Here is a 57,671-nt window from a genome sequence, read left to right as displayed (position 1 = left end):
AGTATGAAAGTTTGGTCTTTTAGGCAGACCACCAGGCAATCCGGGGTTACTGGTAGCCTGAAAACACATAAATTCTTTTACTCATTACATATAAGGAGCTCCGACTTCATGGCTGAGCACGAAGGTCCTCGTTCCGGCGAAGGCCGAGGAAATCGCGGAAACCGCGGGTCTAACCGTTCCCATGGTCGTGGCGAGGGCGGCTTTAACGGGCGCAACCGCAACGATCGTCGTGGACAGGGCGGTGGCCCAGGTGGTCGTGGCCGTGGTGGTCACGGTGGTCATGGCGGTAACCGCGATTCCCGTGGTTCGCGGGGCTTCCGTCGTGACGATCGCGATGATCGTGACTTTAACCGTGGCGACCGCAATGATCGTCGCGGCCCGGGCGGGCGCGGTGGCCAGGGAGGTCGCAGCTTCGACCGTCGTGGTGGCAAGCCACGTCGCTCCAACCGTGGTGGCCGCTTCCAGGATGAGAAGCGTACGCACCGCACCGGTCCGCAGCGCCCAGGTTTCCGCGAGGAGCGTATTGAGGCCCGCAAGAACGAGCCGAAGCTGCCAGATGACATTCGCGCAGACGAGCTCGACCCGAGCGTGCGCCAGGATCTGAAGAGCCTGGCTAAGGACAACGCCGACAAGGTTGCTCGTCACATGATCATGTCCGCAATCCTGATGGCTGAAGACCCGCAGCGTGCCCTGGAGCACGCCCGCGCAGCGAAGGACCGCGCTGGTCGCGTCGGTGTCGTTCGTGAGACCGCTGGTGTCGCCGCTTACCACGCAGGTGAGTGGAAGGAAGCCCTGGCGGAGCTGCGTGCTGCTCGCCGCATCTCCGGTGGCCCGGGCATGCTCGCGGTCATGGCGGACTGTGAGCGCGGCCTCGGTCGCCCAGAGAAGGCCATTGAGTTGGCTCGCTCCGAGGAGGCCAAGCAGTTGGACAACGAGTCCAAGACTGAGCTGGCTATCGTCGCCGCCGGTGCCCGCCGCGATATGGGTCAGATCGATGAGGCTCTGGTTGAGCTGGAGACCCAGGATCTGAACCCGGACCGCGAGGACTTCGAAGCAGCTCGTCTGTTCTACGCCTACGCTGATGCGCTGGTGGAGGCCGGTCGTAAAGATGATGCCAAGGTGTGGTTTACCCGCTGCGCCAAGATCGATGTGGACCAGATGCTCGATGCTCGCGAGCGCATCGAAGAGCTGAGCAAGTAATCAGCCCAGCTGCCGGCTCGCAACATCAGCCACCGCTAACGCACCGCTGGCGCAATCGGGCTGCGCATCTACAATTCGTCGTAAAGCGTTCCTATTTCGTAAAAGGAGAAATGAACCCCCATGGCTTCTGTCGCTTCTTCCTATGATGCCGCTCTGCTGGATCTGGATGGCACGATTTACGAGGGTGGCGCGGCGATTCCGAACGCGCTGGAGGGGCTGACTGAGGCGGCGCTGCCGATGGTGTTTATTACGAATAACGCTTCGCGCGCGCCGCAGACCGTGGCCGATCAGCTCAATGGGCTGGGCTATGACGTTCACGCGGACGATGTGATGACGTCGGCGCAGGCGGCCATTGAGATGGCGGCAGAGGTCATTGAGCCTGGCTCGAATGTTTTTGTGTTGGGGGCGGAGTCGTTTAAGCAGTTGGCTCGTGAGGCGGGGTACAACCTCGTGGATTCCGCTGATGACAACCCTGCGGCGGTGTTCCAGGGGCTCAACCGTGAGATGACGTGGAAGCAGATGTCGGAGGCGGCGCTGGCGGTGTCGCGAGGTGCGCGCTTCCTGGTGTCGAATTTGGATACGACGCTGCCGTCGGAGCGCGGTTTCCTGGTTGGTAATGGTTCGGTCGCTGCGGCGATTTCTACGACCACGGGCGTGGCGCCGCTGTCGGCGGGTAAGCCGAAGCCGCCGATGTTTATTAAGGCGGCGGAGCGTGTGGGCGCGAAGAATCCGCTGGCGATTGGGGATCGCCTCGACACCGACATCGCGGGCGGAAATGCGGCAAAGATGGACACGTTTATGGTGGTCACAGGCGTTTCCACGCATATGGATGTCGTTGCGGCGCCGCCTGAGCACCGCCCGACGCTCATCGGTGCTGACATGACTGCGCTGAATCGTGAGCTGGATCAGGCACGTCCGGCTCCGCAGGCTGGTTTCACCGCGCGTTACGACGACGCGGAGGCCGGTGTCATCGTTCTTTCTGGCGGTGACATGGAAGATCTTCGGTTGGTGAACCCGGCGGAGGCCGCGGTGGCGGCTCTGCTGACGGTCGTAGATGTGGTGTGGAACTCTGAGGCTGGTCGTGCTGGCGCAGTCGAGGTCGCGCAGGTCCGCGCGGAGGGCCCGGCTGCTGAGGCGGCGCTGGCTGCCTGGCGGAAGTGATAGCCGATGAGTGAGGTTGCACCGAAGCCGGGGCAGGGGCTGGGGCAGGGCGCTGGTCCTGTGCCGGGGCCGAAACCCGGCCCTGCATCTGTACCGAGCCCTGCGCCTAGCCCGGCGGCGATGCCCGGCGCGCGTGAGGTAACTCCGGAGGACGTCCGCGAGCAGGTGGCGGCCGCACTGTCAGCACCTGCCCCGACGCCGCAGGAGAGAGTCGCGCAGTTTGAGCGGGCGCATGAGATTTTGTATGAGGCCCTGGGCTCGTCACGCAGGGAAGGAAAGTGAACGCGGTGGCAAAGAAAGCTCCTAAGCGCAGGCTCGATGCGGAGCTGGTGCGAAGGAAGATTGCTCGCTCCCGTGAGGCGGCAGTGGACATGATTAAAGCCGGCCGAGTTGAGGTCGGTGGTTTTGTCGCCTCTAAGCCCGCGACTGCGGTGACGGGGGACGTGTCCATTCGCGTCAGTGGTCTGGAAGAAGACGAGAACTGGGCGTCGCGCGGGGCTCACAAGCTGCTCGGCGCACTGGAGGCTTTCGAGCCGCAGGGCCTGGACTTGAAGGGCCGGAAGGTGTTGGATGCCGGTGCCTCCACGGGCGGCTTCACCGATGTGTGCCTGCGCCGCGATGTCGAGACCGTCTACGCCGTCGATGTCGGTTACGGTCAGTTGATTTGGCGCTTGCAGGATGACCCGCGGGTGGTTGTGCTCGACCGTACTAACGTCCGCACGTTGACGCCGGAGATTCTCGGTGGCACGGCCGATGTCATGGTTGGCGACCTGTCGTTTATTTCTTTGAAGCTGGTCCTGCCAGCGATTGTTTCCTGCCTCGACGAGGGCGCTGACCTGCTGCCAATGGTCAAGCCGCAGTTCGAGGTGGGCAAGGAGCGCCTTGGCTCCGGTGGTGTCGTGCGCAGCGATGCACTGCGTCAGGAAGTTGTCCAGGAAGTCGCCGAATACGCCCGCACTCTGGGGCTGTCCTTCCGCGCAGCCGTGGCCAGCCCGCTGCCGGGTCCGAGCGGCAACGTGGAGTTCTTCCTGTGGCTGGTGAAAGACGGCGGCGCCAGCGATATTGGTGATGAGGCTATGGCTGCGGCCATCGCCAAGGCTGTTGAGGAGGGGCCGCACAATGACTAGCGCGAAGACTCACTCACGGGAAAGCAAGCCCAAGACCAGCGCCGGCAAGCGCGAGATTCTGCTGGTTCCGCACACCGGCCGGAGCGCCAACCTGGAAATGGCCGCCGAGGCGGCCGAGCTGCTTGAGGCCGCGGGTATCGACATCCGCGTGCTGGCCGGTAAGAACCCAGAGGCGCTGGCCGCGCACCCAACGCTCGGCAAGTACCCACGTTACTGGCATTCTCCGCAGGCGGCGTCGGGATGCGAACTCGTCCTCGTCCTCGGCGGCGACGGCACCTTTCTGCGTGCCGCAGACATTGCGCACTCGGCTGACCTGCCGGTGCTCGGCATCAACATGGGGCACGTGGGCTTCCTCGCTGAGTGGGAGCAGGAGTCCATGACCGAGGCGATTAGCCGCGTCATCAAGCGTTCCTGGCGCATCGAAGACCGCATGACCATCCGCGCCACCGTCCGTGACACCACCGGCCGCGTCATTGGCTCTGGCTGGGCGCTGAACGAAGTCAGTATCGAAAATGTCAACCGCCGTGGCGTCCTGGACGTCATCTTGGAGGTCGATGGTCGCCCGGTGAGTTCCTACGGCTGCGATGGTGTGCTAATTTCCACGCCGACCGGCTCTACCGCGTACGCCTTCTCCGCAGGTGGTCCCGTACTCTGGCCGGAGCTCGACGCTATGCTCGTCGTGCCCAACAACGCCCACGCGCTGTTCTCCCGCCCGCTGGTGATCTCACCGCATTCGACTATCGCGATTGAGACCAACCACGACACCGCCGAGGCGGTCGCGGTGCTCGACGGCTTCCGCAACATCACCATGCCGCCGGGCAGCCGTATCGAAATCGAGCGCGGCGCACAGCCGGTGCGCTGGGTGCGTCTGGACGATCAGCCGTTCGCCGACCGTCTGGTGCACAAGTTCCGCTTGCCGACGTCCGGGTGGCGCGGCCCCGCCGAGGCGCAATAGCCCCTAAACACGGCAGACAAGACCCCACACTTCAAGGGAAGGACTGATTGCAGGCGCCATGCTGACTGAGATTTCCATCCGCGACCTCGGCGTTATCCCCGACGCGACGCTTGAATTCAGCCCAGGCCTGACCGTACTCACAGGTGAAACCGGTGCGGGTAAGACCATGGTGATCACAAGCCTCAAGTTGCTTTGTGGCGCGCGTGCCGACGCCGGCCGCGTGCGTACCGGCGCAGACAAGGCCTTGGTGGAAGGCCGCGTGTCCACCGAGCACCTCTCGGAGCAAGAGTCAACCGCCATCGATGCGGTGGTTTCTGAGCTCGGCGGCGAGCGCGATGAAAATGACGAGTACTTGCTTGCCCGGCAGGTCTCCGCGAAGGGGCGCTCCCGGGCGTGGGTTGGAGGTCGCAGTGCGTCGGCTGCGGCGCTGGCGGATGTCTCCACCCGCCTGATTGCTATTCATGGCCAGAATGATCAGCTGCGTCTGCAAAGCGCTGATGAGCAGCGTGCGGCCATCGACCGCATGGATGCCGATTCCATCGCACCGACTCTGGAAACCTACCGTCAGCAGCGCGCCCACTGGCGCGCCCTGGTCAAAGAACTGGAAGAGAAGACCTCCAAGCGCCGCGAGCTAGCCATGCGTGCCGACCAGCTCAGCTTCGCCATCGAAGAAATCGATGCGGTCTCACCCGAGCCGGACGAAGACCAGGACTTGGCCTCGCAGATCCGCCGTATGCAGGACCTGGATGGTCTCCGCGACGCCGCAGCCGTGGCTCTTGCCGCCATCGACGGTGCCGCTGCCGTGAGCGCGACCGGCATGGATGCCGCCACCGAGGACTCCGGCGCCGCCGAACTCCTCGGCGCCGCTGCGAACGAGCTCGCCGCCGCAGACGACGAGGAACTCACCGAGTTTTCCCACCAGCTCAATGAACTGACCAGCCAGCTCTCCGAAATCTCCGCTGGCCTCGGCACGTTTCTCTCTGGCCTGCCGGAGGAAACCGAATCCCTGGACAAGCTCATGCAGCGCCAGGTGGAGATCAAGAACCTGACCCGCAAGTACGCCCCGGATATCGCAGGTGTCCTGGCCTGGCGGGATAAGGCGGAGCATAAGCTCGCCACGCTGGATGTTTCCGGCGAAGCCCTGGACAAACTCACCGCGGAGATTAAAACCGCGGAGAAGAAGCTCGGCACCACCGCGCGGAAACTCTCCAAGGCCCGCGCAAAGGCCGCAAAGCACCTGGAACAGGCCGTTACCAAGGAACTCAAGGGCCTGGCCATGCCGCACACCTCGCTGGTGGTGGAGATCACCAAGGCCGACACCTTTGGTCCCGCCGGCGTGGACAACATTGAGTTCAAGCTCCGCGCCCACGAAGGTGCCGAGCCGCGTCCACTGGCCTCCTCCGCATCCGGCGGTGAGCTCTCCCGCATCATGCTGGCATTGGAAGTTGTCCTCGCCGAAGGACAGGCCGGACACACGATGGTTTTCGATGAGGTCGATGCCGGTGTTGGTGGGCGCGCGGCTGTGGAAATTGGCAAGCGCCTGAAGCAGTTGGCGGTGAATAACCAGGTAATCGTCGTCACGCACTTGCCTCAGGTGGCGGCGTTTGCGGATACCCACTTGGTGGTCAGCAAGGATGCGCGTTCGGGTGCGGTGTCGTCGAAGGTGACGAGCCTGGGCGATGAGGAGCGGATTGATGAGCTCGCGCGGATGATGGCGGGCTTGGACGATTCGGACTCCGGACGGGCGCACGCGCAAGATCTTCTGGATCAAGCTCGGCGCGCCTTCGCGGCCAAGTAGCTGCACTTATGTTTCACTAAGTGCCATGAGTCTGTTCTCTCGGAACGAAAAAGATCTTCCTGGCATTTCGGGGACTGTGCGGGATGGTTCCCGCCTGGATCGTGCGCTGAAGCGCATGGGCGAAGGCGACATCGTGGTGATTGATGCGCCGGATATCTCGCGTCCACTGGCACAGCAGTTGATTGATGCCAAGGTCGCCGCAGTGGTGAACACCGGCGCGTTTACCACGGGTTTTGTGCCGAATTACGGCCCGCAGATGATGCGCGACGCCGACATTGCGATGGTGCAGAACGTCGGCGACAAGGTCTTTGAAAAGCTCAAGGACGGCAAGAACGGCAGGCTTGACGACGGCAAGCTCTACCACGGTGACCGCCTGATTGGCCAGGGCGACGCAGTCGACCAGAACGAGCTCGAGCGCGCCTTTGATGAGGGCCGCACCAGCATGGTCGACCGCCTGGAGGCGCTCTCCGGCAACTTGGTGGAGTTCGCCAAGACCGAGTCCCCGCTCTACATCGATGGTCTGGGCATTCCGGACGAGACAGAGCCACTGCGTGGCCGCAAGGTCGTTGTGGTCAGCCCCGGTGAGGGACACCGCAAGACGCTGGAAGACCTAAAGAACTTCATCCGCGAGTACGAGCCGCTGCTCATCGGCGTCGATGCAGGTGCCGACACGCTCTTCGACCTGAAGTACCAGCCGGACTACATCATCGGCGATCCGGAGAACATCAATTCCGAGGCGCTGCGGTCTGCCGGTTGCGTGATTCTGCCTGCCGACCCGGACGGTCACGCGGTAGGCCTTGAACGTATTCAGGACCTCGGCATTGGCGCCATGACCTTCCCGGCGCTGTCCGATTCCGCCACTGACCTGGCGCTGGTCTTCGCCGCGCATCACGACGCCGACATGGTCGTCTCCGTCGGCGCCCCGCAGAACATCGACAGCATCTACCACGCTGAGAACCAGAGTGGTGTGCCGTCGGCGTTGCTGTCGCGTTTGAAGGTCGGGGAGAAGCTTGTCGACGGTCGCATGGTCGCCGACCTCTACCAGGTCAATAGCCGCGGTTTCGGTGTGGCCTGGGCAATCCTGGCTATCTTTGTCGCCGTCGCGGTGATCTTCGCTATCGCTGGTACCTCCGGTGATGGTTCTGTCAGCGAGAATCTGATTGATACTTGGAACTCCATTGCACTGTGGTTCCAGGGGCTTTTTAAGTAATTTTTCGTAGATAGGGAGTAGGACGGGCGATGGCGAAGAAGCGCAGGAGCGGGAAGTTTACAGCCGGTGTGACAGGTGCTGCCCTCGGTGTTGCGGCAGGTGCTGCGCTGGGTGCTTATGTGCTAAACCCCGCTGGTGCTGGCATTGATTTCGGCACCGGTGCCGCCTCTGAGCGCGATGAGGCTGTCGCTCGCGCCGATGCGCAGCAAGCGCGTGCCGATGAAGCCAACCGCATTATCGAGCCCATCGTCGGGGAGATCGTTAAGGACTCTTTGAAGGACGTGCCCGTCCTTGTTATCGCCACTCCCGATGCCACGGATGAGCAGCTTGCAGGGGTTTCCGAGACCGTGCGCGCTGCCGGCGCTCCGGATGCCGGCGTGCTGAAGCTCACCGATAAGTTCCTCTCTTCCGCCGGTGCGGACGAGTTGAAGGACACGGTTTCTACTTCGCTGCCGGCTGATGTGCAGCTGGATCCGGAGCGCCGTGAGCCAGGCCGCCAGGCTGGCCAGGCGTTGGCTCCGGTGTTGGAGCTGGATAAGGATGGGGGAGAGCGGGCCTCCGCTGCTGACCGAAAGCTACTGCTGGAGGCTCTCAAGGGTGGCGGCTTTGTCGAGTATGCCGAGGGGACTTTGCGCCCAGCTGTTGGCATTGTGATTGTTGGTAATCACGGCACCGTGTCGCGCGCTGCGATTGATAAGGGCGAGGATCCGGAGTTCGGTGCTGGCATGGTTGCGGATCTGGCTGTGGCGCTGGCTGAGGGCTTCGGTGCCGGAGATGACGTGGCTGGTCACGTAGTGGTGGGGACCGATGGCTTTGGCCGCGAAGGTGTCAGTGCTCTGCCTGACGAGCGCTGGGGCGCCGACCCTGCCGTGAAGCGTGTGGACGCTGTTTCGGATGCTGCAGGGCAGGTTGGGGTTGTTGGGGAGCTGAGGGCATAGTTCGATTTGATTTGAGTATATTCAAAGCTCTTATTTATGGAATTGAATTGTAAGAGTAAACGTGGAAAGTAGAATTAGGCGAGCAGCAAATAAAGGCGCTAATTTCGCTTCTCAGTTCAACTGGAAAAACGTTATTGCAGCTATAGTTGGCATCATTTTGACCGTAGCGGTAATCTATGATTATGTTTATTCTCCTGCCGGCTTAAGGAAAATCATTGCATTATTAATTATGATATTTGGGCCAGTTGTTTTGAGTATTATGTTCGCCCCAAAAGAACAGTGCAAAGATAATAGTGTTATTGCGAAGAAGTCTGTGGGGGATTTATGGCGGATGAGTCAATCGCTGAAGGCGTTAAATGATGATGTAGACCGAATTATAGCGTATTTTGAGAAAACCAACCCGACGACAGATGTTCAGGCAGCAATTATCAATATAAACAGCCAGGTCAATCAGTATTCAGAGTGGACGCAAGTGCAAATTGAATCATGGTCAGAAGTTAGTTCAAATGTGGTCGAAGAATATATGGAAACTCATACGCGCACAATAGAACAACTAAAAGCTCTAGAGAAGGAAATTGCTGATGAGTGATTATATTGTCGGTAAAATTGCTAAAGTTCTTGGAAACTACGATGTCGTTCTTGATAAAGGGGCTATGGACGGTATCAATGCTGGCGACTATGTTGCTGTACTAGGAGCGGCCCGAGAATCTATTATTGACTTAAGCAGTACGCAAACTCGCGGTGTCGTAAATGGGTTTAAAGCTTCGTTGCGCATTACTCAGTTAACTGATTTTCTTGCAGTTGCATCTACCTACCGCCTTAGACGAGTCAATCGAGGCGGCTACAATGTCTCTAGTAATATGAAGAAAGTGTTTGAGCAGCCGCGATGGGAGAATGAAAGAGAGTCGATGCAAGTTGAGGACTCTGATGATGAATTTCTTGATGAAGGGGAATCAATAATTCGTGAAGGTGACATATTTTTAATTGTGAGTAAGGATATTGCTGATCAAGGATTTGTAATTACTGACTCCAGCCTTGGACTATAGTTCCTCTGTGTCTTGATAGAAAAACTGTGAAATTGGGTAGTTTAGCGTTTTAGTAATCCGGTAGTCGGAGCGCTAGCTTTGGGTAGCTTGATAGATATATTTATTTATGAAGGTGCCAAGGAGCGCGAGCAGAATTCTCGGATTAGTTTTTCCTTGTTTTGGAGCGTCTTGAACTCATTTGGGTTTTCCTCGGGCATAATGTTTTCATGTCCAAGTTTTCAGAGGTCCTTGAGCAGCTCCGCGAGAATCAGCCGAAGGCGAAGTATGGCATCGCTTTCGAGAAACTCATGGTCAACTATTTCCGCACTGACCCAACTCTGAAAGCGCAGTTTGACGAGGTTTACCGTTGGTCGGACTGGAAGTACAACGGGGGAGCGCCAGATACGGGCATCGACCTGGTCGCACGTCGCATTGACGACAGCACGTGGGTAGCCATCCAGTGCAAGTTCTATATGCCAACGACACGCTTGGCTAAGGCCGACCTCGATTCATTTTTTGAAGCGTCGGGACGCTCCTTTACTACTGAATCTGGCCCGGAACATTTCGGCAGCCGCATTATTATCTCGACGACTGACCACTGGTCCTCGCACGCAGAAGAAGCTCTAGCTAATCAGCTGATTCCAACCAGCCGCATTGGGACGGCAGCAATCGCCGAATCTCCGATTAACTGGGATGTCGCTTTCCCCGGCTCCGAAATCCAAATCAATCTCTCCCAGCGCAAAACCTTCGAGCCCCGCCCGCACCAGCAAGAAGCTATTGATAGTGCCATGGCTGGTTTTGCTACCCACGACCGTGGCAAGCTCATCATGGCCTGCGGTACTGGTAAAACCTTCACCGCCCTTCGTCTCGCTGAACGTGTAGCTGAGGAAAACGGTGGCAAAGCTCGAATCCTCTTTCTTGTGCCATCGATTTCACTCCTTTCGCAAACCCTCAAAGAATGGACAGCACAGGGGCGCCTCGACATGCGTACCTTCGCGGTGTGCTCTGACTCGAAAGTCTCTCGTAAAGCCGAGGATATTGCGACCTACGACCTAGAAGTCCCAGTATCAACAAACGGCGCCGAAATTGCCAAGCGCTTTGAATCCGGCAAGCGGGCCAAGGGGCTCCACATCGTTTTCTCCACTTACCAGTCGTTGCCGGCAGTTCATGATGCCCAGCAGCAAGGACTTGACGACTTCGACCTAGTTATCTGCGATGAGGCACATCGCACCACAGGCATTACCCTCGCCGGTGAGGACGCAAGTAACTTCGTCCGCATCCACGATGCCGACTACATCAAGGCTACGAAGCGCCTCTACATGACGGCCACGCCGCGTCTGTATGACGATTCCGTCAAGGGCAAGGCCCAGGACCACTCAGCTGAACTCGCCTCCATGGATGATGAGGCTATTTACGGCCCAGAGTTCTATCGCCTCGGATTCGGCGAAGCCGTAGAGAAAGGCCTGCTCACGGACTACAAGGTTCTCGTCATGACGGTCGACGAATCCGTAGCTGCCGATGCCATGGCCCGCAGCCAGAATAGTCAGATCAATCTCACTCTGGCTTCAGCAATGATTGGTGCATGGAACGGATTGGCTAAACGCTCCGGCTCTCTGCAAGGCAAAAAGGGTGGCTTCGATGAAAACGTGGCGCCCATGCAACGAGCTGTGGCATTCGCTCGTGACATCAAGACATCGCAGACAATTGCTGATGCCTTCCCACAGCTGATTAACATGCACCGAGAACTGCTGGAAGAAAAAGCAGTTCTCAATGATGTCTCTCTGCACAACGTGGACGTTTCCATCTCTGCGCAGCATGTTGACGGTGGCATGAACGCTCTTGAGCGTGGCACCAAGCTTTCCTGGCTGGAGTCTCCAGCAGCCGAGCAGCACACCCGCGTGCTCACAAACGCGCGTTGTTTGTCCGAAGGTGTCGACGTCCCGGCGTTGGACGCTGTGATTTTCTTCAACCCGCGTAATTCCATGGTGGACGTGGTCCAGTCCGTCGGTCGCGTCATGCGCAAGTCCGAAGGCAAGGACTACGGCTACATCATTCTTCCGGTTGCAGTTGCTCCGGACGTTTCGCCAGCACAGGCACTCAATGACAACGCACGCTTCAAGGTTGTCTGGCAGATTCTGAATGCGTTGCGGGCACATGATGACCGCTTCAACGCCAAGGTCAACTCCATCACGTTGAACGAAACGAACCCTGGTGAAGAGTTGCCAATCGAAGTCGACCACATCGGCAAAAAAGATTCCCAGAAAACTGGTTCAGACACCGATTCCGAGAACGCTTCTCCCGCCGATGCCATTAACGAGGCCGAAGCCGACTCAGTGAAAAACCCGCAACCTCTAGCCGATAACGATGAGCTGACTCAGCAACTCGTATTGTTCTCGTTGGAAGAGTGGCAAGAAGCCATCTACACCAAGCTCGTCGACAAGGTCGGCACCCGCGCATACTGGGAGGATTGGGCGGACGACGTCGCCACTATCGCAGGAAACCAAATCACGCGCATCAAAGCGCTTGTCGACGGCGCCGATGCCAACCTCCGAACAGAATTCGATAGCTTTGTCGAGGGTCTGCGCAACAACCTGAATGATGGCATCAGCGAAGATGATGCTATTTCAATGCTCTCGCAGCACCTCATTACAGCTCCGGTCTTCAACGCTCTTTTCGAGAACCACGACTTCATCACCCATAACCCCGTGGCCCAGGTTATGGAGAAGATGGTCGGGGCCCTCTCCGAAGCCAATCTTGATACCGAAACCGAGTCCCTCGAGAAGTTCTACGAGTCCGTCCGTGTTCGAGCCTCTGAAGTGAACTCCGCCTCGGGAAAACAGCAGGTCATCAAGGAGCTTTACGAGCGCTTCTTCCAAAAAGCCTTCAAGAAGCAGGCGGAGTCTTTGGGCATCGTCTACACCCCAGTTGAAATTGTCGACTTCATTCTGCGTGCTGCGGATGACGTGTCCAAGAAGCACTTCGGCAAAGGGCTTAGCGACGAAGGTGTCTGTATCCTCGATCCCTTCGCCGGCACCTCGACCTTTACGGTTCGCCTCCTGCAGTCCGGCCTCATCAAGCCAGAGGACCTTGCCCGCAAGTACGCCAACGAGCTATTTGCGACCGAGATTATGCTGTTGGCTTACTACGTTTCTGCTGTCAACATTGAGACCACCTATAACGCCCTGCGTGAAGAAGCGGCACTGCGCAATGGTGAACCAGCACCGGAGTATATTCCCTTCGCCAACATTGCGCTGGCTGATACCTTCCAGATTCATGAGGAAGGAGACATCCCGGACCTCAACATCTTCCGCGAGAACAACGCCACTATCGAGCGCCAGAAGAACGCTCCAATCAACGTGGTGATTGGTAACCCGCCTTATTCGGCAGGCCAGAAGTCCGCGAACGATCTCAATGCGAATCTGAAGTATCCGAGCCTGGACGGACGCATTGCGGAGACGTATGCTGCGAAATCTACAGCTACGAACAAAAACTCGCTGTATGATTCCTACCTGCGCGCCTTCCGCTGGGCCACGGACCGCATTGGTGACCAAGGCGTGGTGGCGTTCGTTTCCAATGGCGGCTGGATTGACGGCAACACCGGCGACGGTGTGCGGTTATCCATGGCCGAAGACTTCACTGACCTGTATGTGTTGAACCTTCGAGGTAACGCGCGTACTGCAGGTGAACAACGTCGCATGGAAGGAGGAAACGTTTTTGGCGCTGGATCACGCACTAATGTGACCGTGACAATCGGCATTAAGGATGCTGCAAAATCAGGTTTTACTCTGCACTATCGGGATATTGGAGATTACCTGACAGCGGCAGAGAAACTGCGGATTGTGAATTCAGAGACAGTAGAGTCCATTGAATGGGAAACCGTCGCTCCTAACACGTACGGTGACTGGGTAAATCAACGTTCGGATGCTTTTGGCACCTGGCCGGTTATCGGCGAGAAGAAGGGCAACTCCAAGACTGTTTTCAAGTCTTTGACTCGTGGTTTGGAAACAGGCCGAGATTCCTGGGTCTATTCATTTAACCAGGAGCAGCTTGGGGCACAATTGCTCAAGTTTGGTCTAGCCTACGAGCAAGCGCGCTCTGCATTCCAACGTGAATGGCCGCCTATCAAAGGGAGGGGAGAAGCTCTGGTTGCGGACTTTTTGAAGAAAAGTCCGCATTATTCCGATGCGCACCGTATTAAGTGGAGCCGTTCCCTGAGAAATTCCGTTTACCGAAATCAAGAGTTTGAGCTTGATGCTGCGAAAATTTTAGTAGGACTTTATCGACCGTTCTGCTCAGAGTATGTCTACTACGATGCATTGCTAAACCATGAGCGATCGCAACTCCCGTCGATGTTCCCGACTCCGAAGCATCGGAACATTGGATACCTTCAACCAACGGTTGGCGCTCAGAAGCCGTATACGATGTTCGCAGTCGATAGAATCCCGGATTTGAATTTCTATGGCTCTGAAGGGTCTCAATTCTTCCCCCGCTTCACCTGGGTTACTGTGGAAGCCGATGATGTTGCGCTGTTTGGTGAGAACAGCGTCGTAAAGCAAGGCGAAACCAGTGTTTACGGTGAGATTGGCGAGATTGTAGACGGCTGTATGCGCGTGGATAACATCACCGACGAAATCAAAAAGATTTACCGTGATGCGTTGGGTGCGGACATTACCGGCGATGACATTTTCCACTTTGTGTATGGCAAGTTACATGACCGCGCTTACCGCACGAAGTTTGCGGCTGATTTGAAGAAGATGCTGCCGCATATTGAGACGCCGTCATCGCGTGCGGAGTTCGATAAGTTTGCTGCTGCAGGCCAAAAGCTGATGGACCTGCACGTGGGCTACGAGTCTGTGGAGCCGTGGCCATTGAATATCCAGGTTAAGGGTGATGAGTCTGACCGTGAGACCTGGCGTGTGCTCAAGATGAGGTGGGCTAAGCGCAAGGATCCGGAGACAGGCAAGAACGTTGATGACGTGACGAAGTTGATTTACAACAAACGCGTGACCATTGCTGGTATTCCGGCGGAAGCGGACGAGTACATGTTGGGCTCACGTTCAGCCGTTGCGTGGCTGATTGACCGTTATCAGGTCAAGAAGGATAAGGCATCCGGCATTGTTAATGACCCGAACGACTGGGCTGATGAGGTTGGTAACCCGCGTTACATCGTAGACCTCATTGGACGAGTGGTGCGCGTCGCTATCGAGACAATACTGATTGTTAGGGATCTGTCATCTTGAGCGGTGACTTACTGTTTTTATGAAAAGACATGTCGGAAATAACAGGTCAAACACGGGTAAGCTAAGTAATGGGCGGAGACTAGACCGAACATATCGAACAGTCTCGATTGTCTATGGCTAATCAATCGAGCTATGAACAGGCAAGACGACCATGCGCAACCTGAAGAACACACCCAGCATGACTTTAGCTGAAACTTCTAAGGTCAACCGATAAGTGATTATCAACGTGGTCAAAACATAAGCCAGTCTGCAATGGATGGCAAACAAATAGATATGAAAGCATTTGGAGTTGTAATCAATATGCCTAAGAGATTGACAAAATCCATAACTTCAACATGAAGAAGAAAAATAGACAGCTGATGTTATGGCACCAAGCAATCACAATTACCCTGGATGGCCTAAACGCTAAGAATACAAAACAAGAGAAGGGAGGACCATGAGTAATACAGTAGCTGCTTCTAATGCTTTTTCAGCAAAAATCACCCGGAATATCGCTAATAGCATTGACCCCCAAGGGATTATTAGACTAGCGGAATTGGGCGGATTTCCTATCGAAAATACCGAAATTAATACAATCGGAGACTTACTAAACGTATTTTTTAAGGCATTGAGTAAACCTGGATTTAGAGATGACTATATTTTTAGAGCTAATATAGTTCAAAAAATAGTACTTGGGCGACATAGTCTAGCGACCACAGCCGTATTGAATGAGTTTCGAGTAGGAAATTCTAAGGCGGATCTTGGTGTCATTAATGGTACGCTTACCGGTTATGAGATTAAATCAGATCGAGATAATCTAAACAGATTAAACTCCCAAGTCGAAGATTACAAAAAGTTTTTCAGAAGAATGTATGTGGTGGCGTCTAGCAGTCAAATCGAAGGAATTGTAGAAGTGATTCCATCTGAAATTGGCGTTCTAGAATTGACGAGCAGGCAGACCTTAAGAACGATTAAAGAATCAACTGAATTGCTTGAATTCAATAGCCCAACGACTATTGCCAACTCATTAAGGGTCAGTGAGTGTTTTACGGTCTTAGATAAACTAGGTATAAAAGTACCGAGAATGCCGAATAGTGAACATAGAGTATTTATTTCGGAGAAATTTAAGTCTATCGATAGACGCTTACTCAGCGATGTAGTCCGGGTGACTTTGTTGGAAACTAGATCGCAAGCGCATCTAGCAGAAATCGTTGTACAATATCCGAAATTCTTGAGATCACAAGCGCTACTTGTATTAAAAAACGAGTCTGACTGTATAAAATATTTACAAGCTCTATCGAAGGAGATTTAAAGAGTGTACTTCCCTTACTTGCGCGGAAAGCAATATGAACTTATCGCTTTGCGGGATATGACGGAGTCGTTTGGTGATTCGCAACTAGTTAGTCCAATTATAGAACCGGTTAGAAGTGATTATAAGGCGCTGAATTCCGCACTATATCAACTATCGGAAAACGGATTCAAAAGCTACTTGATCCTTAATCCAAAGGTTGGCCAATTGCGTGGCCAAGAAATTAAGATAGATGAAGTAGTTCAATACTCGGAAGCAAAGGATATTAACTCGCGATGGGTGATTCCTGCAGTAATCCTATCCAACGACACTCTCAAGTCTGATTTGGATGTACTGGATAGAGCTGTAAATAGCTCGAATGATTTCGAAGCGATGGTGCTCCACTCCGAGCCGGTTAACGTCGGCGAATTGAATCAGAGGCTGGGTGCGTATTCAAATCTGGTTCACGCTTTTATTGATCCTCCTGCGATTTATTTGTCACATTTTGCGGATAATAAAAAGGTTTACATTAGCGATGGGTTTAGACCGGCTGCCCGGAATCGTGATTATGGAGATTCTGACCCATTCTCTGATCTGTATATGACCTATGACTCAGTACATCGGTGTTATGGGTTCGGCGACTTTCAAACCATTGGAAATAGCTTCTCTGATTCGGGTGGATTGGCTTATGCTATCGCTCTACATGTTACGTACGTCGATGCCAATCGCTGGGGACTAATGTACTGCGCCCACTTTGTGTCAGATTCGAACGATGCGCCGGTGGATCACGCTGGAAAATTTATTGAGGCCACTGGGAAGCTTTCGAATGCAGTATCGACAGGGAGTCTGCCGATACTGGAAACGAGTGCTGTGAAGGAGTTCCTGGAGTTAAACTCAAAACGACATTACCCCGGCCTTGGGTATATTAAAAAGCTTTCTATCTTGCATCATTTGGAGTTGATTACTAAAAGCTTACGGAAGAGTTCGTAATTAACTATGTTTTGCTGCGCGAAATGTGTTAACGATCAGTTTTTGGAAACGATGTTTTTCAATGACGGTCTCATAGCTCGAGTCGGTGATTGTAGTTATTGTGGAAATAGTGACATAAAAGTCATTGAGCCCAATGTTATGCGCGCTGAGTTTAGCGCGCTGGCGGACCTCTACTTCAGTGAGGAGTCTGGCGCTGGTTCAGATTTCGTGGATTTATTAACCAAAGATTGGAATTTGTTTAGCGAATTGGAGCCGCATAAGGCCCGAGCCTTGCTTTCGAATATCCTTGGCAAGGATTACCCTACTAATCCAGTGTTCCGTGAGGATAGTCTGGATTCTCATAATATTAAGGTTTGGAAGAGGTTTAGCGATGAAATTGTTAATGAAAATCGTTGGTTTAACACCTCATTCGATGATTTGAAGCAAGGCCTAATTAAGTTTGCGGATAGGTTTAGTTGTAGCGTTGGCGGGAACAATGGAGGCAAATGGTATCGGGCTCGAATCGGGGAGATTCATAATTTTGAGGGCTTGGGTGCGCCGCCACCGGAAATGGCTAGTAGCGGTAGGATTAACCCAGTTGGAATCCCATATCTTTATCTGTCTAACACAATTGAAGCTTGCATGGCTGAAGTAAGGGCCGTTCCTGGTAATATCGTTTCTATTGGCTCATTTAATTTAAATCGAAAACGTGTGGTTAACTTAGTCGATCCGCGGGATTATGTTTCCCCTTTCGGTATCGGTGAAGCTGAAGAAATTAGTGAGCTAGTTCCCGTAGTTTGTTTTCTGGAACATTTAGCAAAAGCATTCTCTCAGCCGATTAATCCAGATATAACTGGGAGAAGTTATATTCAGTTTCAATATATTTGCGAGTTTTTTAAGTCGTTAAAGCTGGATGGCGTATGGTTTTCCAGTTCGTTGGCCGATGGGGTGAACTTAACCTTATTTAATCCAGCGAACATCTATCCTTATTCCCTCCATCATTATCGAATTACGTCTGTTTTTCTTGGACATGATAAACATTACCCTCAACCATTTTAGGTTGGAGGCTACCGCGCTGTTTGGTATTCGTCTTAGTTTGCGGACTCTTCAATGTTATGGATGTTTTTCGGCTTCTAAGTTACGGATGTTTCCTTTGCTGGGGTTAGTATGTTTGTGATTATTCCGTGCATCTAGTTTTCTGGTGTTTTTCTTTTCGGGATTTGCTTTATTGAGTTCATAATGTTGAGGGCTGCTTCCCGGTGTGTTGGTGGCGTTGGCTTTGAGGAATTCCCGAGGCAAAATGCCGGATTGGACTCGGAGACGAATCGTTTGCGGTTGAGAACAACTCAATAGAGATTGTCGGTTTGATAGAGGGGACTAGTCCTAATGCTCAACTTTTTTGGCGCAAAGTAGCCCTCAAGATTGTTCCCGGCGCCCCTTCCACCTCCGCAGGCACTTCCTCCAGTGCAATCGGCGCCGACACAACGGTGTCCCAATCAATCCGGGAATCTGCCAGGAACTCCACTGCCTGCTCTAGGTGCCGGGGCTCGTAGTTATGGACACAGGTGATGGTGCGCCAGCCACGGACGAGCCACTCCGGATTGAGGGCATAACTCGGGGAAATTGCCACACTGCCTGCGAGGACGGCGCGGCCGCCAATGTCGAGGTTTTCAATGCAGGTGGTGACTCCGAAATCGCTGCCGGAGAATTCGAGGGCGATATTGAAAGGCTCTAGTTCGGCATCGTCACCAGCAGCTGACGGGTTTGGAACAACCGCACCCAACTCTCGTGCCCATTCAAGGCGTGTCTGATTGCGGTCAATGGCCACAACCTCAGCGGCACCACCACGAACAGCTGCCTCAACAGCGATGAGGCCGAGCATGCCGATGCCCATAACCAGGACTCGTTTACCTGCAAGGGGCCCAGCCTGTTCCATACAAGCCATCACAGTGGCGCTGGCGCAAGTGGCGATGGAGGCAGCGACATCGGGAAGCGAGTCGGGGACTACTACCACTGGTTGGTGGTTGCGCAGCACGATGTGGGAAGCATAGGTTCCCGAAAGAGGCCATTCGCTATCGAAGGCCTCGTGACCAGTCTTTTTCAGATTCCGACATTTAGCAGTCATGCCGCGTTCACAACGGTCGCATTCGATACACGGTGAGGTGACAGAGAACACCACACGCTGGCCTACCCGCAAATCTGGGTTGTGGGTGGCGCGGACGATTCCGATTCCTTCATGGCCCAAGATGCTGGGGCATGGCGCACTGCGGCGACCAAGCACGGTGTGACGGTCAGAGCCACAGATGGTGGCAGTGGTGATTTCCACCAAGGTTTCACCTTCCTGCAAAGCAGGAATAGGAACCTCCTGCATGCGAAAGTCGCCACCGCCGTGCCGGACAAGTGCCCGGGCCATTTCCATCGGTGCAGTAGGAGCGGAAGATGTTGGGGGAGTCGGAGTCGTCATCAGTGTTGTGTACCTATTTGTTCGGATTGACAGTCCGGAGCCTACTTTCCAACAATATCCAGCAGGTTCGCGGAAGAATCCAGAACATGATCAGCACCGAGGGACTCGAACTGTTCGCGAGTCAGATGGCCGGTGAGCACGCCGACGCTGGTGACGCCAGCGGCCTGGGCGGAACGGACATCGGCCTCGGTGTCACCGGAGCTGATGACAGTCGACTTGTCGGTCGCACCGAGCTTCTCCATAACAGCCAGGATCTGGTCGGGCTCTGGGCGACCGTGCTCGACTTCGTCGCCGGCGACAACGGTGTCGATGATTCCGTTGTCCCACCCCATAGAGGAAACGATGATGTCGACGATTTCGCGCGCAAAGCCCGTTGTCAAGCCGACTTTGATGCCCTTATCGTGGAGCGCCTTCAGCATGTCTTCGACGCTTGGCAGCGGGGTCGGCGGGTTGTCCTTGTACGTGCGAGCAAGCTCGGCACTGAAGAACTCCCAGGCGTGATTGTGGACCTCTGGGGTCGGCTCGATGCCGCCCTCACGGAGCAGATTGCCGATCGCCCAGAACTTCTCGGTGCCCATGTAGCGCTGGAAAGTCTCGTCGGAGTAGCGGGCACCTTCGCGTTCGGTGGCTTCGCGGAGGACGCGGTAGACCTCGTCACGGTCGTCGATGGTGGTGCCAGCCATGTCGAAGATAGCGAGCTGGTAAGTCATGGAGTTTTCCTTTTCGGTAGAAGGGGATGGGGACAGGAGTGGGGCGGATTAGCGGACAGCGGCGCGCAGCCACATGGACAGCGCCTCGACGACGAGGACGACAGCGACCATGAGGATGAGGATGTAGGTGACGACGTCGAACTGGTTGACTCGAGAAGCATTGAGCAGCTGGAAGCCGATGCCGCCTGCGCCGACGACACCCAGCAACGTGGCCGAGCGGATGTTGGTGTCCAGCAGGTAGAGGCAGTGGGCAATGAAAGACGGGATTGCCTGACGAACGGTGGCGGCGAAGAAAATCTGCGACTCGGTTGCGCCAGTGGTGCGCAGGGCTTCCGGCACGTCAGTGTCGGTTTCTTCCAGCGAGTCGGCGACGAGCTAGGACAGCAGACCAACAGCGCCGAGAGCGAGCGCGAGCGTACCAGCGACCGGGCTCAGACCCGAGATGACCACAAAGATGATGGCCAGAATCAGCTCCGGGATACCGCGGATGACCACGATGAGAACGCGGAAGAAGCCGTGTACCCACTTGTTGGCGACCACGTTGGAGGCAGCCATGATGCCAATCGGGATGGCGAGGATAGCTCCGAGGAAGGTGGCGGCGAAAGCGATCTGCAGGGTATCGAGAAGCAGCTGGAAGATCTCGCCGGCAATACCACCGGAGGACGGCGGCAGGAACAGAGCCATGGTCTCTGGCAGATTGGCCAGGCCGGTGAAGAAATTAGAGGCAAAGATTTCTGTCTCGGCAAATGCAGCAATGGTGATGACTACAAGTGTGATGGTGGTCAGCACGCAAGAAACGCGGGCTGCAGTCCACGGAGGGGTAATCGACGGCTTACCGTCGGTGGCATTCAGCTTGGCAGCCTTGCGCTTGTCCTTGACCTTCGTGCCCCACATGCGGTCGACCCAGGTGCCGGACAACAGGGAAGAATCGGAATTGCGCATAAGATCTCGTGGAAGGCGGCGGGGTTGCCTAATTCAACATCGCGCGGCACTCTTCCTCGGAATGGCCAGAGTTCAGGCAATCAGCCCAGTCGATTTGGCCTTGAACCTACGAGGATGGCTCGTTGTTCTGAGGCTCTGGGGCAGTGTTCGTGGAAGGACCGTCATAGAAATTGTTGGCGCAATACTGTGTCCAACCGGAGGTGCCGTCGGTAAACCAGGTGGTGCCCTGCTCGTAAAGACCCTGCGAGGATTTCGCGCAATGCGAAATTGTTTTGTTTATAGCTGTCGGCTCACCAGTAGGAGCGCCGGTGTAACCAGTGGCCCCGGGGCTTTCCGTTGTCCGGGTCGGGGGTGTCGACGGGTTAGAGGTCTTGGTGGTGGATTGTGCAGTCGATTCTGTGCTGCTTTCTGGGCCGGTGACAGTTTTTGTGACCGTAGTCGGTTCCAGTGCTTTTTCCGGTTCTCCGTTGGAGCAAGCCGAAAGGCACAGTGCTGGAATAGTCAGTGCGAGGGCGAAAACGTGTCGTTTGTGCATGTGAAGTGCCTCTAGGTCGGTGAGATTCCGATGTCGCTGCCTTTACGCCAGCACGCAGTTACCGATTAGCCGGTCAATTGCACGGACATCGAGGCCGCGGCCAATTTTAATTTTGATTTTGCCCGCACGAGTCCACAGCTCGATTTCAGCGTTGAAATCCAAAGTGCCTGCGTTTTCTGTGGACCACATGTTGATGGAGCTGTACGGGAGTGAGTACATCTCCACCTTTTTTCCGGTCAACCCCTGCGCGTCTCGGACGATCAAACGCTTATTGGTGAAGATTGCAGAGTCTCGGAATGTCTTGAACGCCACGTAGGGCTGTTCGCCTTGAACCATCAGCTCCTGTGCGTCCTTAGGAATTGAGGTCTCTTCGACAAAAGTCCAACTAGTGATTTCTGCAGCTTCCACGGGATCCTCCAAGGGAAGTAAAGGTAATTTTCGGCTGCATAATTTTACGATTAATTCGTTAGTTAATGAAAAATATTTCTATCGGGTGTACCTGAGCTAACTCCTGAATTGGTGCTTGAGCAGGTCCTTGCACCTGCAAGTATCGAGATATTTGCAGGTGCTGTCAGCGCAGCGTGCACAGGAATGGGGTGGGTGCGCGCTTCTGTTTCACCCTATGGTCGGCATCACCTTAAAAGCCTGCGGAGCTGGAGGTGGATAGTATTATAGTTATATTTAGTTTACATTTTATTAACCCTATTTAGGGGCTTTGATTGCTCGCCTTTCAGAGTACGATAGCGATTCATAGCCTGTTTCTTGCTCTTGCCCATGCCGTAGTTCTTATTGGAAGCGTTTTACTATTCACTGTTCTACGCAAGGAGTAATCATGGGCACTCATCGAGCATTTTCGAAGCTGGCACGGTCAGCTACGGCACTGGTAGCTGTAGCTGGTGTCGCTATGGCAGGGGCTCCCATTGCGGCTGCCGCACCGGCTTCGGCAACTGGTAATGATCAGGTCCTGTCTTGGACCGGAATGGGTGAGTGGGGCCCAAAGGCAAATGATTTCCCCACCGTCATGGTCAACCAGGGGATGACGGAAAACATCAGTCCAGAGGGTACAAATGTGCAGTGTGTTCCTGCTCCTGGAGAGAATCCGGTGGTCATGATCCACGGGATGAACTCGAACTCGTACCAGACCTATGCGCGCATGGCACCGGAGCTAAAGGCAATGGGGAAGTGCCTGTACGCATTTAACGTCGGCAAGCTGGGCCCTGACGAGTTTTCGGTGCTTGGCTCTATTCCAACCATGCGCAACATGACCCCGCTGGACACCGCTTTGGCTGAGCTGACTGCAAAGATTGACACTCTCAAGGCTGAAACTGGTGCTACCGCCGTCGATATTGTTGGTCACTCTGCTGGTGGCACCTTGGCTGCCGCTTACGCCAAGCAGGAGCAGGGCCGGGGTATAGGCACGGTAGTGTCCCTGGCGGGCGTCCTGCACGGCACATCGCTGCTCGGTATCTCCTATGGTTTGGAGCAGCTCGACCAGTTCGACAATGCTGGCAACAAGGCTGCGGGGTACATTGTCAGCCCGAGCCTGGTAGATTTGCTGCAGCATAGCGAGTTCATGGCCAAGATGAATGAGGGCGGCTTGGAGCAGCCGGGTGTCAACTATGTTGCAATCTCTACCCAGGTTGATGAAGCCGTCACTCCAATGGCTGCAAGCCAGTGGCAGGCACCAACGTCCAACAACATTCTGCTGCAGGATGGATGCTCTGCGGACCTGTCGGGCCACATCGGACTAACTTTCTCGCCACGGGCAATTGCGCTGGTAGCTAATGCGCTGGGGCGCAACGTTGAGGTTCCATGTGTACCGGTAACCGCCGTTGTTGAAGGCGGCATCAATGACAATGCCGGTGTTCGCCCTGAACATGTCAATGCCGTTTCTGATGGCATCACGGAAATCGACGGACGCATCGCTCAGGCTGCGGGATCGCGGTAGCGATAGTCGCGACCGCGACAGTAACTGGCAATAGAATCGGACAAGGGTTAGGGCGCGTTGTCGGCAGCAGTTACTAGCTGTCGGATCGCGCCTTTTTCGCCATCAAATCCAGTGCAATGGCGGCGCCAATAATGGCTGCGCGTAGCTGTGGCGGCAAATCATCCTTGAGCTGCAGTACATAGCGCTCATTGCCGGTTAGCATATTTGTAAAACCCGACCACTTGCGTGACATCTGCGCAACTTCGATGTCATTAATCTTGAAGGTTGCGTCGTAATGCCAAACGTCGCCGTCGACCTCGCAATGAGCAAAACCGGGGATAGAAATCTCCAGTCGCCGCTTAAAGAACGCAAACTTCTGCTGAATAGTTGCCAATAGGCGCGATGAGTCTGCTCCGACCTGCTGCTTGCCCTCAGGGCTTGTTGCCTGCGGGTCGGGGTAGTAGACCTCGTAGCTGTCAAGGGCGAAATCGGTTGGATCGGTAATAACGAACACAGGAGTGCCGTCTGGTTCGGACACTGTCAGACGACGAGAGCCCATAAAAATGCGGCTCAGCGTGCCGCCAGTAGTTTCAATCTTGCCGATGCAATTGCCCTCGGTATCCAGGATGTCGAAATCATCCGCCATGAAGTTTCGAATCTGCTGGATAACGATAGTGTTGTGCGAGAGCAATCCCTGGTAGTGCCCTTGCTGTGGCGGAAGCTGTTCAGGTGCGGGAGGTTGCTCAGGAGTGGAGGGCTGCTCAGCCGCGGAGGGCTGCTGAGCGGAAGTATCTTCCGCATCATTTTGTGGGATCTGATTCCACAGTGACTTTGGATTATCCCAATACGAAGTCATGGCAACAGCCTTCCTTTGATGAGTCTTGGGGCAGGCGAGTGGGTTAGAAGTTCTCTACGAGCGCCTTGTTGAAAGCCTCAAGGTCAGCCGGGGTACGAGAGGAAATCAGGTTGCCGTCAACGACAACTTCCTCATCGACCCAGTTGGCGCCAGCGTTCACCAGGTCGGTCTTGACGCTGATGTAGGAGGTAATTGTGCGGCCCTTCAAGGCTTCCGCGTCGGTGAGAATCCAACCGCCGTGGCAAATCACGCCGATTGGCTTGTTAGCTGCGGCGAATCCCTTCACCAGGGCCACGGCATCCTTATCGATGCGAATCTGGTCAGCATTCACGGTGCCGCCCGGCAGAATCAGAGCATCGTAATCATCAGCAGAAACGCTGCTGGTGAGCTTATCGACGTCCACCTTCGTACCATTCTTGCCCTCAATGGAGCCGTCTTCGGTAGAGATAACGTGCACGGTCGCACCGGCATCCTTCACGGCCTCAGCCGGGCTAGTCAGCTCGGAGTCCTCGAATCCGTCAGTGGCCAATACTGCAATGGTCTTATTCGCTAAATCAGTCATGGCCCCGAGGGTAACGGCATCGTCGCGTTTATGCATCCAGGCGACCATGATTTTTGAAAGCCTTACCTAGTTGTGTAATTAATCTCCGCCATTGTGAAAAGTCGCTTGCGCTTACACCCGCGCAGGCGATATTCTGAAGTCCCGTGGTTACGAAATACATCATCGTTACAGGAGGCGTAGCCTCCTCCCTCGGAAAAGGCTTAACCGCGGCGTCGCTCGGCCGCCTGCTTACCTCGCGTGGTCTCAAAGTGACTATGCAAAAGCTCGATCCCTACCTCAACGTGGATCCGGGCACCATGAACCCCTTCCAGCACGGCGAGGTCTTCGTCACCGAAGACGGCGCCGAAACCGACCTGGACCTCGGTCACTACGAGCGCTTCCTCGACCGCAATCTCTCCGCCGGCGGCAACGTCACCACCGGCAAGGTCTATTCCTCGGTCATCGCTAAGGAGCGCCGCGGCGAATTCCTCGGCCAGACCGTCCAGGTCATCCCGCACATCACCGACGAGATTAAATCCCGCATCGTCGCCATGGGGAACGCGGACGCGAACGGCGAAAAGCCCGACGTGGTCATCACCGAAATCGGCGGCACCGTCGGCGATATCGAATCGCAGCCCTTCCTGGAAGCCGCGCGTCAAGTGCGTCACGACGTCGGCCGCGAAAACGTCTTCTACCTGCACGTGTCGCTGGTTCCGTACCTCGGCCCTTCCAAGGAACTGAAGACCAAGCCCACCCAGCACTCGGTGGCTGAGCTTCGCTCGATTGGTCTGGTTCCCGATGCCGTCGTTTTGCGATGCGACCGCGACGTCCCGGACTCCCTCAAGAACAAGATTGCGCTGATGTGCGACATCGACCGCGAGGGAGTGGTGTCCTGCCCAGATGCGCCGAGCATCTACGACATCCCGAAGGTCCTCTATGAAGAGCACCTGGACACCTTCATCATCCGCCGCCTCAACCTGCCGTTCCGCGACATGGATTGGGCCGTGTGGGGAGACCTGCTCGAGCGCGTCCACAACCCGAAGGGCGAGGTCACGGTGGCGCTCGTCGGCAAGTACATTGACCTGCCGGACGCCTACCTGTCCGTCGCGGAAGCCGTGCGTGCCGCCGGTTTCGCCCACCGCGTGAAGGCGAACATCCGCTGGGTTGCCTCGGACGACTGCGAAACCCCGGAGGGGCTGAAGAAGAACATGGCCGGCGTTGACGCGATCGTCATCCCCGGCGGCTTCGGCGGGCGCGGCATCGAAGGCAAGATCGCGACCATCCGATACGCCAAGGAAACCGGCACGCCGCTGCTGGGAATCTGCCTGGGCATGCAGTGTGTCGTCATCGAGGCGGCGCGCACCGCAGGCGTTGAAGGCGCTTCTTCCACCGAGTTCGACGAGAACGCGGCCGAGCCTGTCATCGCCACGATGGAGGAACAGCTGCAGGCCGTCTCCGGTGAGGCTGACCTGGGCGGATCCATGCGCCTGGGCTCCTACCCGGCGAAGCTCGCCGAAGGCTCCGTCGTCGCCGGCCTCTACGGCACCACCGATGTCACCGAGCGCCACCGCCACCGCTACGAGGTCAACAACGCCTACCGCGCCCAGCTCGAAGAGGCAGGCCTGGTCATCTCGGGCACCTCGCCGGACGGCAAACTCGTTGAATTTGTCGAGTACCCCACGGACGTGCACCCGTACCTCGTGGCTACCCAGGCGCACCCGGAACTGAAGTCACGCCCCACCAACGCCCATCCGCTTTTCGACGGCCTCATCGCCGCAGCCCTCAAGCGCAACTAGCTTCGGCTCCGCCAGGGCGAATCCGGCCTACCTATTAGAGTGAAACTCATGGCGCACCAATTTGACGTTGTTGATTCCGAGATTGTTCTCGAGGCACCTATTATCGCGGTTCGTCGCGATCAGGTGCGAATGCCGGGTGGGAATGTGTCCGCCCGCGAGATCGTGGAGCATTTCGGCGCTGTTGCGGTCGTTGCCGCAGATGATGATAACCGCCTCTACCTGCTGAATCAGTGGCGGCAGGCGGCAGGGAAGCGCCTGGTAGAGTTGCCGGCCGGGCTTCTCGATGTCGCGGACGAGGACCCACTGGAGGCCGCCAAGCGTGAGCTGGTCGAGGAAGCCGGACTGGAGGCCGAGTCCTGGTCCCTGCTTACCGATATGTTCAGCTCGCCCGGCTTCGCAGAGGAAGCGGTCCGGATTTATCTGGCCAGGGGTCTCCGTGCCGTCGATAAGCCGGAAGCCCACGATGAGGAAGCGGACATGACTGCGTCGTGGGTTCCGGTGGATGAGGCGGTGGCGATGGCGCTGCGCGGAGAGGTCCTCAACGGCATCGCGCTGTCCGGCATTCTGCTCGCGGCGGAGGTGCTGCTGCGGGGTGCGACGCCGCGCTCGGTCGCGGAGCCGTTCGAGATTCGGCCGACGGCTCTGGCGAAGCGCCGGACGGAGCAGCTCGGCGCCGGCGCGGACCTGAAACGTATCCGATGAGTTCGATCGATCCGCTTGTCGACGCCTTCGTGACCTACCTCGCGGTGGAAAAGGGCCTGTCAGCGAATACGCTCGCCAGTTATAAGCGCGACTTAGAGAAGTACCGCACCTATCTGCGGGAGATTGGGCGCACGGAATTGGCACAGGTCACCGAGCAGGATGTGTCAGAGTTCCTGGCGTATCTCGCGCGGGGAGATAAATCGGCGGGTAGGCCGGCACTTGCCCCGACCTCGGTGGCGCGGTCGCTGTCGGCCGTGCGGAGCTTCCACAAGTTCGCGGTGGGTGAGGGCGCGTTGGGCGTGGATGTCGCCAAGCGGGTGGCGCCGCCGAAACAGCCCTCGCGGTATCCGAAGGCGCTCAGCATTGATGAGGTCACCCGGCTTATCGAGTCCATCCCCGACGATGAGACCGCCGACGTGACGGATTTGCGCAACCGAGCGCTGGTGGAGTTTCTGTACTCGACAGGTGCGCGCGTTTCCGAGGTCACCGGCCTGGATATCGATGACGTGGACCGCGAAACCAACCTCGTGCTGCTGCGTGGCAAGGGCGGCAAGGAACGCATCGTGCCCGTGGGATCGCCGGCCATGGCGGCGCTGGATGCGTGGCTGACACGCGGGCGGCCGAGCTGGGTGCGGGCGAACTCCGGGCCGGCGCTGTTTATTAACTCGCTGGGGCGCAGGCTGTCTCGGCAGTCGGCGGGAAATACGCTGGCGGAGCTAGGCGAGCGCGCCGGGCTGAGCGTGAAAATCTCCCCGCACACCCTGCGCCACAGTTTCGGCACACACCTCATTGAGGGCGGTGCCGATGTGCGCGTGGTCCAAGAGCTGCTGGGGCACGCCTCGGTGACGACGACCCAGATCTACACCATGATTACCGCGGAGAATATGCGACGAGTCTGGGCGGGGGCTCACCCACGGGCTGAATACTCGCGGTAATATGTGGCGGTAATATATCGCGCAGTAGAATTGATGAGAAATCTTCAAGGAAGAGGGATTGACTGTGGCTGAAGAAGGGTTGTTTGAGGCCGATCGAGTTGAACTCGGTCTCACCGGTCGTCCGGCACGTGAGCTGCCGGAACCCGCACCCCTGAACAGTCATGGCCCCGCAGTCATCCTGGCAATGTGTAACCAGAAGGGCGGCGTGGGTAAGACCACCTCGACTATTAACCTGGGCGCGGCACTGGCGGAGTTTGGCCGTAAAGTCCTGCTCGTTGACTTGGACCCGCAAGGCGCACTATCCGCCGGTCTTGGTGTTCCCCATGAGGAACTCGACCTGACGGTCTACAACCTCATCGTCGACGACACCACCGATGTCCGCGATGCCATTCATCACACCAAGGTCTCCGGCCTGGACCTCGTTCCGGCCAACATCGACCTGTCGGCTGCGGAGATTCAGCTTGTCAACGAAGTCGGCCGCGAGCAGGCCCTCGGACGCGCGCTGCGCCCAGTGATGAATGACTACGACTTCATCATCATTGACTGCCAGCCGTCGCTAGGCCTGCTGACCGTCAATGCGCTGACCATCTCCGAGGGCGTCATCATCCCGATGGTGGCGGAGTATTTCTCCCTGCGCGGTCTGGCACTGCTCACCGACACGGTGGCCAAGGTCCGCGACCGCCTGAACTTCAACCTGGAGGTCTCCGGCATCCTGGTCACCATGTTCGACCGCAGGACCCGCCACGCCAAGGAAGTCATGGAGCGCCTCATCGAGGTCTTCGGCGACAAGGTCTTCGACACGGTCATCACCCGTACCGTCCGCTTCCCGGAAACCTCCGTCGCCGGCGAGCCCATCACCACCTGGGCGCCGAACACCCCAGCTGCGGCGCAGTATCGCAACCTGGCCCGCGAGGTCATCGAGCGCAAAGGCCGCAAATAATAGGTGACTTCCCCGGATAGTTACACTCCCGAACCGTCGTCAAGCGAGGGCGTGCAGGAAGAGATCACCGGCTTCCGCGTCGCGCTCGCGAACTTCAACGGGCCCTTCGACCTGCTGCTCCAGCTGATCAGCAGCAAAAAGATGGACGTCACCGAGGTCGCGCTGGCGGCGGTGACGGACGAGTTCATCTCGTACACGCGCAGCCTCGACGCAGTCAGCGACCTCGACGAAATCACCGAATTCCTCGTCGTGGCAGCGACGCTGCTCGACCTCAAGACCGCACGACTTCTGCCGCGTGGCGACGTCGACAGCGAAGAAGACCTCGAACTGCTAGAAGCACGCGACCTGCTGTTCGCCCGACTGCTGCAGTACCAGGCGTACGGCAAGGTGGCCGACCAGTTCGAGGAGTGGCAAAAGACCGCGCCGCGGCGCTATCCGCGAGCTGTGGGGCCGGACAAGCAGTTCGAGGAGCTGTTGCCGCCCGTGCGCCTGGGCATGACGCTCGGGGAGTTCGCCGAGTTTGCGGCCGTCGTGATGCGGCCGAAGCCGCCGGAGGAAGTCGGCGTCGGGCACATCCACGGTGTGCCCGTGTCCGTGCCGGAGCAGGCGGGCAAAATTCTGGACTCGCTGCGGCTGGCCGGCGAGGGGACCTGGTTGACGTTTACGCAGCTGACCTCGGAGTGCCGCGTGTCCATGGAAGTTGTCGGACGGTTCCTGGCGCTACTGGAGCTCTACCGAGCCAAGGCGATCGGTGTGGAGCAGGAGGAAGCGCTGGAGGAAATCCACGTGGCCTGGACCGGGCTCGACGTGGACCCGGCCGTCGTGGCGGCGGCGAACTGGGAGTAGGTGGCTGTTGATCTGTGCTGGCTGTTGGGCTCGGTCGGGCTCGGGCGGGCGTGGGCTTGGTCGGGCTTGGTTGGGCTGGGGCTGAGTTGGGGCCCAGCTAATTAGCGGCCACTAATTAGCGCCCGGCGCGGGAGGTTGCGTAATCTGACGCGCATGAGCGAAACCAGTTCCGCACCATCCGAGCAGGCCACGGAGTCTGCGTCTGCTTCTCCGGCGCAGTTGCCACCCATTGACCCGTTGCGAGCAGGCGTGGAGTCGATTCTGCTTGTGGTCGATACGCCGGTGGCGGCGGAGGATATGGCGCGGGCGCTGGATGTTTCCGCAAGCGATATCCGTGACGTGCTTCGCGAAATCGAGTACGAATACCGTGCGCGCCGCAGCGGCATTGAGCTGCGTGAAACGGATGAGGGCTGGCGCTTCTACACGGCTCCCGCGCACGCCAGCGCGGTGGAGCGCTTCTTGCTGGATGGCTCGCAGTCGAAGCTCTCACGTGCAGCTATGGAGACGCTGGCAGTGGTGGCGTACCGGCAGCCGGCCACGCGTGCGCAGGTCTCCGGTGTGCGCGGCGTCAATGTTGATGGTGTGATGCGCACGCTGGTCGCGCGCGGGCTGATTGCCGAGTCGGGAGAGGACCCGGCCACCGGTGCGCATTTGTACGTTACGACGACGCTGTTCCTGGAGCTTTTGGGGATTGATTCGCTGGATCAGCTGCCTGATTTGGCTCCGCTGTTGCCTGAGGTCGACTTGATTGACGAACCGCTGGACTAGGCAGGGCTTGGGGTGGTGGCTAGGCGAGCCACTCCGTTTTAGATTCACTTCACGGTTATCGATCCACTTCACGACACGCGTGTCACCTCATGCCACCTCCAAAGCTGCCACGAGGTGACATGGGTGTCGTGAAGTCGCGTTTAGGGGCTGCTCACTGCCGCTCGCTGCGCACTACGGGTCTTTGCCCCCTGCTGCGCCCACCGCACGCCCTGTGGATAACTCCCGAAAACTGCAAACTATCCACAGCCAACGCCAAATCGACGCCTCCTGACCCTCCGCGTGTGTCAAAAAATGAGAACGTAGCACTCGCAAACACACAAACACGCAAACACTCGCACCGCCCAGCACACACCACCCACCGACCAGCAGTTGCCTGGACCTCAGGAGCGCAATCCGATGCCGCAGTGGATCTACGACGCCGACGACATCATCCGTACCGGCCAGCAGTGCGAATGCGCCCGTCCCAGCACCTTCGCAATTTCCCGAATCGGCCAGCACTCCGACCGTGATCTCCACCGGCGAGCCAAAAGCGGCAGCCTTCTGTGGCTCGCGCATGGCGCGTACGTGCCCGTCGACAGGTGGCTCGCCTTACACAGCACCGAACGCTACGTTCTGGAAATCAAAGCGCTCATTCATCGCGGCACCGCCACCGTAATCACCCGCGATGCTGCCGCTGCCCTCCATGGTTTACCTCTACTGACGCATGGCACTCCCATCGCGATAGCCAACTCCGGCCGCACGCGTGGGCAATTGCGAAGCACACCGCATGGCCCATATCGGCCACACAACCGCCTCCTCCGCGTCTCGGGCCGCATTTTCCCCGAGGACATTGTGGAAGTCGATGGCCGCCTCGTCACCGATGTCCCAAAGTCCGTCATCGATGTCTGCCGTTCTCGCACCCCGCATAATGCACTAGTGCTTGCCGACGCCGCCCTCCAGCGCCACACCGATACCGAGGAACTGTTGGCCACGTTGGCTGCGTATCCCCGTGCTCCGGGAAATGCACAGGCCAGGAGGTTGTTGCGGCAAGCGACAGCGTTGTCGGAAAGCATTGGGGAATCGCTCACTAAAGAAGCAATCGTCCAGGCGGGGCTAGCTTCTGTCGACGATTCTCGGGCTCCGTTGCTTCAGCAGGTTTCCTTTCGGGATGATCGTGGCTTCATCGCACGCGTGGACTTCTACCTGCCCGAACTTGGGCTGGTCGTCGAGTTCGATGGCCGTATGAAATACACCGACGGTGGGGTTGCGGACACGCAGGTGGCAATCGCAAAGGAGCTGGAGCGCGAAAAGCGCCTGAAGAATCTCGGGCTGAATGTCATCCGGATTGTCTGGTCACAGCTTTTCGACGGCTCCGCAGTAGCCACCTTGAGGCAAACGGCCGCGGAAATCCGACGTCACCTGGCAAATGGCGGGAACCGCTACAACGGTAACTACGTCTTCGCTCGGCCGCCCATCACGATCACAGGAAAGGCGGCTGAGCTGGCTATGCGTCGCCGACAGGTGTGGAGCCAAGCGGGACGGTTGTACTAGCTGGCTGGCTTATCGGGTTTAGCCCCCTGCCGGTGCCGCTGCCGCGCCCGGCCCCCCTGCCGCTGCCGCGCCCGGCCCCCCTGCCGCTGCCGCGCCCGGCCCGCTGCCGCTGCCCTCGAGCCCAAAATTTCACTTCACGACACCCCTGTCACCTCATGCCACCTCCACAGCTGCCACGAGGTGACATGGGTGTCGTAAAGTCGCTGAGACTGTCTGTAATCCTTGCGAAAAGTCCCAAACGCCAACCCCGAACAGTGTTCAAGTCTGGCGCTGTACAGGTACTATGCTTGAGTATCATGACAGCCTCGGAAACCACCCAGCCGCTTGTACCGTCGTCTGCACCAGCATCCGCGAAGTCGCCTACACCGCAGCCAACGCAAGCATCCGCCGCCGACCTCGCAGCCTTCGACGCCGACCACATCTGGCACCCATACGGCCCCATCCCGTCACCGGTCGCGCCCAAACTGGTCGAGTCCGCCGAAGGCGTCAACCTCCACCTAGCAGACGGCCGCACCCTGATCGATGGCATGAGCAGCTGGTGGGCCGCATGCCACGGCCACTCGCACCCGAAGCTGGTCGCAGCCGCGAAGAAGCAGGCCACCACCATGTCGCACGTCATGTTCGGCGGACTGACACACCGCCCGGCTATTGAGCTGGCGGAGAAACTCTTGAAGCTCGCGGGCCCCGGCTTCGATGCCATCTTCTACTCGGACTCTGGCTCGGTCTCCGTCGAGGTGGCGATCAAAATGGCGTTGCAGTATCAGCAGGCCAAAGGCCATCCCGAGCGCACCCGCCTGGCCACCTGGCGCAGCGGCTATCACGGCGACACCCGCGCGCCCATGACCGTCTGCGACCCCGAGGGCGGCATGCATTCGCTGTGGACGGGCCAGTGGACTCCGCAGGTCTTCGCCGACAAGCCACCCGCCCGCGGCGCAACCGAAGAGGAACGCGCACATTATCTCGCGCACTTCGATTCGCTTATCGACGACTCCGTCGCCGGCATCATCGTAGAACCAGTAGTCCAAGGAGCTGGTGGCATGCGGTTCCATGACCATGAGCTGCTTGTGGGGCTCCGGAAGCTGTGTGACAAGCACGGTATTCTCCTCATTGCGGATGAGATTGCCACCGGCTTCGGCCGTGCTGGTGATCTGTTCACGACGCAGGCGGCCGGGATTGTGCCGGATATTATGTGTGTCGGTAAGGCGCTGACCGGCGGCTTCATGAGCTTCGCAGCCACCCTCACTACCGCCGACGTAGCCCGCACCATTTCCAGTGGGCCAGGCGGAGGCATCATGCACGGTCCGACCTTCATGGGCAACCCCTTGGCCTGTGCGGTGGCCTGCGCGCAGCTCGACCTGATTGCAGAAGGGCAGTGGCGTGAGGATGTCCCGCGCATCGAGTCCCGACTCCGCGACCAGCTCCAGCCCCTAGCCGGCAGCGATGCCGTGGCCGATGTTCGTGTCCTCGGTGCTATCGGTGTCGTGGAGATGCAGCGTCCAGTGGATATGGGCCTGGCTACCGCAGCGGCTGTTGATGCCGGGGTGTGGCTGCGCCCATTCGGCAAGCTGGTCTACACCATGCCGCCGTATATCAGCACCAATGACGAGGTCGACCGTATCTGCGAGGCCATCGCCGCCATCGTCGCCGCGGAGGAAAAACGTAGGTAGTGCAGCGAAGCAGCACAACAAGAAGCGCAATCGGCACGACGACCAACCGCGCAGCAAGGCAACACAACAGCGTCACAACAAGAAGCACAACCAACACACCACCACAAGCAGAAGGAGCATCATCCACCATGAGCATCGTCCTTGTCACCGGCACCGGTACCGATATTGGAAAGACCATCGGCACGGCAGCCCTGGCGGCGGCACTACGCGGGGAGGGCAAGGAGGTGCACGTCGTCAAGCCAATTCAGACCGGCTTCCCGGGCCCAAATGGCGGCGATTTGGACACTGTCGCGGGGCTGACGGGGATCGACAACCTGCATGGTTTCGAGCGTTACCCCGAGCCGATGGCGCCGGTGGCGGCGGCGCAGCGCGCGGGCATGCGACTGCCGAAGGCCACGGAAATTGCGGAGAAGGTCAAGCTTATCGACGGGCCGAACCGCGTTGTCCTCGTGGAGGGCGCGGGCGGGCTGCTAGTGAGGCTCGGCGAGGACTGGGCGCTGCCGGAGCTGGCGGCGTTGCTGCCGGGGAGCCAGATGGTGGTCGTGACGCGGTTGGACCTGGGGTGCCTGAACGAGGCCGAGCTCACCGTCGAGGTGGCGCGGGGCCGTGGGGTCAATGTCACGGCGCTGGTGGGCGGTTCGCTGCCGGCGGAGGTCGATCCGATCATCGAGACGAACCTGGAAGAACTGCCACGCATCACCGGGGTGCCACTGCTGGGGTCGGTGCAGGCGGGAGCGGGCACGCTGGGTCAGCAGGAGTTTGTGTCGAAAGCTACGCAGTGGCTGCCGGGCGTGCGAGAGTGGGCCGCAGCGCTGTAGGGGAGCCGCAGCGCTTTAATGGGCGCTCTTGCGGCGCCTCGAAGTAGAGGCCGCGCGGGACGTCGTTAAGCTGGCGTTTTGCGAGAAACGTGCTAAGGTGACTAGACGACAAGGCGCGAGGCTTTCTCTGTAATTCTCTTTATTAACCTGCTTCCACCGGCCATTTTGGGCCCACGGGGGAGAGAACAGCGTCGCCTGGCGCTGACGTTCTAACAAACAGAACATTCTCCAACGCTTGAAAAGGATGTAGGTCAAGTGGCTAAACCCGCTCGCCGAGAAGGCACACCGGCACACAAGAACCGTAAGAATCACTCCAACCGCGCACACGGCTCCACTAACGCCCAGCGCAATCGCAGCCGTCGTGACAGCGGCGCGAAGATGGAGACCTCCAACGTCCACGCGAAGGACATCTACGTATCCAACGCCCGCCCGGCGCGCCACCAGCACGTGGACTCCGACCGTCGTAGCTCGGGCAAGCGCGCTCACAGCCAAGCAGGTGAGGGCGTGCGCCTGCAGAAGGTGCTCGCGCAGGCAGGCGTGGCGTCGCGTCGCATGGCGGAAAAGCTTATCGACGAAGGCCGCGTCGAGGTCGACGGCAAGATTGTGACGCGACAGGGCGTACGGGTGGATCCAAACACATCTGTGATTCGCGTTGATGGTTCCCGCGTCATCGTCAATGAGGACATGCAGTACTTCGTCCTGAACAAGCCGCGTGGTGTGCAGTCGACCATGCACGATGACATGGGCCGTCCGTGTGTGGGCGACATCATCGGTGAGAAGATCAGCGCTGGTCAGCGACTCTTCCACGTTGGTCGTCTGGATGCGCCCACCGAAGGGCTGCTGCTGCTCACCAACGATGGTGAGTTGGCCAACCGTCTGATGCACCCAAGCTACGAGGTCACCAAGACCTACATGGCCACTGTTGTCGGTGAGGTCGACCCCAAGGTCATGCGTGAGCTGGAAAAGGGCATTGAGCTTGATGATGGCATCGCCAAGGCGGACATGGCGCAGATTATCGACGTTTGGCAGGGTCGCTCTATCGTCCGCATCGAGCTGCACGAGGGCCGCAAACACATCGTGCGCCGGATGCTCAAGACCGCGGGTTACCCGGTCGAGCGCCTGGTGCGCACTAAGATTCACACTGTCCAGCTGGGCGAGCAGACTCCGGGCGCTCTCCGCGCACTCAACCGCGCTGAGCTGACCTCTCTCTACAACGCGGTGGGGCTGTAAATGGCACTAGTGAAGAAGAACGAAGAAAACCACGGAGTGGAACAACAAGGAGCTGAAGGAGCCCACATGAGTGAGCAGAACACTGACGACATGCTGTTGGTTGCCATCGATGGCCCTTCCGGCACTGGCAAGTCGACTGTCTCTCGGATGGTCGCAACCGAGCTGGGTGCAAAGTACCTGGATACCGGCGCGATGTACCGCGTGGCCACCCTGTGGGTGCTGCGCCAGGGCATTGACCCGACTGACGAGGAAGCCGTGGCCAAGGCGACGGCCGCCCTGCCACTGGAAGTCTCCGATGACCCGAACTCCACCGCTGTCCTCCTCGACGGCGAGGATGTCTCCGGCGAGATCCGCGGCCCGGAGGTGACCCGCAACGTGTCGGCTGTCTCCGCGATTCCGGCCGTGCGTACCAACCTGGTCGCGCTCCAGCGCTCGCTGGCCGCATCTGCGGTGCGCTGTGTGGTGGAGGGCCGCGACATCGGCACGGTTGTTCTTCCGGACGTTCCGGCGAAAATCTTCATGACCGCCTCCGCCGAGGTTCGCGCCCACCGCCGCTACGACCAGGACATTGCTGCTGGTCGTGAGGCTGACTTCGACACCGTGCTTGCCGACGTCATCCGCCGCGACGAACTAGACAGCAACCGTGCGACCTCTCCGCTGAAGCCAGCCGAGGATGCGTTCATTCTAGACACCTCCGAGATGGACATCGAAGAGGTCGTGGAAAACGTCCTCGATGTTGTTGAGGCGGGATACCCGGGGTCCACCATGGACTGGGACGATGTCGACAACGAAGAGTTCGAGGGCTCCTACCAGGACTACGAGAACTACGAGGACGACACCGCCGGACACCTGGTCGCAAACGTGGAGACCGAAAACGCGCCGGGCACCGCAGGCAGCCACACCAGCGCAGACGAGTTCATCGACCGCACGATTGCCGACCACGAGACGATTATCTCCGAAGCGATCGAGCGCGCCGAAACCGGCCAGATTGACGATGACGCCGACTGGGAAGAGCTGGAAAACGCATTCGCAGCACTTGGCGTGAGCGACGAGGAGGAAGAAGCCCTTCCGACCGTGGCCATTGTGGGACGACCGAATGTTGGTAAGTCCACCATGGTTAACAGGTTCATTGGCCGTCGTGAAGCAGTTGTCGAAGACTTCCCGGGCGTGACTCGCGACCGCATCTCCTACCTGGGAGAATGGGGCGGACGTCGCTTCTGGGTGCAGGACACCGGCGGCTGGGATCCGGACGCCAAGGGCATGCACGCGGCGATTGCTCGTCAGGCGGAGACCGCCATGGAGACCGCCGATGTGATTGTCATGGTCGTTGACACCACCGTCGGCATCACCGCCACGGAAGAGGTTATGGCCCGCCGTCTGCAGCGCGCGGAGCAGCCGGTTATTCTCGCCGCCAACAAGTTTGAGTCGGATTCGCAGCTTGGCGACGTCGCGGAGTTCTGGGCCCTCGGGCTCGGCGAGCCGCACCCAACCTCGGCCCTCCACGGTCGTGGCAATGCCGACGTGATGGACGAAGTCGTGGCCTCCTTCCCGGAGGTGCCGCGTGCGAAGTCGCTGCCGACCGGGCCGCGTCGCGTGGCGCTGGTGGGCAAGCCGAATGTGGGCAAGTCCTCGCTGCTGAACAAACTCTCCGGTGAAGATCGCGCAGTAGTCAGCGACGTGGCCGGTACTACGGTTGATCCGGTGGACTCGCTGGTGCAGATGAACGACACGCTGTGGCGCTTCGTGGATACCGCGGGTATCCGCAAGAAGACCAAGACCGCCAAGGGCCACGAGTTCTACGCTTCGCTGCGTACTCGTTCGACCATTGACAACGCCGAGGTTGTGATCTTCCTGGTCGATGCCTCCGAGCAGATCACCGAGCAAGATCAGCGCGTGCTGCGCATGATTCTCGACTCCGGTCGCGCACTTGTGGTGGCCTACAACAAGTGGGACCTCATGGATGAGGACCGCCGCGACCTGCTCGAGCGCGAGATTGAAGAGCAACTGGCACATGTGCCGTGGGCTCGTCGGGTGAATATCTCCGCCAAGACCGGGCGTGCTGTGCAGAAGCTGGAGCCGGCAATGCTGGAGGCTGTGGAGTCGTGGGATAAGCGCATCTCCACTGGTCGCTTGAACACTTGGTTGCGTGCGATTATGCAGCAGAACCCGCCACCGCTGCGTGGTGGTCGACAGTCGCGCGTGCTGTTTGCCACCCAGGCGTCCTCGCGCCCGCCGGTGATTGTGCTGTTCACAACCGGCTTCCTGGAGCACGGCTACCGTCGCTTCCTGGAGCGCAAGCTGCGTGAAGAATTCGGATTCGAGGGCTCGCCAGTGCGCATCGCGGTGCGTGTCCGCGAAAAGAAGAAGCGTCGGTAGGAAGCTGCTAGGAAGCGCCGCTGGGACGTGCTTTTAAGCCCTGCTAGTCGCCCGAACTGAGCTGAGAAAAGCCCAAAATGTGATTTAGGCAATTGCATTTTGGGCTTTTCGTTGGCATTTTGGAGTTTTAGGAAATTAGCGATAAGGAGAACTGACAATGGTCAGGCGCGGCAACAACCGTGACGGCTCTCAGCACGACGGCCGAGACAACAGCTACGGACGCGATTCCTCAAGCTCATACGGCGATGACTCCGCGACTCGCTACATTCCGCGGGGCGAGGGACATCGCGGGTACAACCCAGATGCCGACTTTGCGGGCGAGCAACCGACCGAATACTTCGGTGGCGACTCCTCTGAGACGCAATTCCTCCAGCGTGGCGGTGAAACACGATTTGATAACCCGCGAGGTGCCGGTGTCGGCTCAGGCGCGGGTGCCGGGGCGCAAGGTGCTGGCGCACAGGGCAGTGGCCAGTACTGGGCGCCGCTGTCTGAAGAAGAGCGCGGCTATAGTCAGGCGAGCCAGCAGGCAGGTCAGACCCAGCAGTACGCTGCAGGTGGTGCAGGTGTCGCAGGCGGTTACGGCGACCCGAACAACGGCAACAACCGCGGTAATAACCGCGACAACCGCGGTAACGATGACTCCAAGAAGGGCTGGGGTAAGCCTGTCGCCATCGTGGCCATTGCCGCGATGGTGGCCGTAGTCGCGCTGGTAGCCCTGGTTTTGTCCTTCACTTCGGGAACCGAGGACAAAAACGACAATACGGCGGAGCCGACGCAGGAGACGTCGTCAAGCCCGACGCCGACGACAACCTCGCCGGAGGAAACCACGACAAGCCCTACCGATCGTTTGGACCCGTCGGGCACGATTAACGACACCCGTGAGCGCCTTGAGCAGGAGCTGGATCAACTTCGCGAGTCGCCACCAGCTATCCCTGGGCCCGGTGAGCGCAGTAGCGGCTGGGGTACTATCCCGCAGGGTGTGGTGGGCAAGAGCCCGGCCTCGGTCGAGGTGGAGCTGCGTACCAACGGCTACCAGAACGTGACCGTCGTCGACGCAGAGGGAAACCAGACCAATTCTGTGGCCGCGATCATGGGCAAGGTTGCCTCGATCGATCCACCGGAGGGACAGATGGCGGAGACATCCACGCCTGTGACCATCTACCTGCAGTAATGCGATAGGTAGGGCATGCGTCAGGGGCGATTTCCGCCAGCAAACACCAATGATGTAACCTATAGCTCGTTGCACTTTCGTGCACACGGGCTGTAGCGCAGTTTGGTAGCGCACCTCACTGGGGGTGAGGGGGTCGTCGGTTCAAATCCGGTCAGCCCGACAAAAATAACCGCCGCCTTCTGGAAGATTCCGGGAGGCGGCGGTTTTTGTTTACGGCTATTGCTTACGGTTTGTTTGCCGTCTATCGCACCGCACTAGCGCACAATCGCACTAGCGCACGACAATGCCGTCAGAGTCCGCGTAGAGCGTCTCGCCCGGAACGAAGTCGATGCCGCCGAAGGAGACAACGACGTCGCGCTCGCCCTCGCCGGTTTTGGTGGACTTGCGCGGGTTGGTGCCAAGCGCCTTGCAGCCGAAGTCCATCTCGCCAATCAGCTTGGAGTCACGAATCGCGCCATTGACGACCACACCAGCCCAGCCATTGTCCTTGCCGAGCCCCGCAATAACGTCACCGACCAGCGCCGTGTGAACAGAAGCGTCACCGTCGATGACAAGCACGCCACCCTCCGACGGTTCGGAGAGGACCTTCTTAAGCAGCGCGTTGTCCTGGAAGCACTTGACCGTGGAGATTTTGCCGCAGAACTCCACGCGACCGCCGAGGTTACGCATCTGAGTATCGCAGGAACGCACGTCCGGGCCGATCTCGTCAACCAGGTCAGCGGTGGGGATGAATTCGATTGCCATGGGGGATTCAAGTCCTTCCGAAAATTGCTCGCATCAAGTGTTAAACCCATTGTTTCAAACTCAAGATGTGACTAAAGACATATGGTGCAAATTCGCTGGCAGCGATTGACACTCCGAAGGTCGGCCCAGATTGATTACTCTGGTGAGTCAGAACGCGCCGACAACCACACGTGCGCAGGAAGGGTAGAAGATGGCTGGGTTTAATTGGTTTTGGAAGGCTCTTAGCGGCAAGCAAGGGCGCAACCAAAAACGCAGCGTAGGGCTGGTGGCACGCGCCGCTGAGCTCGAGCCACAGGTACAGGCGCTTTCCGACGCCGACCTCGCCGACTTCACCCGCCAACACGCCACCGACGCACCGGAGCTTTTAGCCGCGCTCCGCGAAGTCTCCCAGCGCACCCTGTCCATGCGTCCCTTCGATGTGCAGCTGCAAGGCGCACTGGCGCTCATGGAGGGAGACGTCGTCCAGATGGCCACTGGTGAGGGCAAGACCCTCTCCGGCGCCCTGGCTGCAGCAGGGTTCGCGCTGCGCGGCCACCGCGTGCATTCCGTGACCGTCAACGACTACCTCGCAGGCCGCGACGCGCAGTGGATGCAACCGCTGTTCGGGTTCCTAGGGCTCTCGGTGGCGGCTATTTCGCCGCAGGAGGGACCGGGGGAGCGTCGTAAAGCATATGCGGCAGACATCGTCTACGCCGCCGTCAACGAACTCGGCTTCGACGTTCTGCGCGACCGCTGCGCGCCGGCCATCGAAGACCGCGTGCAGTCGCCCGCTGATGTCGCGATCATCGACGAGGCCGACTCCGTGTTGGTGGATGAAGCGCTGGTCCCGCTTGTGCTTGCCGGCAATGAGCCGGGCACCGCACCGACCGGTCAGATCACCGACGTGGTGCGCCGCCTGCAGCTCGGCGACGACTACACCGTCGACGAAGGTCGTCGCAACGTCTTCCTCACCGATACCGGCGCCGCACGCGTCGAACGGCTGCTTGGCATCGGCTCACTGTACGACGCCGAGCACGTCGGCACCACTCTGGTTCAGGTCAACGTTGCGCTGCACGCCCACGAGTTGCTGCAGCGCGATGTCGACTACATCGTGCGCGATGGCAAGGTACAGCTCATCGATGCCTCGAAGGGACGCGTGGCGGAGTTGCAACGCTGGCCGGACGGTCTGCAGGCGGCGGTAGAGGCCAAGGAGGGCCTGCAGGTCTCTGAGGGCGGCCGAATCCTCGACTCCATGACCATCCAGCAACTCGTCGGCCGCTATAACATCACCTGCGGCATGACCGGCACCGCCACCTCCGCAGGAGACCAGTTCCGCGAGTTCTACGGACTCCACGTCTCCGTCATCGAACCCAACGTCCCATGCATCCGCGACGACGAGCCCGACCGCATCTACGCCACCACCGACGACGCGTTCGCCGCGCTTGTCGACGAGGTCGTGGAACTCAACGGCACTGGTCGACCAATACTCGTAGGCACCCGTGACGTGGCCGAATCGGAACGACTGGCCGATGCGCTGGTCCTGCGCGGCATCGAGTCCTCGGTGCTGAACGCAAAAAATGACGAGCTGGAGGCCCAGGTCATCGCCAATGCTGGCGATATTGGCCGTGTTACGGTGTCCACCCAGATGGCCGGACGAGGAACCGACATCCGCCTCGGCGGGGTAGATGAATCCAACCGCGATGCGGTCGTTGAGCGCGGTGGACTATGCGTCATTGGCCTGGGCAAGCACCGCACTGACCGACTGGACAATCAGCTGCGTGGCCGCGCCGGGCGCCAGGGCGATCCGGGCTCGTCGGTGTTCTTTGTCTCCCTGGATGATCCGGTAATTTCCGAAGGCGCTGCTGGCGAGACGCTGAGCGTGCTGCCCGAGGACGATGGCCGCGTTCGCGATAAGAGGGCCTACCAGTTCATTGACCGCGCACAGCGAGTGACAGAGGCGACCATGCTGTCGATTCATGCGACGACGTGGAAGTACAACAAGCTCATCGGTGACCAGCGCGAGATTCTGGATGAGCGCAGGGAGAAACTGCTGACTACTAATGCTGCCTGGGAAGAACTGTCCAAGTTGGCATCGGCGCGGGCGAAGGAAGTCGAAGCCGCAGTCGGGCGCGATGTAGCCGAGGACGCTGCCCGGGAAATTATGCTGAGCCACCTGGATCGCGGATGGTCGGACCACCTGGCAGATCTGGATGACCTGCGGGAGTCGATTCACCTGCGCGCGCTGGCTAAGGAAAGCCCCATTGATGAGTTCCACCGCGCCGCCATCGGCGCCTTTAAGAACCTGGTGAACAATGCCGTTACCGAGTCGGTGCAGACCTTCCAAGAGGTCGAAATCGACAGCGAAGGCGCACATCTAGAGGACACGGGTCTTGCTCGCCCGAGCTCGACGTGGACGTACATGGTCAACGACAACCCATTGAGCAATGGTGGCGGCTCGGTCGTCGGCTCAATTGCAGCGATGTTTAGGTAAGCCGTAACCACAGGTTTGGTAACAATTTGAAAATATTTCTCAGGTGACCGGCCTAGGTACACCCACAGAGAAAGCTCTCAGATGTCGGTATTTACGCATATCAATCATGTTGTACATACCCTGCTGGTGAGCTGCGTCACAACATGGTTGGGATTAGATAACAACACGAAAGCGGTTGGGGCGCTATTATCTAAAAAGTAACGAGTAAATCGCCCAAGGTTATCCCGGAGGGAAAGATATGACTAGCAATAGCGGCCAGCCAGAGGCATCGGTCGAGACCACCTCGGTCTTCCGTGCAGATTTGCTGAAGGAAATGGAGTCCGGCTCTAACACGGACTCCACGGTCTCCGGTGTTGAAGGACTTCCGGCGGGCTCGGCACTCTTGGTTGTCAAGCGGGGGCCAAACGCAGGTTCGCGTTTCCTGCTCGATCAGGCAGTCACCACCGCTGGTCGTCACCCGGACAGCGACATCTTCCTCGATGATGTGACTGTTTCCCGTCGTCACGCAGAGTTCCGCAAGAACGGTGACTCCTACGAGGTCGTCGACGTGGGATCGCTGAACGGTACCTACGTTAACCGCGAGCCGAAGAACTCCGCGGTTCTGGCTAATGGTGACGAGGTTCAGGTCGGTAAGTTCCGCCTCGTCTTCCTGATCGGTAACTAATTCGACATCGGTTAATGTCGACGCCTGTCGGCATTAACCCCTTATTTTTGTAAAGGCTCGGAAAAGACCAGTGGCAGCAGTACGCAAATCAGCAGTTTCGCAGCCGACTTCGTCGGAAAGCACTGCGAAGCAAGCACGCTCGGTGGGCAAGAAGAAGACCATCGGTGCTGTGCTGAAGGAAGTCAAGGTTGAGTTCCCTGATGTAACGCTGTCCAAAATTCGTTTTCTCGAGTCGGAGGGGCTGCTGTGCCCGTCGCGTAGCTCCTCGGGTTATCGTCGCTACAGCCAGGCGGACATTGACCGCCTGCGCTACATTCTCACCGTTCAGCGCGATAACTACTTGCCGCTGAAGGTTATTAAAGAGCAGCTCGACGAAATTGATGCGGGCAACGCTGGCGGCGATGGTCTGGCATCGGTCACTCCACTGGTGACGGCGGATCAGTTCCGCGAAGCCGCAGTGGTCTCGCTGACGCAGGCGGAGCTGGCAGAGCGCACCGGCGCTAGCGAGAAGTTCATCACTGAACTGGTTCGAGTGGGCCTGATTACTCCGGACACGCTGAACATGTTCGATGGCGATGACCTGCTCATCACTGAGACGGCGGTCAAGCTGGCTGAGTTTGGCCTGGATGCCCGCCACCTCAAAACTGTGCGTACCGCTGCGGCCCGTGAGGCAGATTTGGTGTCGCTCGCTGCTAGTCCGCTGAGTAAGTCGCGTGCGGCTAGCGGCAAGCAGAAGGCTGTGGAGATGGGCCGTGAGATGACTGCGCTGATGGTCACGCTGCACGGCACTTTGGTCAAGCGCCAGGTCAACAAGGACCTGGGGAAGTAGTCGGTAGTCCCGCGTAAATAGCGGCTCGCTACAATTATCGCTGTTATGGACGAAAAACTCGTAGAAGTCAAGTTTCTAGACTGGATGGCGCATCCTCCTGAGGACGATCCAGTGCTGCTCCTGCATGCCGAAGAGACCAATCGGATTATCCCGATTTGGATTGATTTGGCGACGGCGACGGAGTACTCCGCCCGTGAGACCGGCGCTACGCAGCGTCGCCCGGGCATGCATGAGGTCTTCGTCGATACGCTGGACATGGTGGGGCAGAGCGCCCTGCGCGGCCAGATTACGGGCGTGCATGAGGGCGTTTTCATCGCCAGCCTGGTGCTCGAAGGTGGCGCAGAGATTGATATGCGGCCCTCCGACCTCATCCTTATCGCTAGCGAGCTTGAGGTTCCGCTGTATGTCCCGCGTGATGTGCTCGACGCCACGTCGGTAGCGGCGCGTCTCGTCGCAACCAATGGCGGTTCGCTTGCCGACGAGTCGGAGACCGACTCCGTCGAGGCATCGGTGTCGGAGTTTGCGGAATTCCTCGACAGCATTGATGCTGACTACTTCGCCGAGCCGCATGGTGATGCGGAGGACAAGAAGTCTGATGGTGAAGCCGACGGTGGCGCCGATTCAGCTTCCGATGGCGACCGTTAAACGTGTGACTGGAGTGAATAACTGGCTACTTTTGGGGTAGTTGTGACGCTTATTTCCTCCGGCGTGTCGCTGAATGACCCCATAAAAGGGGTAACTTTTCGGAAGTTATAGTTTCATCCCGTCCTGCGGTTTTGCTCCCGGGTTGTGCTTGAGCTGGGGAAACTGCGGCTCCAAACTCTAAACCTTAACTTTAGGTTTAGAGATTCGGCGTGTCGTCCTGTGATGTATTGACAGCCGATTAACCTTGGCGAAAGATAAATAACGGCAGTGAAACTACCTCGGGAGAATTTATATGGTCGACGACAACAGCGGTTCGCTCTTTGGCGACAATGAGCTCCGTGCGTCGGACTCGCAAGAGCCGCGCGCGGTCCAGGAATCCCTGTTCGACATGGGGCCGGACGAGCAGGTTGGCTACCGCGTTCCCATCGCGTGTCAGGTAGCGGGCATTTCTTACCGCCAGCTGGACTACTGGGCACGCACCAAGCTGGTGGAGCCTTCTATCCGTACCGCCAAGGGCTCGGGTACCCAGCGTCTGTACTCCTTCCGCGACATCCTCGTTTTGAAGATTGTTCGCGGTCTGCTGGACACCGGTATTTCCCTGCAGAACATCCGTCTGGCTGTCGACCGCCTGCGCGACCTCGGCGTCGATGACCTGGCTACCATCACTCTGGTTTCCGACGGTCGCACCGTCTACCAGTGCCGCTCCAATGAAGAGGTCATCGACCTGCTCAACGGTGGCCAGGGAGTGTTCGGCATTGCTGTCCCGGGCATTATGAAGGAACTGACTGGCACCATCGCCTCCTTCCCGTCTGAGCGTATCGATGGTACTCAGGAGAACCCAGGCACTGGCATCGACGAGCTGGCTGAGCGTCGTCGCCGTCGCATCTCCTAACAGCCAACTATTTGGCTGGATAGCGGCGTTGCTGCTACGGCCGCCGCTCAAATAGCCGAAACAAACTAAACGAAAACCGCCTTCCACAACTGGTTCCGTCTTACCTCTCCCGAGGTTGGACCAGATGGAGGCGGTTTTTTCTGCTTACTCCGTACCGATAGCCGCAGCCAACTGAGAGGCCAGGCCATCGCCGTAGTCAGCCGCAATGCGCAGAGAGCCAGTGGTCATATTTGCCACTTCCTGCAGCTCGGGGCTGGAGCTGTCCCCGTCGGGAAGCACGATGACCTCAATCGTTACCGGGCGGTCCGGGCTAATGAGTTCCTTAATCCTCTCGACAGACTCGGCGGCATCGGCGCCCGAGGCATCGCGACCCGAGGTGAGCACGACGAGACGGTTCGGCTTGTCAGGGGAGTAGGTGTCCCGGGCGGCCTGGTAGGCATCGATAAGCGCTGGCCAGAACTGTGCCTCACCACCGGCCGGAAGTTCGGCCAGCGAACCCTTTACGGCTTCCGCGCCGTTGTTGGCCTCGTCATCGGGCGCGGGAAGTTCCGCGAGGCGGTTCACCTCGGGTGCGAATGTCCACAGGCCGTATCGGCCGCCAGGTGCCGCATCGATAGCGCCGGAAAGTGCCGCAGACAGCGCCCCAACATCGACGCCCTCGGAGGTGTCAGCGAGCAGGAGCGCCGAACCCACCGCAGTTGCGGGCTGTTGCGCGTCCGGCTGCTCCAGTGCTGGCGGCAGCGCAAAAGAATCCGTCTGAATCTGCGAGAGCACTCCAAAGTTCTCCGCTACTTCAGGGCTGAAAGTGCTCTCAGCAGCTTCGCCGTCGGCGCCGTGATCTGCTGCGAAGTTGCGGAAGTCCTCGGCCGCGCGAGCCGTGTTCTCGTCGATTTTGCCGCCGGAGCCAAAGGTGACAACTGGCGCGTGCAACTGGGGTGCGTCCGCAGGGGAGACCAGCTTCAGCCCCTCGCCGGCCATCTGCAGCATGGGCTGGGTTGCGGCCACGCCGTCGAAATCAGCGACGTTCTGGCTGAGCATGGTCAGCAGAGTATTGGAGGTGTAGACCTCACCCAAGCCCGCGCGTTCGCGAGCGACGTCCGGGCCACCGCCAAGTCGAGCACTAATCACGGCCGACAGTGCCGCATCGGAGCCACCTGGGGCGGCCACGCGCAATCCTGCAAGCTCTTCCCAGGTGGCGTTGTTCAGCTGGTCAGCACGATTGGTTGTGAAGGCCACGCCGCTGGCAATCGGCGGCAACCACGTCTTGGGGTTGTTGACCTTGACCTTGTCTGAGTTCTTCGCCTGGTCCACAAAAGAGATATCGGCGGGAATCCAGACTCCCGGAGTCATAATTCCAGTACCGGCTTCACCCGCAGCGGGGTCCTCCGGAGCTCCCTCACCAGCTTCAGCACCGCCAGCCTCAGACAGGGCGTTCACAACCTCCTGCGAGCCCGCCACCGTAATCTGTGGCCGCACACAGAAGTCCCTCACCACGGGATTCGACTCGCCATAGTCCTGCACAAGTTTCTGTGCCGAGCCCACCGCAGCAGGATCAGCGGTCACCACCAGCGTCAGGTCACCCTTCGTACACCGTGCACGGTCAGCATCAATCGACGAATCGTTGCTCTTGCGCAGATTAACCCAGGCAAAAACCGCAGCGACCAAAACAATTACGACCAAGACGGCAATAAAAGGCCCCTTAGCCACTCGATAGTTGTTCTCACCCGAGGCGTGTCGTCCCATGTCGTTCTAGCCCTTTCTATGCTGAGTGTGCTCGGCACTGCCGACTCGCAGCAGACCTCGTCGTAAAGCACAAACGCGCACGTAACTCCTGCCAACTTTACTGCGTGGACAATGCGACATCTACCACTTCGAGAAGACGGCCGCGCAGAACATCGGCACGCGCACTGAGCTCACGCTGGCGGCGGACGTACTCGGCCTTGCCTTCGGGCGTTTCGATGCGAATGGGCGCAAAACCCCAATCCCGCAGATCGTAGGGAGCGGCGCGCATATCCAACTCACGGGCACTGCACGCGAGCTCGAAAGTATCCAGCCACAGGTCGCCGGGGACCGCCTCGCCGAGCTTGGTCGCCCATTTATACAAGTCCATGTTGGCGTGCAGACACCCCATCTGCTCACAGTGCGGCTGTGTCTCGCGCGTCGGGGCAAACTCGTTGAGCGGCACGGCGTCGGGCGTGAAGAAACGGAAGGCGTCGAAGTGCGTACATCGAACCGTGTGGGCCTCGACGACCTCGTCCGTGCCTGCCTGACCCAGCCGCAGTGGCTCCGGATGACGATGCTCCGGCTGGCGATACACCATCGCCCATTCATGCAGGCCAAAGCAGTCAAAGTGCGCCGGATTCGCGCGCGTCGAACGCAACAGATGGCCGATGTACGCCACCGTCTTACCTCGCTTATCGACGTACGCCGAAACATCCATACGCGCCGTCCCCGAGGCGGTATCGGTGGGCTCCTTGCAGGCAGGGCTATCGGTAGTGTCGTCCGTGTCGAGGGTAAAGAACTTCAGGTGACTGATGTCCTTGGCCGTCGCACCGGGAAGATCTACGCCGATGCCCGGTGACCAGCGGCGGAGTTGGCCGGGTTTAACGGGGTAGTACTCGAAGATGAAGTCCCAGACCGGGTGGCGCTGGCCGCGACTGCGACGGGACAGGTGGTCGCGGGTCAGGACATCGACGCGGGCGATATGCCTTGCTTTGGCTTCACGCCAATCGAAAGACGAATCGGGCGTAGGCGTCACTGCTGGCGTCCCTGCGTGCTGCCCGGTCGGGTCCGGGGCTGGTTCACGGTCGAGTGCTGCTTTGGCGCACCGCTGCGACGCGGGGAGACCTCGTGGGTCCAGTCGCGCACGACACCGACCTGCTCCTCGATGAGGTCCTCCAGAGCCACGATGCCGATCTGCTCCGCGCCGGAGAAAGCACCGGTCTTCGGAGCGATGCTTGCCGGGGCGTTTGCGCGCAGGTGCGGCTTTGGCATGCGAGCGCGTACAGCCACTGCCATGTGGGCGCTGTAGCGGCGCATGATGCGCAATCCCTCATCCAGCGTGGCATCGATCGGAATCTCGATCATCGGGCGAATCTCGTCATCGGGGATGGCTGTCTCTGGGCCGGAGGCAGGATCCATGACGCGGTCGAGGACATCTTTCACGTGAACATAGCCGCGGTACTCGTTGGGCTCATTGTTGGCCGCAGCGACGGGGAACCGGGAGAAACCAGTTTCGGTGACCGCCGTCTCTAGATCGCCCACAGTCGGTGCGGTGGGGAGGCGCCGAATCTGCTCGTGCGGAATCAGTACCTCCTCAATGGTGCGCGTGGCCGAAGCCAGTGTGCGACGAAGGCGGACGTGCTCCTCGCTGTCAAGGAGCCCCTCTTGACGAGACTCCGCAATCATCGATGCCAACTCAGTGGAATCGACAGTGGTGTCGAGCTCATCGCGCTGCTCAATGCCGAACAGCTTAAGCGTATGGCGAGCCATCCAGTTAAACAGCAGCAACAGCGGCTTGGTCAGACGGTAGAAGACCATATGAACCGGAATAAGCAGCATGGCCATCGTTTCCGGTCCTGCCAGCGCGATATTCTTCGGCACCATCTCACCGAGCATGATGTGCAGCACTGACACCAGCATCAATGCGATGGCAAAGCTCAGCGGGTGCAGCAGCGACTCCGGAATACCCATCGCCTGGAAGGGAGCTTCCAGCAGATGTGCCAGCGCCGGCTCAGAGACCTTACCCAGCAGTAGCGAGGCAATGGTGATGCCCAGCTGTGCGGCGGCGAGCATCATCGACAGGTGCTCAGAAGCATTGATAACTGTGCGTGCGCGCTTCTTTCCCTGAGCCAGCAGCGCTTCCAAACGGTCACGGCGAGCAGCAATAAGTGAGAACTCCGCGCCCACGAAAAACGCGTTGACCAACAGCAAGAAGAAAGTCAGGAGGATTCCAAACCAGTCACTCATAGGTTGAACATCTCCTTAGCGCGCTCGTTGGTAACAGGGATCAAAATGGCACGGTCCACGCGGCGGTCATCCATCGCTAGAATGCGGGCGTACCAGCGTCCGGCGATACCCGATTCGAACTCGTCCATGAAATCGCGTTCGGTCTCTGGCAGCAGGACGACGTCACCGACCTCCGGGATGCGACCGAGCGCAAACATAATCAAGCCACCGAGCGTTTCGAAGCTACCTTCTGGGGCGAAGTATCCGACCTTGGTCGGCAGCTCGTCGGTACGTACAAGGCCAGAGCAGTTCCAGCCTTCGATCGCGCGTTTGACTTCCTGCTCGGACTCCTTGTCGTCGTACTCATCCCAGACCTCGCCAAGAATTTCCTCGACGACATCCTCGATGGTGACAATGCCAGCGATACCGCCGTACTCGTCCGCGACCAGCGCAATCTGCGAACCGGCCGAACGCACGGCCTCCAGCACGGCATCGCCGTCCAGCGACTGCGGCAGCGTCGGCACAGGCCGTGCAATCTCCCGCATGGTGGTGGTTGAGCGCTTCGCCGCAGGCACCGCAAATGCGTCCTTGACGTGGACAACACCGACAGTGGCATCGAGGTCCCCGTCAGTAATGGGGAAGCGGGAATGCCCCGATTCGATAGCGACAGCCAGCAGATCCAGCGCCGTGTCATCGACATCGAGGGAGGTAATCGTCGACCGCGGCGTCATTAGGTCCTCCGCCGTCGTTTCGCCAAAGCGTAACGACGACTCGAGTACAGCGGCCTTCGACTCATCCAATGCCCCCTGCTCCGCAGAATTGCGCACCAGTGCTTCCAGCTCCTGCGGGGAACGCGCCGAAGCCAACTCATCCGCCGGTTCAATACCGAGCTTGCGCACCAGCCAGTTCGCCGTGGCATTCAGCGAATGGATGAAGTAGTGGAACACCCAGTTAAACGCCATCACCGGACGAGCCGTAACTCGCGCTACTGCCAACGGCTCTGTAATCGCGACATTCTTTGGCACCAATTCGCCGTAGACCATCGACAACATCGTGGCCACAATGAGCGCAAGAATCAGTGCGGTCGGTCCCGCTGCAGACTCGCTGAGCCCCATCCAATGCAACATCGGCGTGAAGTACTGCGCCAGCACCGGTTCCGCGAGGAAACCAGTTGCCAGCGTGGTCAACGTAATGCCCAGCTGTGCACCGGAGAGGTGGAAGGACAGTCGATTATGTGCCTTGTGAACGGCCTCAGCAGGCGCATCCGCTGAACGGGCGCGGTCGGCGTCAATCGTAGACCGCTCCAGTCCCGTCAGCGCGAATTCAAACGCCACAAAGAGACCGGTGCCAGCGGTTAGCGCGATAAATCCGACAACCGCGACAATATTGAGAACAATATCCACTGATTATCTCTTCTTCTTTTTCCCTCGCTTGGGGCGGTGTACGCGACCGCCAGCACGATTCTTTCCGCTTGCCGACGGACCGCCGCGCCCGCGGTAACCGGCACCACTAGCACCGCCTGTCGATTGGCTCTGATCTTGACGAGCCCGGCGCGGACGTCGTGCGCCCAGTTCCTTGACAAATCGAGGCAGTCCCGGAGCGGCGCGCAGCTCTTCGGCTTCAACGCCGGCCCCTGCCAGCAGTTCGCGGGCCTGATCAACCTGGCGGTCACGCACAATCATCGCTACCGTGCCGGAAGCACCTGCACGAGCCGTGCGACCCGAGCGGTGAATATACGTCGCGGAATCCCTTGGCGGATCCGCGTGCACAACCAAGTCAAGAGCATCGATATCAATGCCACGAGCGGCCACATCCGTGGTGACGAGGACATTGATTTCACCGTCGGCAAAGGCCTTGAGGACTGCGCGACGAGTTGCCTGGCCGCGATCGCCGTGGAGGAAACCTAACTTGATGTCGTAGAACTGTAGAAACTTAGCCAGCTGCACGACACGCGCCTTAGAGTTGGCGAAAATGACGCACTGATCCTTGCGGGAGGCAATCCAGGCGACCACTTCGTCTGCCTCAGCGTTGTCCTCCACCCGAAGTAACAGATGCCGCATATTGCGCATGGTCAACCGGGAGGCAGTGACCTTGTGCTTCGCAACTTCAGTGCTACTTGCGCGACGATCGCGGATAAGCCCCGCGGCGTCGTCGTTAATCGTGGCGGAAAAGACCATGCGCTGTGCCGACTTCGGGCACGCACGGACCAGGCCCAGAACATCGGGCAGAAAGCCCATGTCAGCGAGCATGTCCGCTTCGTCTACGACTACGGCATGAACCTGCTCAAGGCTGAGGAGACCGCGGCGGCGCAAATCGTGTGCGCGACCCGGTGTGACCACAGCGATATCGACTGGTGCCGCGAGCAGAGTCTGCTGCTTGGCCACGGAGTCACCGCCGACCAAGCTCAAGACACGCAGACCTGCAGCGGCACCGATGTCAGCGAGGACATCAGCAATCTGATCTGCGAGTTCGCGCGTTGGCGAAATAATTAGCGCGCGCGGGTAACCGGGAAGCGCTGGAGAGGCGTTATTGAGTAACGCGACCAGCGGAATGCCGAATGCGAGCGTTTTGCCCGAGCCTGTGGGGGCCTGTGCGAGAACGTCCTTGCCAGCGAAAGCATCTGGCAAAGTCGCCACCTGCACGGCGGTAGGCGAAGTTATGTGCTGGGCACGCAGAATACTCACAATCGCTTCCGGCGTGCCCAACTGTCTGAAATCACTGGACTCAGCAGGAGGGGGCATGCTTGTTAGAATACCGCTATCCCCGGACAGCCATGCAATAGGCACGTCCGGTGAGCTTGAAAACTACCGTCCCATGACATTTACCAACCGCGACCCGGTTGCGCATAGGCCTCGCGCTCAAGAATGGCGGCTCGACGGAAGATGTTGCGGATGGATTTGAGCTCCGCATCGCTGGCCGTGGACATATTCTTTTCAAGGACCTCGAGAGCCTGCTGAACACTGTCAACATACTCGGGGTCGGAATACACCTCCACCCAGTTCGCGATCGCGGAATCCTCATCAACCAGCGATTTTCCTTGCAGAGTCAGCTCGGTTGCAATCCACATTTCGGCGACGATACTGGTTACGGCGACCCGATATGGGTTGAAAGCGCTACAGGAAGAATGCACGTCCAGCAAAAGCTGCGTGATGGTTGTCGGCTCGATGTCCTCGAGCGCCGAAGAAGTCTCTTCCAGCGCGTTATTGCTCAATTCCAACGCACGCACCAGGGCTTCCTGTGCGAGTGACGACCACAGAACCTGTTCCTTAGCGCAGGGTGCTTTGGTTGCCAGATGCGACAGGACTGGGAAAACTTGGTGCAAGTACCAGGCCTCTTGCGCTACGAAGAAGTTGGTTTCGTCCGAGGAAAGGTCGCCGCGGAGCATCGTGGGGACGCTGAACATTCCGCCAATCTCGGCAACGATGTCCTCGATGTCCCGCCACAGCTGGGAAGTAAAGGGGCCCGCCGGAGCAATCTGGAGTGAGTGGCCGAAGAAAGATTCCAGCTCCTTCGGCGGCTGCTCAGTGTCAGTGCCTTCGATGGCCTCCGGGTAAAAACTGGAGTTCAGATGCACTGGTTGCATTCGGCGAAGCGCGACCTTTTCCAGGCGACGAGCCCTGTGGCCGTGGTCAATGGGGCCGTGCCCCTGGCCGACGTTGAGGTTATCCGCGAAACGAATGGACTCGCTGAGCCAGCGCGTAGTCCAGCGCAGGGCATCATTGATCGCAGAGCCCCCACCAATCCGTGTGGCTAGAGCTGCGGACAGCGAACAACCCGTGCCATGGGTGTTCTCAGTGTGAATGCGGGGAGAAGAGCTGAAGAAAACCTGGCCATCGGGGAAGGCCACGGCGTTGCCGGCTTCCTCATCACTTAAGTGACCAGTCTTTGCAATCACGATGACATCGTTCTTGCTCGCGAACTCCAGCGCCTGCTCAATCAGCTCAGTGAAGTCGCTGGCCTCCGGGGCGTCGGCAAGCAATGCCAGTTCGGGAACATTCGGCGTGATGACGGTGGCTTCCGCGACCAAGTCACGCATTGCGTCCATGGCATCTTCGTCAAGCAGACGGTCGCCAGAGGTCGCGACCATAACCGGATCGAGAACAACCACGGCTGGCTTGGTCTCCCGAACCCAGTTGGTGACGGCCTGCGTGAGTTCGCGTGAACCCAACATGCCAATCTTCACCGCGTCGATGGTGACATCCTCAGTTACAGCAGCCAGCTGCTCGACGAGGAAGTCAACAGGTGGGGTGTGGACGGCACGAACGCCCACGGTGTTCTGAGATACCAAAGCGGTGACCACGCCCATGCCATAACCACCGGCGGCGGCGATTGATTTCAAATCGGCATGGAGCCCAGCGCCACCTGTTGGGTCTGTGCCGGCGATGGAAAGAACTCGTGGCACAAAATCAGGCTTTGCCTTCTTGGGAAATGGCATCTCAGACCCCTTTTAACTTCAAGAGTGTGAAGCGACAGACTTCAAGACTACGCTTCAACCTCGGAGCGGTCGCCAGACCAGAGGGTGTGGAAAGCACCCTCGCGGTCAACACGCTGGTACGTGTGCGCACCGAAGTAGTCACGCTGCCCCTGAACCAGTGCTGCCGGCAGACGCTCCGCACGCAGGCCGTCGTAGTACGCCAGCGAGGAGGAGAACACCGGAGCCGGGATACCCATCTGTGCTGCAGTGACGACAACGTCGCGCCACGCGTCGAGGCACTCGGTGACCTGGTCACGGAAGTACTCGTCGAGTACCAGCGCCGGCAGCTCCGGATTGCGGTCGTACGCTTCCTTGATGCGGTTCAGGAACTGTGCGCGGATGATGCAGCCACCACGCCAGATGGTCGCCAGCGCACCGCGGTCGATTTCCCAGCCGTACTCCTTGGCGCCAGCGTTAATCTCATCAAAGCCCTGCGAGTAGGCAATGATCTTGGAAGCGTAGAGCGCCTTACGGACGCGCTCCACAAAAGCATCGCGATCTTCCGGAGCCTTAGCCAGGCTTCCCGACGGCAGGTTGCGGGCAGCCTCACGCTGAGCAAGGGAAGACGACAGGGCGCGAGCGAACACGGCCTCGCCAATACCAGTTACTGGAATGCCCAAGTCCAAAGCGGCCTTGACCGTCCAACGGCCGGTGCCCTTCTGACCAGCAGCATCAACGATGACATCCACCAGCGGCTTGCCTGTCTTCTCATCGACCTGAGAGAGAACCTCAGCGGTGATCTCGACCAGGTAGGAGTCCAGGTCGCCCTTATTCCACTCGCGGAAGATATCTGCAATCTCGGCAGGGGTGAGGCCAGCAGCTTCGCGCAGCAGGTGGTAGGCCTCGCCAATTACCTGCATATCCGCGTACTCGATGCCGTTGTGGACCATCTTTACAAAGTGGCCAGCGCCATCGGAGGAAATGTGAGTACAGCACGGAACGCCATCAACGTGAGCGGAGATGGACTCCAGCAGCGGGCCGAGGGACTCGTAGGACTCCTTCGTGCCACCCGGCATAATGGATGGGCCGGTCAGAGCACCTTCTTCACCACCGGAAATACCAGTGCCAACGTAGTGCAGGCCAAGGGCGCGAATAGCCTTCTCGCGACGGATGGTGTCCGTGTAAAGAGAGTTACCGCCATCAATGATGATGTCGCCGGGCTCCATCACGTCGGCAAGCTGATCGATGACCGCATCAGTAGCGGCACCTGCCTGAACCATGATCAGAGCACGACGCGGGCGCTCCAGCGAAGCGACGAACTCTTCAATGGTCTCGGACGGGATGAATGAGCCTTCATCACCGTGTTCAGCGATGAGGGTGCGAGTTTTCTCCGGACTGCGGTTGTACACGGCAACGGTGTGTCCCTTGTGGGCGAAGTTGCGTGCGATATTCGAGCCCATGACGGCGAGCCCGACGACACCAATTTGTGCGAGTTCATTGTTATCGGTCATGCCCACCATCTTAAAGCCTGGCCGGGGTTCGTTGTATCTGGGACTCAGAAATTGTTACTGCTTTTAACGTTGAAACTGCCACGAGTGATGGCGTGCGCTGGCACAATGTTTGGCATGACTGACGAGACTATTGCGAATAATGGCAGTTCACAGGACTCTAACTCTGCAGCTTCCGTCGCCGAGCAGGCGAAGAGGAAGGCGCTGCGCGATTATATGACACTGGCGACGAAGGCTAGCCAGGAAGCGCTGAGCGATGAGGAGCTGGCTGTTTTTAACAGCACCTTGGGCGATAACGGAATCGGCGGTCTAGATACCTTGCTGGGCACGAAGTTTGTCCATGTCGGGCCGGAGCGAATTCAGATGGAGCTCGAGGTCGGGCCCGACCACCTGCAACCGTGGGGCCTAGCCAATGGCGGTGTTTATTGCTCGCTAGGTGAGACTGCTGGCTCTATTGCTGGTTTCGTTGCCTGCGGTGCGAAGAAGCCGGTCGTCGGTGTGAACAATAACACCGATTTTTACCGCTCCGCCCGAGCTGGCGAGGTAATCGTTACCACGGCGGAGCCAGAGTACCTGGGGCGCACCATGCAACTGTGGCGTATTGAGCACACCCGCAAGGCAGATGAAAAACTGCTGGCCCGCACCAACCTACGAATTGCGGTACTCGACAAGCCGCTGTAGCAAATCGTTATAGGTGGTAACGGGCCTGGTAGGAAGCTCGCAGGTGGCTTGTCGTGATTAGCTGTTTTCTAATCTGGCCACCTGCAAGTTAACTACTTGTTCCTTTTTGCGCGGTGCTCGCGGCGAGTGTCGCGAACCTCCAGCGGCAGATCCTGCTCAGCCTTGTCCTTGTTGAACTCGGCCAGGCGGTCGATGGCGTTGCGTGCGTACATCTGCTGGCGGGTGGAAACCATCTGCCAACGGTTGCGGTCCAGGACGTTCAGGCCCCAGCTGACGCAGGAGACGAGGCGGTTGCGGAAGCCCACCAGGAACATCAGGTGGACGGCCAGCCACAGAATCCAGCCGATGAAGCCGGTGACCTCAACCTTGCCCATCTTCACCACTGCGGAGAAGCGGGAGACGGTTGCCATGGAGCCCTTATCGAAGTACTCGAACGGCTGACGCTCAGCGACATCGCGGCCGTCGGCCTCAGCTGCAATGTTGGCGGCGACGTACTCGCCACCCTGAATAGCAACCTGAGCAACACCCGGCAGGTTCTCGCGGTTGGACATGTCGCCCACGACGTAGACGTTCTTGTAGTCACCAGCTGTCATGTCCTCGTTGACAACGACACGGCCAGCGCGGTCGGTCTCGGCGCCAGTCTGCTCGGCAATCATCTTGCCCAGCGGGGAAGCGGACACGCCGGCGGACCAAATCTTGCAGAACGACGGGATGAACTCCTCGGTTCCATCCTTCATGTTCTTGTAGGTGACTCCCTCTTCATTGACGTCAGTCACCATCGCGCCCAGCTTGACGATGACGCCCATCTTCTCCAGGGACTTCTGAGCCTTGCGGCCCAGACGCTTGCCAAACGGCGGCAGAACCTGTGGTGCGCCGTCGAGCAGGACGACGCGTGCAGCGTGCGGGTTGTAGCTGCGGTAGGACGATGCGAGGGTGCGGTTAGCCAGCTCGGCCAGCTGGCCAGCAAGCTCAACACCAGTCGGACCAGCGCCGACAACAACGAAGGTCAGCAGGCGCTCGCGCTCAGCCGGATCGTTGGTCAGCTCGGCGCGCTCAAACGCGCCGATGATGCGGGCACGGATTTCGAGTGCGTCGTCGATGTTCTTCATGCCCGGAGCAAACTCGGCAAAGTGATCATTGCCGAAGTAGGACTGGCCAGCGCCAGCGGCAACCAGGAGGTGATCGTATTCCCACTTGGAAGTCTGGTGACCCAGTTCCGAAGTCACAACCTG

At 58.6% G+C, this 57,671-nt stretch carries 50 protein-coding genes and 1 tRNA gene (1 of these 51 only partly in view); 34 read left to right on the top strand and 17 right to left on the bottom strand.

Annotated features, from left to right (window positions below):
* Positions 1-90: 90 nt before the first annotated feature.
* The 14 genes from CRD20_RS00680 to CRD20_RS00615 all read left to right on the top strand — a co-directional run bounded on the left by CRD20_RS00680 (position 91) and on the right by CRD20_RS00615 (position 17,949).
* The gene (locus CRD20_RS00680; RefSeq protein ID WP_370545772.1) at positions 91-1,200 is read left to right on the top strand and encodes a hypothetical protein; all 1,110 of its coding nucleotides are present in this window, start codon (positions 91-93) and stop codon (positions 1,198-1,200) included.
* A gap of 120 nt (positions 1,201-1,320) precedes the next feature.
* Positions 1,321-2,361 (top strand): HAD-IIA family hydrolase, encoded by a 1,041-nt coding sequence (locus CRD20_RS00675; protein ID WP_049193446.1) that lies wholly within the window; start codon positions 1,321-1,323, stop codon positions 2,359-2,361.
* Between the two features lie 6 nt (positions 2,362-2,367).
* Positions 2,368-2,643: a hypothetical protein gene (locus CRD20_RS00670; RefSeq protein WP_049189958.1), complete on the top strand. Its 276-nt coding sequence runs from the start codon at positions 2,368-2,370 to the stop codon at positions 2,641-2,643.
* Positions 2,644-2,648: 5 nt separating this feature from the next.
* Positions 2,649-3,488, top strand: coding sequence for a TlyA family RNA methyltransferase (locus tag CRD20_RS00665; protein ID WP_049171668.1), 840 nt, complete (start codon positions 2,649-2,651; stop codon positions 3,486-3,488).
* Positions 3,481-4,443 (top strand): NAD kinase, encoded by a 963-nt coding sequence (locus CRD20_RS00660; RefSeq protein ID WP_070858533.1) that lies wholly within the window; start codon positions 3,481-3,483, stop codon positions 4,441-4,443. The genes CRD20_RS00665 and CRD20_RS00660 overlap by 8 nt, the downstream gene beginning before the upstream one ends.
* Before the next feature lie 58 nt (positions 4,444-4,501).
* Positions 4,502-6,241 carry a DNA repair protein RecN gene (recN, locus tag CRD20_RS00655; protein WP_187404666.1) on the top strand — a complete coding sequence of 580 codons (1,740 nt, stop codon included), beginning with the start codon at positions 4,502-4,504 and terminating at the stop codon, positions 6,239-6,241.
* Between the two features lie 25 nt (positions 6,242-6,266).
* Positions 6,267-7,451 carry a putative cytokinetic ring protein SteA gene (steA, locus tag CRD20_RS00650; protein WP_187404665.1) on the top strand — a complete coding sequence of 395 codons (1,185 nt, stop codon included), beginning with the start codon at positions 6,267-6,269 and terminating at the stop codon, positions 7,449-7,451.
* Positions 7,452-7,480: 29 nt separating this feature from the next.
* A complete protein-coding gene (locus tag CRD20_RS00645; protein WP_187404664.1) occupies positions 7,481-8,389 on the top strand; it encodes a copper transporter in 909 nt (302 codons plus the stop codon).
* 61 nt (positions 8,390-8,450) lie between these two features.
* Complete coding sequence (locus tag CRD20_RS00640; RefSeq protein ID WP_187404663.1) at positions 8,451-8,978, top strand: hypothetical protein; 528 nt, start codon at positions 8,451-8,453, stop codon at positions 8,976-8,978.
* Positions 8,971-9,435, top strand: coding sequence for a hypothetical protein (locus CRD20_RS00635; protein WP_187404662.1), 465 nt, complete (start codon positions 8,971-8,973; stop codon positions 9,433-9,435). Before CRD20_RS00640 ends, CRD20_RS00635 begins: the two co-directional genes overlap by 8 nt.
* 206 nt (positions 9,436-9,641) lie before the next feature.
* On the top strand, positions 9,642-14,654 hold the full coding sequence (locus CRD20_RS00630; protein ID WP_187404661.1) for a DEAD/DEAH box helicase: 5,013 nt from the start codon (positions 9,642-9,644) through the stop codon (positions 14,652-14,654).
* Positions 14,655-15,090: 436 nt separating this feature from the next.
* Positions 15,091-15,945, top strand: a complete 855-nt coding sequence (locus CRD20_RS00625) for a sce7726 family protein (protein WP_187404660.1) — start codon at positions 15,091-15,093, stop codon at positions 15,943-15,945.
* A 3-nt stretch (positions 15,946-15,948) separates the two neighbouring features.
* On the top strand, positions 15,949-16,911 hold the full coding sequence (locus CRD20_RS00620; protein ID WP_187404659.1) for a sce7725 family protein: 963 nt from the start codon (positions 15,949-15,951) through the stop codon (positions 16,909-16,911).
* A gap of 51 nt (positions 16,912-16,962) precedes the next feature.
* Positions 16,963-17,949 carry an RES family NAD+ phosphorylase gene (locus CRD20_RS00615; protein WP_187404658.1) on the top strand — a complete coding sequence of 329 codons (987 nt, stop codon included), beginning with the start codon at positions 16,963-16,965 and terminating at the stop codon, positions 17,947-17,949.
* A gap of 331 nt (positions 17,950-18,280) precedes the next feature.
* Here CRD20_RS00615 and CRD20_RS00610 read toward each other — a convergent pair whose 3' ends face one another.
* The 6 genes from CRD20_RS00610 to CRD20_RS00590 form a co-directional block, all read right to left on the bottom strand.
* Positions 18,281-19,354 carry a zinc-binding dehydrogenase gene (locus tag CRD20_RS00610; RefSeq protein WP_187404657.1) on the bottom strand — a complete coding sequence of 358 codons (1,074 nt, stop codon included), beginning with the start codon at positions 19,352-19,354 and terminating at the stop codon, positions 18,281-18,283.
* Positions 19,355-19,395: 41 nt separating this feature from the next.
* Entirely contained in the window at positions 19,396-20,064 is a 669-nt protein-coding gene (locus CRD20_RS00605) for an HAD hydrolase-like protein (RefSeq protein WP_187404656.1), read from the bottom strand.
* Positions 20,065-20,112: 48 nt separating this feature from the next.
* Positions 20,113-20,424: an ABC transporter permease gene (locus tag CRD20_RS11070; protein ID WP_255468657.1), complete on the bottom strand. Its 312-nt coding sequence runs from the start codon at positions 20,422-20,424 to the stop codon at positions 20,113-20,115.
* Between the two features lie 15 nt (positions 20,425-20,439).
* Entirely contained in the window at positions 20,440-21,006 is a 567-nt protein-coding gene (locus CRD20_RS11065; protein ID WP_255468651.1) for an ABC transporter permease, read from the bottom strand.
* Between the two features lie 106 nt (positions 21,007-21,112).
* Positions 21,113-21,541: a hypothetical protein gene (locus CRD20_RS00595; RefSeq protein WP_187404655.1), complete on the bottom strand. Its 429-nt coding sequence runs from the start codon at positions 21,539-21,541 to the stop codon at positions 21,113-21,115.
* A 42-nt stretch (positions 21,542-21,583) separates the two neighbouring features.
* Positions 21,584-21,949, bottom strand: coding sequence for a PH domain-containing protein (locus CRD20_RS00590; RefSeq protein WP_187404654.1), 366 nt, complete (start codon positions 21,947-21,949; stop codon positions 21,584-21,586).
* Between the two features lie 424 nt (positions 21,950-22,373).
* Between CRD20_RS00590 and CRD20_RS00585 the strand changes: the two genes are divergently transcribed.
* Positions 22,374-23,489 carry a triacylglycerol lipase gene (locus CRD20_RS00585; protein WP_187404653.1) on the top strand — a complete coding sequence of 372 codons (1,116 nt, stop codon included), beginning with the start codon at positions 22,374-22,376 and terminating at the stop codon, positions 23,487-23,489.
* Positions 23,490-23,562: 73 nt separating this feature from the next.
* Here CRD20_RS00585 and CRD20_RS00580 read toward each other — a convergent pair whose 3' ends face one another.
* Both CRD20_RS00580 and CRD20_RS00575 read right to left on the bottom strand, forming a co-directional pair.
* Positions 23,563-24,324 (bottom strand): LURP-one-related/scramblase family protein, encoded by a 762-nt coding sequence (locus tag CRD20_RS00580; RefSeq protein ID WP_187404652.1) that lies wholly within the window; start codon positions 24,322-24,324, stop codon positions 23,563-23,565.
* 43 nt (positions 24,325-24,367) lie between these two features.
* Entirely contained in the window at positions 24,368-24,886 is a 519-nt protein-coding gene (locus CRD20_RS00575; RefSeq protein WP_187404651.1) for a type 1 glutamine amidotransferase domain-containing protein, read from the bottom strand.
* Positions 24,887-25,029: 143 nt separating this feature from the next.
* Between CRD20_RS00575 and CRD20_RS00570 the strand changes: the two genes are divergently transcribed.
* The 13 genes from CRD20_RS00570 to CRD20_RS00510 all read left to right on the top strand — a co-directional run bounded on the left by CRD20_RS00570 (position 25,030) and on the right by CRD20_RS00510 (position 39,804).
* Positions 25,030-26,661 carry a CTP synthase gene (locus CRD20_RS00570; protein WP_187404650.1) on the top strand — a complete coding sequence of 544 codons (1,632 nt, stop codon included), beginning with the start codon at positions 25,030-25,032 and terminating at the stop codon, positions 26,659-26,661.
* A gap of 48 nt (positions 26,662-26,709) precedes the next feature.
* Positions 26,710-27,363, top strand: coding sequence for an NUDIX domain-containing protein (locus CRD20_RS00565; protein WP_187404649.1), 654 nt, complete (start codon positions 26,710-26,712; stop codon positions 27,361-27,363).
* On the top strand, positions 27,360-28,298 hold the full coding sequence (locus CRD20_RS00560) for a site-specific tyrosine recombinase XerD (protein WP_187404648.1): 939 nt from the start codon (positions 27,360-27,362) through the stop codon (positions 28,296-28,298). The genes CRD20_RS00565 and CRD20_RS00560 overlap by 4 nt, the downstream gene beginning before the upstream one ends.
* A 64-nt stretch (positions 28,299-28,362) precedes the next feature.
* Entirely contained in the window at positions 28,363-29,238 is an 876-nt protein-coding gene (locus tag CRD20_RS00555) for a ParA family protein (protein WP_049189940.1), read from the top strand.
* 3 nt (positions 29,239-29,241) lie between these two features.
* Entirely contained in the window at positions 29,242-30,084 is an 843-nt protein-coding gene (locus CRD20_RS00550; protein ID WP_172954612.1) for a ScpA family protein, read from the top strand.
* Positions 30,085-30,237: 153 nt separating this feature from the next.
* Positions 30,238-30,852: an SMC-Scp complex subunit ScpB gene (gene scpB, locus CRD20_RS00545; RefSeq protein ID WP_038625570.1), complete on the top strand. Its 615-nt coding sequence runs from the start codon at positions 30,238-30,240 to the stop codon at positions 30,850-30,852.
* Positions 30,853-31,248: 396 nt separating this feature from the next.
* Positions 31,249-32,382: a hypothetical protein gene (locus CRD20_RS00540; protein ID WP_187404647.1), complete on the top strand. Its 1,134-nt coding sequence runs from the start codon at positions 31,249-31,251 to the stop codon at positions 32,380-32,382.
* 296 nt (positions 32,383-32,678) lie between these two features.
* Entirely contained in the window at positions 32,679-34,049 is a 1,371-nt protein-coding gene (locus CRD20_RS00535) for an adenosylmethionine--8-amino-7-oxononanoate transaminase (RefSeq protein ID WP_083310539.1), read from the top strand.
* A gap of 128 nt (positions 34,050-34,177) precedes the next feature.
* A complete protein-coding gene (gene bioD, locus CRD20_RS00530; RefSeq protein WP_070643541.1) occupies positions 34,178-34,867 on the top strand; it encodes a dethiobiotin synthase in 690 nt (229 codons plus the stop codon).
* A gap of 378 nt (positions 34,868-35,245) precedes the next feature.
* Positions 35,246-36,097, top strand: a complete 852-nt coding sequence (locus CRD20_RS00525) for a pseudouridine synthase (RefSeq protein ID WP_080972844.1) — start codon at positions 35,246-35,248, stop codon at positions 36,095-36,097.
* A gap of 66 nt (positions 36,098-36,163) precedes the next feature.
* Complete coding sequence (gene der / locus CRD20_RS00520) at positions 36,164-38,473, top strand: bifunctional cytidylate kinase/GTPase Der (protein ID WP_187404646.1); 2,310 nt, start codon at positions 36,164-36,166, stop codon at positions 38,471-38,473.
* A 157-nt stretch (positions 38,474-38,630) separates the two neighbouring features.
* Complete coding sequence (locus CRD20_RS00515; RefSeq protein WP_187404645.1) at positions 38,631-39,644, top strand: PASTA domain-containing protein; 1,014 nt, start codon at positions 38,631-38,633, stop codon at positions 39,642-39,644.
* A gap of 86 nt (positions 39,645-39,730) precedes the next feature.
* Positions 39,731-39,804 (top strand) — tRNA-Pro (locus CRD20_RS00510).
* Positions 39,805-39,914: 110 nt separating this feature from the next.
* Here CRD20_RS00510 and rraA read toward each other — a convergent pair.
* Positions 39,915-40,388 (bottom strand): ribonuclease E activity regulator RraA, encoded by a 474-nt coding sequence (gene rraA, locus CRD20_RS00505; protein WP_016422839.1) that lies wholly within the window; start codon positions 40,386-40,388, stop codon positions 39,915-39,917.
* A gap of 190 nt (positions 40,389-40,578) precedes the next feature.
* On the opposite strand from rraA, the gene secA2 reads away from it, so the two are divergent.
* The 5 genes from secA2 to CRD20_RS00480 all read left to right on the top strand — a co-directional run bounded on the left by secA2 (position 40,579) and on the right by CRD20_RS00480 (position 45,888).
* Positions 40,579-42,858, top strand: coding sequence for an accessory Sec system translocase SecA2 (gene secA2 / locus CRD20_RS00500; RefSeq protein WP_187404644.1), 2,280 nt, complete (start codon positions 40,579-40,581; stop codon positions 42,856-42,858).
* Between the two features lie 238 nt (positions 42,859-43,096).
* Positions 43,097-43,522, top strand: a complete 426-nt coding sequence (gene odhI, locus CRD20_RS00495) for an oxoglutarate dehydrogenase inhibitor Odhl (RefSeq protein WP_016422837.1) — start codon at positions 43,097-43,099, stop codon at positions 43,520-43,522.
* Positions 43,523-43,592: 70 nt separating this feature from the next.
* A complete protein-coding gene (locus CRD20_RS00490) occupies positions 43,593-44,351 on the top strand; it encodes a MerR family transcriptional regulator (RefSeq protein WP_016422836.1) in 759 nt (252 codons plus the stop codon).
* Between the two features lie 45 nt (positions 44,352-44,396).
* On the top strand, positions 44,397-44,996 hold the full coding sequence (locus CRD20_RS00485; protein WP_187404643.1) for a bifunctional nuclease family protein: 600 nt from the start codon (positions 44,397-44,399) through the stop codon (positions 44,994-44,996).
* Positions 44,997-45,384: 388 nt separating this feature from the next.
* Positions 45,385-45,888, top strand: coding sequence for a MerR family transcriptional regulator (locus CRD20_RS00480; protein WP_172620271.1), 504 nt, complete (start codon positions 45,385-45,387; stop codon positions 45,886-45,888).
* A 144-nt stretch (positions 45,889-46,032) separates the two neighbouring features.
* Here CRD20_RS00480 and CRD20_RS00475 read toward each other — a convergent pair whose 3' ends face one another.
* The 7 genes from CRD20_RS00475 to gndA all read right to left on the bottom strand — a co-directional run bounded on the left by CRD20_RS00475 (position 46,033) and on the right by gndA (position 55,770).
* Positions 46,033-47,631, bottom strand: a complete 1,599-nt coding sequence (locus tag CRD20_RS00475; RefSeq protein ID WP_187401153.1) for a hypothetical protein — start codon at positions 47,629-47,631, stop codon at positions 46,033-46,035.
* Between the two features lie 97 nt (positions 47,632-47,728).
* Positions 47,729-48,646, bottom strand: a complete 918-nt coding sequence (locus CRD20_RS00470) for a hypothetical protein (RefSeq protein WP_049193549.1) — start codon at positions 48,644-48,646, stop codon at positions 47,729-47,731.
* Complete coding sequence (locus CRD20_RS00465; RefSeq protein WP_049193547.1) at positions 48,643-49,857, bottom strand: hemolysin family protein; 1,215 nt, start codon at positions 49,855-49,857, stop codon at positions 48,643-48,645. Before CRD20_RS00465 ends, CRD20_RS00470 begins: the two co-directional genes overlap by 4 nt.
* Positions 49,854-51,239 carry a hemolysin family protein gene (locus tag CRD20_RS00460; protein ID WP_016422831.1) on the bottom strand — a complete coding sequence of 462 codons (1,386 nt, stop codon included), beginning with the start codon at positions 51,237-51,239 and terminating at the stop codon, positions 49,854-49,856. Before CRD20_RS00460 ends, CRD20_RS00465 begins: the two co-directional genes overlap by 4 nt.
* Positions 51,240-51,242: 3 nt before the next feature.
* The gene (locus CRD20_RS00455) at positions 51,243-52,577 is read right to left on the bottom strand and encodes a DEAD/DEAH box helicase (protein ID WP_222866132.1); all 1,335 of its coding nucleotides are present in this window, start codon (positions 52,575-52,577) and stop codon (positions 51,243-51,245) included.
* Positions 52,578-52,657: 80 nt separating this feature from the next.
* Positions 52,658-54,271, bottom strand: a complete 1,614-nt coding sequence (locus CRD20_RS00450) for a bifunctional hydroxymethylpyrimidine kinase/phosphomethylpyrimidine kinase (protein WP_048734030.1) — start codon at positions 54,269-54,271, stop codon at positions 52,658-52,660.
* Between the two features lie 47 nt (positions 54,272-54,318).
* Complete coding sequence (gene gndA, locus CRD20_RS00445) at positions 54,319-55,770, bottom strand: NADP-dependent phosphogluconate dehydrogenase (RefSeq protein WP_048734032.1); 1,452 nt, start codon at positions 55,768-55,770, stop codon at positions 54,319-54,321.
* A 105-nt stretch (positions 55,771-55,875) separates the two neighbouring features.
* Between gndA and CRD20_RS00440 the strand changes: the two genes are divergently transcribed.
* Positions 55,876-56,439 (top strand): PaaI family thioesterase, encoded by a 564-nt coding sequence (locus CRD20_RS00440; RefSeq protein ID WP_224433479.1) that lies wholly within the window; start codon positions 55,876-55,878, stop codon positions 56,437-56,439.
* Positions 56,440-56,531: 92 nt separating this feature from the next.
* Here the strand turns inward: CRD20_RS00440 and CRD20_RS00435 are convergent, their stop codons facing one another.
* A protein-coding gene (locus CRD20_RS00435; protein WP_016422826.1) for an NAD(P)/FAD-dependent oxidoreductase crosses the window boundary here: on the bottom strand, positions 56,532-57,671 show its 3' portion. Its footprint extends 282 nt past the window's final position; only the last 1,140 of its 1,422 coding nucleotides appear in the window; the start codon falls outside the window, past its right edge; it ends in the stop codon at positions 56,532-56,534.

The organism is Corynebacterium sp. LK33 (assembly GCF_014334955.1).
GTDB classification, from domain to species: domain Bacteria; phylum Actinomycetota; class Actinomycetes; order Mycobacteriales; family Mycobacteriaceae; genus Corynebacterium; species Corynebacterium jeikeium_D.
Note: the sequence above shows the minus strand (reverse complement) of the source record. Positions and strands in the feature narration are given on the sequence as shown.

What these genes read in the sequence shown, in the direction of transcription:
- CRD20_RS00625 (WP_187404660.1), top strand. Translation starts at nt 15,091, where the DNA reads ATGAGTAATACAGTAGCTGCTTCTAATGCTTTTTCAGCAAAAATCACC.
- CRD20_RS00540 (WP_187404647.1), top strand. Translation starts at nt 31,249, where the DNA reads ATGCCGCAGTGGATCTACGACGCCGACGACATCATCCGTACCGGCCAG.
- CRD20_RS00670 (WP_049189958.1), top strand. Translation starts at nt 2,368, where the DNA reads ATGAGTGAGGTTGCACCGAAGCCGGGGCAGGGGCTGGGGCAGGGCGCT.
- CRD20_RS00605 (WP_187404656.1), bottom strand. Translation starts at nt 20,064, where the DNA reads ATGACTTACCAGCTCGCTATCTTCGACATGGCTGGCACCACCATCGAC.
- CRD20_RS11065 (WP_255468651.1), bottom strand. Translation starts at nt 21,006, where the DNA reads ATGCGCAATTCCGATTCTTCCCTGTTGTCCGGCACCTGGGTCGACCGC.
- CRD20_RS00455 (WP_222866132.1), bottom strand. Translation starts at nt 52,577, where the DNA reads ATGCCCCCTCCTGCTGAGTCCAGTGATTTCAGACAGTTGGGCACGCCG.
- CRD20_RS00575 (WP_187404651.1), bottom strand. Translation starts at nt 24,886, where the DNA reads ATGACTGATTTAGCGAATAAGACCATTGCAGTATTGGCCACTGACGGA.
- CRD20_RS00615 (WP_187404658.1), top strand. Translation starts at nt 16,963, where the DNA reads ATGTTTTTCAATGACGGTCTCATAGCTCGAGTCGGTGATTGTAGTTAT.
- rraA (WP_016422839.1), bottom strand. Translation starts at nt 40,388, where the DNA reads ATGGCAATCGAATTCATCCCCACCGCTGACCTGGTTGACGAGATCGGC.
- CRD20_RS00635 (WP_187404662.1), top strand. Translation starts at nt 8,971, where the DNA reads ATGAGTGATTATATTGTCGGTAAAATTGCTAAAGTTCTTGGAAACTAC.
- CRD20_RS00480 (WP_172620271.1), top strand. Translation starts at nt 45,385, where the DNA reads ATGGGGCCGGACGAGCAGGTTGGCTACCGCGTTCCCATCGCGTGTCAG.
- CRD20_RS00440 (WP_224433479.1), top strand. Translation starts at nt 55,876, where the DNA reads ATGACTGACGAGACTATTGCGAATAATGGCAGTTCACAGGACTCTAAC.
- CRD20_RS00485 (WP_187404643.1), top strand. Translation starts at nt 44,397, where the DNA reads ATGGACGAAAAACTCGTAGAAGTCAAGTTTCTAGACTGGATGGCGCAT.
- steA (WP_187404665.1), top strand. Translation starts at nt 6,267, where the DNA reads ATGAGTCTGTTCTCTCGGAACGAAAAAGATCTTCCTGGCATTTCGGGG.
- scpB (WP_038625570.1), top strand. Translation starts at nt 30,238, where the DNA reads ATGAGCGAAACCAGTTCCGCACCATCCGAGCAGGCCACGGAGTCTGCG.
- bioD (WP_070643541.1), top strand. Translation starts at nt 34,178, where the DNA reads ATGAGCATCGTCCTTGTCACCGGCACCGGTACCGATATTGGAAAGACC.
- CRD20_RS00560 (WP_187404648.1), top strand. Translation starts at nt 27,360, where the DNA reads ATGAGTTCGATCGATCCGCTTGTCGACGCCTTCGTGACCTACCTCGCG.
- CRD20_RS00515 (WP_187404645.1), top strand. Translation starts at nt 38,631, where the DNA reads ATGGTCAGGCGCGGCAACAACCGTGACGGCTCTCAGCACGACGGCCGA.
- CRD20_RS00565 (WP_187404649.1), top strand. Translation starts at nt 26,710, where the DNA reads ATGGCGCACCAATTTGACGTTGTTGATTCCGAGATTGTTCTCGAGGCA.
- CRD20_RS00645 (WP_187404664.1), top strand. Translation starts at nt 7,481, where the DNA reads ATGGCGAAGAAGCGCAGGAGCGGGAAGTTTACAGCCGGTGTGACAGGT.
- CRD20_RS00525 (WP_080972844.1), top strand. Translation starts at nt 35,246, where the DNA reads ATGGAGACCTCCAACGTCCACGCGAAGGACATCTACGTATCCAACGCC.
- secA2 (WP_187404644.1), top strand. Translation starts at nt 40,579, where the DNA reads ATGGCTGGGTTTAATTGGTTTTGGAAGGCTCTTAGCGGCAAGCAAGGG.
- CRD20_RS00660 (WP_070858533.1), top strand. Translation starts at nt 3,481, where the DNA reads ATGACTAGCGCGAAGACTCACTCACGGGAAAGCAAGCCCAAGACCAGC.
- CRD20_RS00630 (WP_187404661.1), top strand. Translation starts at nt 9,642, where the DNA reads ATGTCCAAGTTTTCAGAGGTCCTTGAGCAGCTCCGCGAGAATCAGCCG.
- CRD20_RS00535 (WP_083310539.1), top strand. Translation starts at nt 32,679, where the DNA reads ATGACAGCCTCGGAAACCACCCAGCCGCTTGTACCGTCGTCTGCACCA.
- CRD20_RS00675 (WP_049193446.1), top strand. Translation starts at nt 1,321, where the DNA reads ATGGCTTCTGTCGCTTCTTCCTATGATGCCGCTCTGCTGGATCTGGAT.
- CRD20_RS00475 (WP_187401153.1), bottom strand. Translation starts at nt 47,631, where the DNA reads ATGGGACGACACGCCTCGGGTGAGAACAACTATCGAGTGGCTAAGGGG.
- gndA (WP_048734032.1), bottom strand. Translation starts at nt 55,770, where the DNA reads ATGGTGGGCATGACCGATAACAATGAACTCGCACAAATTGGTGTCGTC.
- der (WP_187404646.1), top strand. Translation starts at nt 36,164, where the DNA reads ATGAGTGAGCAGAACACTGACGACATGCTGTTGGTTGCCATCGATGGC.
- recN (WP_187404666.1), top strand. Translation starts at nt 4,502, where the DNA reads ATGCTGACTGAGATTTCCATCCGCGACCTCGGCGTTATCCCCGACGCG.
- CRD20_RS00595 (WP_187404655.1), bottom strand. Translation starts at nt 21,541, where the DNA reads ATGCACAAACGACACGTTTTCGCCCTCGCACTGACTATTCCAGCACTG.
- odhI (WP_016422837.1), top strand. Translation starts at nt 43,097, where the DNA reads ATGACTAGCAATAGCGGCCAGCCAGAGGCATCGGTCGAGACCACCTCG.
- CRD20_RS00585 (WP_187404653.1), top strand. Translation starts at nt 22,374, where the DNA reads ATGGGCACTCATCGAGCATTTTCGAAGCTGGCACGGTCAGCTACGGCA.
- CRD20_RS00610 (WP_187404657.1), bottom strand. Translation starts at nt 19,354, where the DNA reads ATGACGACTCCGACTCCCCCAACATCTTCCGCTCCTACTGCACCGATG.
- CRD20_RS00465 (WP_049193547.1), bottom strand. Translation starts at nt 49,857, where the DNA reads ATGAGTGACTGGTTTGGAATCCTCCTGACTTTCTTCTTGCTGTTGGTC.
- CRD20_RS00580 (WP_187404652.1), bottom strand. Translation starts at nt 24,324, where the DNA reads ATGACTTCGTATTGGGATAATCCAAAGTCACTGTGGAATCAGATCCCA.
- CRD20_RS00450 (WP_048734030.1), bottom strand. Translation starts at nt 54,271, where the DNA reads ATGCCATTTCCCAAGAAGGCAAAGCCTGATTTTGTGCCACGAGTTCTT.